Source organism: Borrelia duttonii Ly (assembly GCF_000019685.1).
GTDB lineage: Bacteria > Spirochaetota > Spirochaetia > Borreliales > Borreliaceae > Borrelia > Borrelia duttonii.
Window position 1 is genome coordinate 1 of record NC_011256.1, and the last position, 57,671, is coordinate 57,671.

The following is a 57,671-nucleotide window of genomic DNA, read 5'->3' on the forward strand; positions in this document are numbered from 1 at the left end:
GTTATTAGTATAAATTGACAACAACAACTAAACACTAAATAGAAATAGATAGACTACTACTAACGTAATAACCTACTCTATTTCATTATTATTAATATTTTTTATTTTATTATTTTATTTTTTTTCAATAGCCTCTTCTAAAAGATCTCTTTTACTTTTTGAAAATTTTCTTCCAGTTTTGCAAAAGATTCTTCAGTATATTTATATGAATCTCTCATAATATTATGTACCATTTGTCGAGAATTGTATGTATACAAAACATAATTGTACAGCAAAAATCTTTATTTGCAAAATTAATTGATTATAAATTTGATATATTATCAATATTATTGACAAGTACCAATCTCTTTTTATCCTTCATAACTAAACCTCTATCCATTAGATCTAACAAATACCTCCTTATTTGATAATGAGACACATTTGTATCTTGATTAATTTTAATTAAAGACTTTATAGTACGTCTATCAGGTTCTAAATTAGATGCAATAAACTTAAGTGATTTATCAACAATATCGTTTGCAGATATTTCTTTAGCCTCTAAACTAGAAATTTGTTGACCATAATTTTGAACCTTTTGATTCACACTATTCTTACTACTACAACTGCTACACTTAATACCATCATCATATAAAAATAATAATTTTCTTTCACAAAATTTATGATAAGAATTTTGTATTATACAAAAAACCATTACTAAAAATATATCTAAACAAATAGACAACAACAATAACAAATAAACAAAAATTATATTCGGATAATCATTTTTATTAATAACAACAGATGTGCCATTCAACACATTGACTGCCTTAATTTTATTATTATATGAATCTTTTGTTACAACAAGATCATCAAACTGAGATCCTAAATCATCCAAAGACTTCAAATATTCATTCTTTTGTCCAAATAAATCCTTATTCTCTCTTCTTGCATCTTCAATTTCTTTCATATAATCTTGCTTCATAGTTCTATATGTATAATCCAAACTCAAATGTTTATTTTTAGCAAATTCTATACGATCATTATTATTTTTGATCTTAATATCAATATTAGATATCTCATCTTTAAGTATTTTTTCTCTCTCAGAGAGTCGTTTGAGAATATTTTTCTCTTTTGAACTCTGACTATTTTTAACGCTCAAAACAGCGTCCTTAATAGTATTTTCAAACATCAAGCTAAAAAAACTTTCAAAACTCATCCACGAACTCACAGACTGCGTTACAAGTCCTATGACTAATAATACAAGTATTGCTACTTTTTCCAAAAATACAAACACTGAAACTTGAACACGCTTTCTCAATAAGTACAAAAAATATAACAATATCGAAGATGGTACTAAAATAATTACCATTGTAAATGGTAATGTAAAATATAATTTATAATTACTACCAATATCATAGCCTAAAATTCCTCTATGAGAATGCAACACATTAAAGAAAAATAATAATAAAGCAAACATTATTAACCAAATATTGTAAACAATAAATTCAAAATTAAGTCTCCAACGATCCATAATACGAAATTCAACATCAATATTTCTTTTACTATTATTCTTACTTACCATCCCAAACCTCCCATAATTATATTACTAAATCATTATGAATTAGTAAACTTATCATTATGAATTAGTAAACTTATCATTATGAATTAGTAAACTTATCGTTATGAATTAACAAACTTATCGTTATGAATTAACAAACTTATCGTTATGAATTAACAAACTTATCGTTATGAATTAACAAACTTATCGTTATGAATTAACAAACTTATCGTTATGAATTAACAAACTTATCGTTATGAATTAACAAACTTATCGTTATGAATTAACAAACTTATCGTTATGAATTAACAAACTTATCGTTATGAATTAACAAACTTATCGTTATGAATTAACAAACTTATCGTTATGAATTAACAAACTTATCGTTATGAATTAACAAACTTATCGTTATGAATTAACAAACTTATCGTTATGAATTAACAAACTTATCGTTATGAATTAACAAACTTATCGTTATGAATTAACAAACTTATCGTTATGAATTAACAAACTTATCGTTATGAATTAACAAACTTATCGTTATGAATTAACAAACTTATCGTTATGAATTAACAAACTTATCGTTATGAATTAACAATGTTAAAAAAACAATGTACAATGCTAATTGTATTGTCTTTCTATGAAATTCCCAAATACTTCCCTAAAGTCACAAACATTTGGACCACAAAATATGAAACAGCAAGTGTAGCAATAACTGTCAAAGACGAAACCAATTGGCCCTTAAATCCTAACTTACTTTCAATAAAAGTTAATCTAGAATTAATTTGCCCCACATCACTCTTAACAGCCTCTATCTTTTCATCTAGTTTATCCATTCTAGCATCTAGTTTATCCATTCTAGCATCTAGTTTATCCATTCTAGCATCTAGTTTATCCATTCTAGCATTAAGTCTACTCTCAACTCCATCTATCTTTGCATTTAAATCATTCTTAACAGAATCTATCTTTGCATCTAGTTTATCTATCTTTGCATTTAAATCATTCTTAACAGAATCTATCTTTGCATCTAGTTTATCTATCTTTGCATTTAAATCATTCTTAACAGAATCTATCTTTGCATCTAGTTTATCTATCTTTGCATTTAAATCATTCTTAACAGAATCTATCTTATCACTTAAATCAATCTTAAGAATATTTATCTTATCATCCAAATAATGAAAATTATCCATCATTCTATCTTGAAGAAGATCAAACTTCTCTTCAAGAACATAATAACTTATAATCTGACCATCAAATGGTATATTATGATAATCTTTTTTAACTCTCTCAGATTTAATTGAACTCTTATTTATTGGATTATTATCAATTAATTGTTCCTTTGCTACAGCAACATCCATATCAAAATCAAACCTCTATTAATCCTTAACTATTTACATTCTAATTCTAATTAATTTTAACATAATAAGCTTGAATTACTAATACAAAAAAGAATAAGACCAACAACAAAAGTTATTGATCTTATTCAAGGGTGTATTCATGGTAAAAATAATAAATTATATTACTATGAATACAATTAATATTATACATCTTTTTCCAAAAAAATCAATAGATAAAATCGATTGTTGAAAAAATATTTTTCATTTTTTCTATTCCGCCATTCTAAAACCAATTGCATGCTCCTTCTCTTTCAACATTCGAACAAGTTTATTTGCATCTAAAACATCACCATTGAAATTATAATTGATAATTACGTGTCCCTTATTACTTCCGTCACTTTTTTGTATCCTATTAATTTCTTCTGCAATAATTCTTGCTTCAAAATTTCTCAAATTTTGATCAATTGGTGCTGGTGTTACTCTTACAAGCTCATTTTGTCCAAATTCACTAGTCATAAGCCCTAAACCAGGCATAAACGTTGGCCTTGTCGTTGTGAACATAGCCCCACTGCGGGCAAGCTTTATTTCTTCTATAGATCCTGCTGATTTTACTTTTGACATTCTTCTTAATATTTCATCTAATAAATTTTGAGCATGACGCACATCATTGGCCTTGTTCCAATAAAATAAACTTGCCTTTACTTTTTCAACTTCTGCCTCTGCCTTAATTCGTTCTCCTTCTAAAACCTCAAGTTTACGTAAACGCTCCGATTCAAGCTTTTTAGAATCTTCTGCCTTAGTAACTGCTTCACTATGCTGTTGTCTTTTGAATTGATACTCACTTTCTACTTTTGAAATTCTCCTTTGAAATTCTTCACCTGATATCTGTCCCTTAGTCTGTGCCTGCTTCAAAAAAGCAATCTCCTTATTATACTGAGCATCAAGCTCATTCAGCTTCTCTTTTCGCATCTCAATTTCACGATCAAATACTTTCTCAAGATTAAGAAGTTTTACTTCACTTTGTTTAGCTAATTCTTTCAAATCCTCATCACGCTTTTTTTCAATCTTTTTGACTGCAACTTCTGCAAAACCTTGACAAAGTCCTTCGGCAAATTCAAAAACAGATACTATAGCGTCTCCAAAAGGCAAAGATGACACTGTATTTTTGAATGATTCAAACCATGATCTTATTAGAGTATCGAATAGCCTCTCTATATCAGATTCTAGATCAAGTATTATTTGTTTCCCTAAATCTTTATTGAAAACTTTCATTGACGCAGATAAAACCTTATTCAATATATCATGGAAATTCAAACTCAAACCTTTAGCCATCTCTTTGACTTGATCTGCAAGTTGAAGTAAAGTATTCCTGTTTGCCTCATTAAGCATTTTAAACTCTTTTTTATGTGATTCTACAAAATCACGATACAGCTTATTAATCTTAACCTGCATCTCAGCAGTAGCTTTTTCTCTCTCTTTTAAAGGACGCATCAATACTTCAAACTGCATTGACATAACCTTTTCTTGTAAAGCTTTGTGCGCTTCTACAAAAGATCTATCATTTGCTGTTTTTTCAAATTCGTCTACTCCCTTTTTCAGGGCAGTCAACAACTGTTGATTAGAATCATTCAGAGAATGAAAACTTGCTGAATAATTATTAACAAATTCCTGTTGCTTAAGATTTATAACATTAGCAAGTTCCTTCATTTTGCTCTCTTGTTGTTCATACGGAAGCATCAAAACTTCTTGATTCAGTCTTGCTATTTCTGCTTGTAAGTCCTTATGTTCATTCACAAAATGATGATTAGATTGAGCAAACTCATTAACCTGTTTCTCAATATTAGCAAGAGTTTGTTGATTTTGTTGAATCAAAATATCAAAATTTTTACCATACTTGGCAACAAATTCCTTATTTTTTGCATTTACTACAGACTGTAAATCACGAGTAGCCTTTTCTTGTTCATGCAAAGGCTTGATGAATACTTCTCTTTGCATTTTGAAAATTTGTTGTTGCAAAGTCTCATATTCTGCAATCATCTTCTTATTGAAATTATCTATTTTTCTTTTTTCGGCCTCTATCTTTCGTTTTTCTGAATTACTATGATCCTCCATCAAATCAGGAGCAGGCTCTGATGATGCAACTGTCTCTACAATCTTCTTATCTTTACCTTTAGCCATACTCAAGGCTTCATATAATGTATCCCAAACACTTTGTGACCATTTTTTCAAAGTTTGAAAAAGAGAGATAATCGGCTCAAACCCAGCCCTAAATTTTTCAACAAATTTTGTAGAAACATAGTTTGCAAGATCTTTGATTTGACAAAAAAAATCAACTACAGAATTCTTTACCTTTACAAAAAGGTCGACAACTGGTTGAATTGCAAACTTGAATCCTTCAACAAACTTGGTAGTAATATAACCTACAAACTCTTTCATTTTACTTATGATATTCCCAATATGCCTCCAAAGAACAACTGTCAAATTCAATACAAATTTGTACCATTCAACTGTTTTACCACCAATATACCCTACAAAATCTGTCAATTTCTTAGTAAAAGTAATTACAGAAGCAGTTGCTTTTGTTATGGGTACCAAAATTCCAATCATTAACCATTGTTTCGTCTTTTCAAAACCAATCATCAGAGGTTCAAATGCTTTTCCAAGCTCCAGAAACAATTTGTTACTTAGTTTAGAAGTTTGAAGCTGAGCTTCTGACAAATTCTTTGCTCCACGAGCAGTATTGCCGTAAAACTTACCACCTTCAGCTGTAGCCTTCCTAAGAGCACCGCTTAATTCATCAAAACCAACTCGACCTTTACTTGCCAATTCTAATAATTCGTCGCTTGCTACTCCAGCTTCTTTTGCCAAAATATCCGTAATATCAACTCCAACACTACGAAGAGCTTCAAGATCTTCTACGGCAATCTTGTTACTAGCTTCTACTTTAGAATAGATCTCTGCCAACTTTGTAAGTCCTTCACTACTATTCCCCGCAGCCTCTCCAAACATACGCATACGTTGACTAACTTCAGAAGCAGAAGCTCCGTAAGATAACATGGTTTGAGCAGCACTACTTATAGCTTCACTAGTAAATGTGGTTTGTTCCCCAAAAGCATTCATATCATCGGCTAAAGCTTTTCCAAGACTATCGTTATTTAGCATCTGTGAAAAGACGCCAACTTCATTGTTAAATGATTCTAAAGACTCCATAGCGCCTGTAAAAACATTATTCACAGCATTGCCCGCCATTTGAAGAGCTTTAACAATTAATACTATAGGACCAATAGTATTTACCATTCTCTCTAAAGCGTCTGCTGCTGCATTTGCCATATTTTTTACATTGAACAAATTTTTACCAACACGTTTTAGAGTAGCCCCCACACTTTTGAAACTTTTGGTACTATTACTTCCAACAACTTTGACGGATGAAGCAAGATTTTTGAAATTATCACCCATCCTGCGAGTATTCTCAATCAAAGCTTCACAAACCACATTAAAACCATCGCCGGTATTGATCGCGGTCTCTAACCTTGACTTCAAATCTTCTAAGTTTTGAAATTCTTGTGACGCTATTTTTTGAAGTTGTTCAGATATATCATTCAACTTCATTTCATTGGTAGTAACAATTGACAAAGGAATTATGATGTCATCAAGATTCATTTACTTATACTCTCATTTTCAAGTTTTTTGATATTAAGTTCCTCCATAAACCCATAATTGATACCTTCAAGTATCACAAATGCATCTTCATTAGCAGATTTTGCTTTTTCAGCAGCAGTACCACTCTTATTAACCACATCTCCTTGTTTTCGAAGATAATCTGGAATATACGGCAACTCAATACGACCTGACAAATTAACATTCACTAACATAAAAATATAACCTCCTCTCTAATCAAACTTCAAAAAATTTTGCACCAGCAATATAATCATAAGAAAGTGAAACTAATGGCTTTGAAAGTGTTAATTGATATTTTTGATCGATCTTTTGATTCGACAAATCCTGACTTGGATTGAATGTTGCAATTTGTCCTTCGCCAACCATGAATTTAGTTCTCTGATCTTCACTTTGTCCTTGACTTACAAAAAGTACAAAAAACTCGTAATTACGTGGTAACATTTGTTTACCAATATCATATTTGCCATTATCATTCGTCTTCTTTCTAACATCCCGATTCGTAAAATGAGAATTCTCTATGTAAGTCTCAAGCAACTCATCCTTATTCTCAGAAGTCTCACGAAGAGAATATCCTGAAAACTCAACTGTTTGTTCTGGAATTTTCCCAATAGCCGAAATTGAACCGCATACTGTCTTCAATGTCTCAGTAGCTTTAGTTGAACTGATCGAATATGAATAACCAATACAATAAGTTCTGAAAAGTAAGACTTCGATCTCATCATTATCGCCAAAACAGTCTTTCAACGAATTGTAAATGGCATCGTGATAGTAGAAAATACTACCTTGTTTCAAATCCAAAGTTCCAAGCTTAGAATTTGCACCTACAGTTTTTACCCTAAAAACACATTCTTTGATTGATTTCCACTTAGTAGGTTTAGTCATCGAAAGAGGTAAGTTTTTTACAACAAGATCCTTTGGCGAAACTCCGTCACCAGCAGTGGTATCCTTTATTTCTGTCCCTGTAAAGCACCACTTGAATTTAGGTATATTAACAGATACCAAAACAAGCCCTAAGGGCATTTTCAATTTTTGTTCAGCCATTTATATATATCTCCTCCTTTTCAAGCTCAAAAAATTTTGCACCAGCAATATAATCATAAGACACTGAAACTAATGGCTTTGAAGGCATTAATTGATATTTTCGCTCAACCACTCGATTTGAAAAATCTTGACTTGAATCAAACATTGTAATTCGTCCTTCGCCCACCATGAATTTAATGCCCTTATCTTCACTTTGTATTTGATCTACAAAAAGGGCAAAAAACTCATAATTACGTGGTAACATTGGCTTACCAAAAATATACCTACCATCATTCGTCCTACTAACATGCTGCCTTATGAAATAAGAATGCTCCATATAAGTCTCAAACGACTCATCATCCTTATCCTTAGACTGCAGACCAAAAGAATATCCTGAAAACTCAACTGTTTGTTCTGAAATATTTCCAACAGACAAAATTGAACCACATAATGTCTGTAATATGCCAGTAGATTTAGTTGAACTGATCGAATATCCATTACACATGAAATAAGTTTGAAAAAGTAAGACTTCGATCTCATCATTATCACCAAAATAGTCTTTCAACGAATCATACATAGAATTGTGATAGTAGAAAATACTACCTTGTTTCAAATCCAAAGTTCCAAGCTTAGAATTTGCACTGACAGTTTTCACCCTAAAAACACATTCTTTGATTGATCTCCACTTAGTAGGTTTAGTCATCGAAAGAGGTAAGTCTTTTACAACAAGATCCTTTGGCGAAACTCCGTCAACAGCAGTGGTATCCTTTACCTCTGTCCCCGTAAAACACCATTTGAATTTAGGTATATCAACTGATACCAAAACAAGCCCTAAGGACATTTTCAATTCTTTTTCACACATTTAATTTCTCCTTTTTGCAGCACACGATAAACCCAAATCACCGCTGTTAATCCTAATACCAAGAGTGCTCCTTATGATAGTTACCATCTGAGTATCTTTGTCATCGTCCTCTAAAATTTGTGAATCATCAATAGAAAACGATTGGAGAGAATAATTTACAACTAAAAAGTTCACTATCAAAGTTGCAATCTCAAGACCAATAGTTGGTTTATGCTCTGTACACTCTGTATACACCAAAAAATCAAGACTTATAGCGAACGAATAACTTTGACACCTAAGTACAACCTCACCTAAGCCTTTCAATGCAAAAACTACAACTGGAAGTTTCAAGGTCGTACAAGTAGGGATCTCAGACTTGTAGTAAATTTGAGTTGTTGCAAACTTATTGTCAAACAAATAATTATTCAAATCTTTCTTCAATGTATGCAAAAATTTTTCAATAAATTTCATTTAAGTAAATCCTTTGTTTTAGGAATAAGATCTTTCTTGATCCAATCTGTATATTGTTTTTTAGGTCCTCTATTTTTGATTTTCAGCCATATAGGAACAGCTGAATCAACAAGTCCCTTATGAGAAGCCCATATTCTAATCCTAGATAAGCTAAGATTAGAATATGAACTGTATGCATCCCCTGAATCTAACCTTCTAGACAAAGGAGAATTTACTTTAATCGCAATATTGAGACCTTTAGAAGTTTTATTCTAATTCCTATAAAACTTTTTGCTTTATCAAAAATGGACTTACTAATCTTAGACTTTATGTCATTAACGTTAATCACAAATAACCTCCTAAACTTACTTAACCAATGTTCAAAAAAGTACTCTGATCAACTCTAGCAAAAAGAGAATCAATCTGATCAATCAACTTTTTGAATTTGCAATCTTTTTGATTAGCCGACTTAAAACATTTAGCATGAAATACGTCAGTATACACTGCCTCTAGCAACATAAATAACCAATTACTATAAGCATCACTTTCTATATGATAGAGACCCAGAATTGATTTTGTATACCTCAAACACTCTAAAAGCTCTGGCCTAAGACTCAATGGTATATCTATACGACCATCATCTTTCACACACATCATACGTAAATATTCTACAGAAGTCATACTGATCCACTGATTAAGCAAAATATCGTTATCACTAATATCAACATCTTGATTCATATATTAGTCAATCTTTCGATAAGCCAAATAACTAACTAGTCATAGTAATTTCAACAACTTCTTTTGGACGCAAATGAACAACTCCTGCTGTCTGCATTGATGCATGGATATATTCATATTCTATGTCTCCAAATCTTCTAAAGCCTATTTCAGATATAATGAAGTTCATCGTAAAGATCTACTAAGAGAGGTGAAAACTTATGTGGCAAGAGTAACACATAAGATCCATTCAATCTTTCCTTATACTCTTCAGATTTACGTTTAGCTTCTACAACCTTTTCATATAACATAGTTCCACTAGTTAATGACGAAGCCGGTGTAGCCGTCAATTTAGTTCTACCAGAAAGTGTTGCAATACCCTCCATTTTAATAGATGGTTTGCCAAAAATTATAGAATAAAAAATATTTCTCATAAGAGCATGTCCTAAATGAGCCTTAATTGAATGATCATTCTCAGCACCAAGCATCAAAGAACTGTGTGATACAGAGATTTTGCAATCAAACAAATGCATTTTACATAATAATTCTTTGCAAATCCTACTATAATCTCCAGCAGCAGCATCTCCAGCATTTGAAGTAATATCATCACTACCAAGATCGTAAAATACATAACACCCATCTTGAATATGATCTCCACTTATCACCTTCAAAGGCACAAAATCTTCAAGCTTCTCTTCTTTTGCAAGATTTACAATGTCTTCATTATAACTACCAACAGATTGTGAAAAAAAAATACTTTGATCCATATCTTATAAATCTCCCTAAAAACAAATAACTAACTACTAATAGTTATCTCAACAACTTCTGCAGGATTAAAATGCACAACTCCTGCTGATCGCATTGATGCATGAATGAAATCACCCTCAATGCCTCCAAATCTTCTAAAGCTTATTTCAGACATAATCGGAACAAACATTATTGAAGGATCAGGTTCGTAAAGAATCGGATGCTCAAGACCCTTAAATATCTTCGTTAATATCTTATGGTCTTTTAGAAGTGACTCTCGTACTGTTATATACTGAGGCTCGCTGTAAAGATCCAACAAGAGATGTGCAAACTTATGTGGTAAGAGCAATTGGTAAACTCCCTCAAATTCCTCTTTATAATCTTCAGATTTAAGTTTTGCTTCTACAACTTTTTGATGTAAAGTAGTTCCAGTAGTTAATGACGAAGCCGGTGTAGCCGTCAATTTAGTTCTACCGGAAAGTGTTGCAATACCCTCCATCTTAATGGATGGTTTGCCAAAAACAAGTGAATTATAAGCATTTTTGATAAGAGCGAGTTCTAAATTAGCCTTAACCTCATCCTCATTTATTTCACCATCAATCAAATCCCTTTGCGGTATACGTTGAAGCGTATCAAATACATGCATTTTATAAGTAATTTCCTCAACGGAATTATCACTCATCCCAATCTCATTACTATAATCTCCAGCACTCGAAGTAACATTATGCCTAGCTGTTGTTTTACGAGCCACAAAATACCCATTTCTAAGATCACTTCTATTTATGACCTTATAAGGGACTAAATCTTCAAGCCCCTTTTTTGCAAGACGTAAAATATCCCCATGATAACTTCCATTGAATTCTGAAAAAATACCTCTCCTCATATATTACAAAGCCCCCTATTTTTATGAAGAAAATTTCCTATTACCGCTAGTATCATATTCATGACCAATTTGAGCATCCAATAACACAACTTTACTTGAAGTACTAATGCTTATGTCTTTGATTCTACCCACCTGAACTCCACCTTTACCATTTTTGTCTTGAACAAGTTTACCTTCTTTGAAAAAGACATAATGCCCAATTTTAGGAGTTGTATATGATGTATCAAGAGTTACTACTACTTCACCACGTCTTCTAATAGGAACAACTTCTCCTGGTAAGTACTTTTCTGTTTCATATGAAGGTATATAGGTCTTTCTCATAGCAAATCCACGAACAACATCAGTGTTTGTAGTACTAGATGTAGCTTTTTTTACCAAAATATCTCCCATATTAGATGACTTACTAGCTATTACTAAATCCCCAGGCAATATAGCCTCTGAATCAGCATCAACTATTGCAGACTCAGTTTCATGAATTCCACTCTTATGTTCAAATCCTGGTAAAAAACTTTTTTCTGAACCGGAAAAACTAAATTTATGCATGGGCAAATCCACCATTAGCAATTTTATCTTTATATCTTTTTGCCATGGTATTATTCATGATCTCTCCAACAGATCTACCACGTGCATTATTCATTTGCTTATAAGCTGTAAGTTGTTGTACAAGCAAACTCATATTTTCAATCTGTGAATCAAGATCTCCAGATTCGTCTACTTGAAACTTGACGTCATATTTGTTTTTCATAGCATCTAAAAATGCCAACTTTGCATCCTTGATACTATTCACCTTCTCAAATGGCGGATCAATATCATACTGCTTGGCAGAATTCTGTAATTGTGACAAAATTTTAGAATCCCTGAATGCATTAAGTTCAGCTTTTTTTTCAGCTTGTTTCTTATCTCTCTCACCTTCTGCTAATCTCTTCTCAAAATCCTGAATTATCTCTGGTATTCTTTTAGAATCTGAGAGTAACTTTTCATACTCATCAAAAGGAACCATCACACCTTCTTTATTAACAATATCAGAAGTAGAATTATTCGTACTTGATAACGAAATATCATCTAATTGTTCACTTTTCATATTTACCTCCTTTTTTGCAAAGTTAAACAATTTACATTTACATAAATCAATTCTCACTAAACTTGCAAAAATTCGTTCAGCTCAAACTGAATTTTATTTACAAGATCCAAATTACCCATCTCATTAGCCTTTTCTAAGAGATCTGTATACAAAGACAGAGTACGCGCATGTTTCTCTTCAATATCAGCTTGTTCTTTTTGACTAATAGGCTTTACAGCCTTGAATTGCCAATTAGATTCAAGTCTAAATTTCCTCAAAACCGCATTGATAAAAGGCGCCATCATCAACTTACATATTTGCTCAATATTGAGATAGAATATGTCATAATTTCCAACACTTCCCTCCCCAGACGGAGATGTGGGATATAGTACTTCTTTAGGAATTCCAGAATAGAGCGTCACATCAGAAACAATAATCTCAAATGCATCTCTTATGGGACTTACAGAACGTGTAATATTTGCAATATCATCTTCTTTACCAAGTATCATCATTTTATGGTTGCTATCCAAAACCCCTTCTACATTTTTCTTAAGTTCAGAAAGATCGTGTGCTGTCATATCTTTTACAGATGGCAAAGTCGCAGATTTTAGAAAAGTAAAATTATTGACCTTTAAAAAACCAACCGTCTCATCAAGCAAAGAATTCATCATGCGACTACTCTTTTCTAAAGCCGAAAAATTCAAAAATGACGACTTCATTTTAATAACACGAGTCGGGTGTATATGATAAATAGAAAAACCATCTGCATCACAAACCTCACCAAAATTGAAACAACGAGATTCAAAACCATCCTTCAATGGTGTGCGGGGATCTTCAGAATCAGGAACTACTATGTAAAAAGCACTCTCCCCCGAAATAATTGAGGTGTAGACCATCTTTTTGATAACGCTTCTAAAATTATTTTCAAAAAGAACATCAAGCCCATCTCCTTTTTTGTGCTCAATGTCTCTAGATGCTGCAAATCCTGCATATATTTCTGCTACTTGATGAGAAAGTCTTAGCGAATCTCTATTCAAACAACTGCTGCTTGTAGGATAAAATATTGACTTTGAAGCAACACTCCTATCAAAATTCCTCCTTAAAAACTTAAACAATCAAACCTCCTCAACTCAATTACGTAAAAATGGACACAGCATTTAGAAAAGCTGGTATATACTGTAAATCTCTTTGCATCACAATATTTGTAGCGATACCACTCTCACTAGAAAAAGAATCGTCATAATAATATTCAGTGTCATGAAACTCTAAAATTACGTCTTCGGTCTCTTCTTTTTTTACAACATGCAAATTATTAGGTATAAGATAATCTGAGAGAACGTAAAGACTACGACTTCTGGCCATTAGAGAACCTCTACCAAAACGAGGCAAAACATATCTTAGCTCTTGTCTAGTATGTGGTAAGACAAAAGTTCCCCTAAAACGCGCACATTCAAGCTCATAATCTTCGCTTGAAAGTAATACTTTACTACTAGCATTAGTTACAACTGTTAATGGCAGATAACCAATTCTGCCAACAAGAATTTCTATCAAGCAAACTCTATTTCCTTTTATATGAATTCCAGTGTAAAAACTGCCTTGTACTCTAGATATCAAACTCTCATCGCATATTGTAAATTCTTTGATAAATCTAGCAGTTCCAAATTCAAACTCTTCACCTAAAACTTCAATCCTAAACCCAATATCATTGCCATGATAAGCAAGTTTTTGTTTCTCTAACCAAGCATTAACATCGCCTCCATTCAAAAACGGATTATCTCTATAAGTACTTTTGATAACACACACTGAAGGATTATCTTCATTCGCAATATAACGTTTGTAAAGCCAATGAGAACGCGGAACTGGATTGCTTGACATATAGATTCTACCACCTCTCTCTCTCATTGTTGGAATAAGTTTTTCAATATCGGATTCTGTAAACTGATTAGCTTCTTCTAACCAAAGATCTTTGAAGTGAGCATATGATTTCAAGTCTGTTGTATCGTGGCCACCTTCAAATACAAATGCACGTTTACGTCCATATATCAACTTTTTTGTCTCTATCTTAGCTTTGCTTATAGTAAATTCACGACGTAAGTTATATCTACTCAGCAATTCTAAAATCTCTTTATGAATTGATTGGGTAGTTTTGTTTTTCTTCTTTCGAACTGCCAAAGTATCACCACCATCCTTAGCGAACTTTCTCTCAAGATTGACAGTAGCAATATCATAAGTTTTGCCAGTTCCACGACTCGAATAGTATATGAAAATCTCAGCTTCGGGTTTACTTTTGTAGGCATTGTAATACACTGGCAGTCGCTTAAGTCTTACCATTTACTATCCTGCCTCGTTATTATTCTTGATAACACGCCCAATCTCACCCTCAGTATATGCACAACTATCAATAACAGAACCCTCTAAATTACCTAAAGACAACTTTTCTTTGTTGATAATGTCTAAAACCAAATCTTCAAATTCATTCATATCAAGCGAAGCAAAAAACACTCTAAATGCATGAAGACTTGTTGCTAAAACATTGCTATTGGAAAACTCAACCATCTTAGATACAAAGACTTTTACTAATGCTTCACGAGAATCTTCCATCTCACCTAATGGTTGAAAATGACTTTCAACAGCTTCTTTCAACAATTTTTTATAATCAAATTCATCGATCAACCTCAAAACTCCTTCTACATTGATTCACAGATCATAGCGAAAAAACCACAAATAAGCTAAATTTTTAGGTCTAGTCTCGCTACTACCCTCATAACCCGTATAACGTGAAAATCTATGAGAATATATAGGATCACCAAGTTTTAGATTATGTACAAAACCGTAAGATCCATCTTTCCAGTACCAACTATCTGAAAATCCTTTTGAGTTTGTATAAGCTTCTTTGAATAAATTTTGCCCATAACCATAATTCACTCTTTCATAATTTATGCGATGTTGATGATTTTTTAGAGCATAGCCTTGTGTGTCGCCTAAACTTCGTGAATTTGAAGCATCATATTGCCTGAGAAATCTACCTGAAAGACTTGGTGCAGAAGTTATACCTAAGACTCGAGTCGCATAACAATTTGATGGTAAACTTCTACCGTCTGGCAGACAAAATTTATTTGTATTAGAAAATGTTTCAATGAGTTTAGACCTATTCAACTTTGAACCCTCAACCGGAAATTTAGAGGTCAAAGTGCCAACAGCAACCTTTTCAATGAAAAAATCTACCATATGCTCTAAAACAGCATCCAAATTATCATCTAAAATAGATGGTATATCCTTATTCATTGGATAATAACGTCGATTTGCAATACTACTACCATCACAAATTCCAAACACATCTTTGTCTTTCAACACAATAGGTTCACCAATAGAGCCCGTATAACCTTTAGAATCAAGGTAACTTCCAATCCCAAATTGTATGCGGGTAGATTTGTCTGAAAGTCGAGATTTGATCTCTTCATAATCTTTCTGGCTAATACTCATGAAAATCACCAATCATATCTGTAAAAAGATACATAGGCCAAATTTACAGGCCTAGTTTCACTATCCCCATAGTATTCTGTATAGCTTGGAAAATCGTATTTCGAAATATAATCACCAAGTCTCATATTGTACACAAACCTATAATCACCAGTAGACCAATCACCAGTTTTGTAAAGCTGATCAAAACTTCTTACCAACTTACCATCGAAATTGATACTATCTCTGTTGATTGAATGATCATGTTTTTGAAAAGAATCACTTTGAGTATCACCAATACTACGCACATAATCATAAGATCCATGAGGATCATAGTGCCTCAAAAATCTACCCGACAGACTTGGTGCAGAATATATTCCAAATTTCTCTCTTACAAAGCATCCTTCAGGCAGACTGCGACCATCTGGCAAACAAAATTTCTTTGTTGCTTCAAAAGCTTCAATCAACTTAGAACGGGTCAAATGTGAACCTTCTCGTGCAAACTCAGCCGTCAAAAAGCCTGGATAAGTATTCTCTAAACATCGCTCAACCAAATCTTGTATATAAGAATCCAAAGTATCATCTAAAACTGGAGGAAGTCCCTTATTGATTGGATAATACTTTCGATTCTCACTACTCTTACCATCACAAATTGCAAACAAACCCCTATCTTCTACTACAATAGGCTCACCAAGTTTGCCAACATAAGTCTTTGCTTGTTCCATATTTCCAACTCCAAATTGGATTTTTACATTATCAGTCTGTAGACGTTTTTTAATGTCTTCAAAATCATCATCACTAATAGCCATTAAGCAGCCTCCTCTTTGTCTTTAAGATTCTCTTGGTAAGTACTCAAATCAACAATTCTAGATTCAACATCAGACTTCTTTGTCAAAGAAATACCAAGCTCATTCTTTACAAAAAAATCTTTTACTAACAAATCAACAAAAGAACTACTCTTCAAGCCCACCTCATTTTCTATAAAGTTGTTTTCAGAAAGTCTCGCATTTACAATATCGCTAATATTGAATGCAACACCCTTATTATTGCTAAATTCAACGGCATTAACCTTAATGCTTGAAAATTGCTTGAGATGTAAACCATTTTCATTAGTCTTGATCACACCACCCCTAATGATGACATTCAATCCACTTGCAACCGATGCATTCTTATTAGAATCAATCTCCACCCCAATAAGTGTCATATTACTAACATCATCAACAACAAAACCTTGATTTGTATCTTTGAAAATAACATTTTCAAAAAGAATTTTTTGAACACCACTAACTTTTAATGCCAAGGCCTGATTGTTGCGAAATATGATATTTTTCAAATACAAAAAACTAGCATCAGTTGCGTAAACAGAAGTTCTCTCTTCTTCTCTTACCTTATAACTTGAACACAATCTCAAATCAGGAGCACCAATGAACTCTTTGTCTTCTAAATATGAATTCAAATGTTCACTATCATTAAGTGAACCTCCCTTGATCCAAAATTCACTAATAGGTTGATGTAATATAGTCATGTCTGACAACTTACAAGAACGGTTTGCTACAAGTACATCTTTTACAAAACCACTAGGTCTCAAAACAACCCCATAATCTCCTCTAAGTTGTAAATTAGATATATCCAATGATCCATACAAGTAAAAATCACCTGGAAGTAGTCTTATTTTGCTTGTTGAAGAGCGTTTTGCAAATTCAAAAGCCTCCTGAATTGTCACTTCATCTTTGAAGCCTGTTGCAACAAAATGAGGTTTTTGAAAATTATCATCCGCTAAAAATTGACAATTAAAAGGTGCGACCACAACTTCACTAACAGCTTCTAAATGAGATTGAGCACCTATATGCTGAGAAGTGGTCAAATAATCATAATGCGTATAATCTCCCCATGTAAGACCCTCATACTCATACAATCTTATATTCATGTCAAATCCGGTAATTTTCTTTGAAAGAATCAAGAAAAAATGTTCGAATCCTGAATCTTCAAACTTTAGACGTACAAAATCTGTAAGATCTAATTCCTGAATTGACCTGAAATTAACTATTGTGTGGCCTTTGACCCGTAAATTAGTTAGAAATTCAAAAAGTCTAACAGCAGACCCAGAATCAAAAATAAATCGGGTAGAATATTCGAATCGTTTGCTGTAAAAATCATCAGCATTATCAGTTTGCAGTGTATTCCGAGCAGTGGTGTAAAAAACATCACCATATATATCAACATAATAAATATAACGAGAACCTTGACTTGAAGATGTATTTTTGAACCAAATGCGCGCTTTTGTTGGATAATACTCCTCATGAACAAGCTTAATATCAGAATCGGCGCTAAATCGTGTTTCAAGATTATGCGTTGAAACTACAGCTAAATGCTCATTTAGAGCATAATGATTATGCCATACTTCTTTTCTAGTAAAATCCCACTTATAAGCAGTATCAAACCATTTAGGATCATATTCTTGGTAAACAACACTACCTATTTTGTCTGCAAAATCAGGATATACTACTCCTTTTTGCAACACTGCAACATAATAACTACCCCCATAATTCTGAAAAGGGGCAGAATACAGTGGTCGCTTTTGTGAAATAGACTCTTCTTTTGTTTGAAATTTACCTTCTCTCCAAATAACCCTGTTAGAATCATAACTACTAGAACTACTTTTGGACAAAACATAGCTATTTGCATCTATCGAACAATAAGCTACATCCTTCTTTATAACTTCACTTTTCCAAATAGGTAAAATTTGCAGTTTTCCATCACCTGTAAATGTATACGCATATCCAAATTCATAGAGCAAAGCTGAAAGAATTGTCTGTATATCCTCACCCTCATCAATAATTACAGCGGGAACTCGATTTAGGATACTCTCAGAGCGATCATCATCAAGTGAATCATTCAGCTTAGTTTTGCCCAAAATTAGATGTACTAGGGATTGTTCTTTGATCAAAGGATTATATACATACAGCCAATCGGGATTGAAATTGATCGGAAACTGAATGGGTTTTTCAAAAACAATGTTGAGAAGCTTAGAATAATCGTTCACTACAAAGTTGATAGTCTGAGTTGAGTTCAAAACTTCGCGATTGAAAAATTTTTCTAAAATTCCCTTGAATAAAGGTTTTTTACCATCCTTAACCTGCACATATACATCTTCTTTTCTAAAAAATAGAAAATCTAAAAATTCATTTGAAAGTCCGCCTGCATCAAACTTGAAACTACTTGTCGCAGTCTTCAACGTGGGATCTACAATCTTTAGCTCTAAAGAAATACTTGATATATTTGCATAAGGCGTAAGATCAAAAAACTGACCTTCGTCCGTAAAAAAAATAATGCTCAAATTACAATAATTTTCTTCTTCATCTAAGATATCACCTGTTACATCAGTAGAATCAGAATCAGAAGAACCAGAATCAGTAGAATCAGAATCAGTAGAATCAGAATCAGTAGAATCAGAATCATCATCAGATGATATCAATTCTGAATCAACAAGTTCAGAAGGTTCATTAGACACTGCGGAAACCAAATCATCAGAAGAAGGAGCATCTGTAACTAAATCTAATGATTCTCTTTCTTCTAATGCAGTTTCTAATTCACCTTCTTCTTGTAAATTCACTATATTCTCCCCTACTCTTCTAAGTACAACTGGGTATATTTGCGATATACAGAAACAACAATAGGTTTTGTTCCTTGTATATAACGTTTGTAATAAGCAATTCTTTCAGCAATTTCTAATTCACTATTATCTTTGTATGTAGTATCAAAATCTTCAAAATATGGAAATTTGTCCCTCTTGTAATAACGAGCAACATAACTTTTAGCATCAATAAGCCATAAATTGAGGCTTAACGCATATTTGAATAACGCACCCTCATCAATACCCAAACTTACAGGATCATTTTTATGGAGCAGTGCAGGTTGAACAGGCAGATCTGGAATATGCTTACAAGAAAAGAATATGACCACTAAAAGCAAAGACAAAAAATAACTTTTATTTACAACAAATCTATTCATAAACGCCTCACCTATTCACCTATAATGATTCACTGATTCAGATTTGAATTTTTGTAATATCTCATTAGCAATTTGACCTCTAAGCTTGATGAGCCTATTATACTCATCCCAATTCTCACCATCTTCTATAGCCCTACAAGCAGCAATAGATACATCAAGCACTCCTTGAAGTTTTGAATCAAATATTTCAAATGCACGTTTTTTTTCATTGCTTTTTGCAATTTCATTCTTGATATAGTAAATGAAACTAAGAATGTTACTTGTCAATTTCATCCCTTCACGTACAAGATTAGTATTAGACTCTCCAACTAAACCATCTAATTCTTCAAGTAAAGAATCTTTTGCTACTACCGCATCAAAAAGCTTATTCACACTTCTGATCGCACTCACTTTAAACCTCCTAAAACAAATTTTTTATAATTTATTAAATTGCTCACGATACAAAGCAAGTCTTTGTCTAACGTCACTAACAATAGACGAATCAATAATTTTGAACACTCGTAAAGATTCAAGAACACCGTCATTTACGGCTTTGGAACTGCCAAGCGAATCCCAAATAATAGAATTCAAATCATTATCAACGATCACAAAATGGTATAAATCACTTTTACTATCTTTATATTTCCCAATCAAAATATCACAACTATCGGGCTCATATTCAGTAGGGGAGTAGTGTACATTGAGATAATGAATATCATCGCCAATTCCAAGACTTTTGAATATTAAATTTGGATCAAGAACATATGAATTTGCATCTTTTAAACATCCAGCAGAAGCAAGACTTTTGAAAATCAAATCAACTTCGAATTTGTCGAAGCATTTTTCAATCTTGTCTTTTATCTCTTTTACGACGAATGCAATAAACAAAATGCACAAAAAATAACATCCAAACTTACAAATAGCACTATTTTGTTCTTTGAAATTATATTGAAAAGGAACTACTAGCCTATGTTTTTCTATTTCTTTGATTTTTTCATACACTTGATAAGAAGAATTTTTCAAAGGAACAGCACTTTCAAGCAATTCCGATTTATATTTTTTTATAAAATGATCTTTCAAGAGTTTATATGCAAAGTCGTAAAGAAAAACAAACAATTTATTTTTCATCATTTGCTTCTTCCCCTACTCTGTTTACTTCTTCCCCTACTCTCTTTAGAGAATCGAAACATTTATTCAACTCTTCTTTGAATGCGAGCTTAATTTTAAGTCTTTCTTTGAACAGAAGAGTTTCTACTTCTGATATCATCTCTTTACTTTCTAAATTCAACTTTTGAATATCTTTTTTTACATCTTCCTTAAAAAAATTTTTCAGGGATTCAAATTCATTTTTCAGTCTGTTTTCAGATTCAACACGTAATTCTTCGAGAAGATCTTTCTTCAGTTCAGCTAAAAATCCTTGAAAAGCATAAGTTCCCAATCCTGAAACACAAATAACTATTCCTGTTACAACAGTTCCAATGATATTAAGTTGTTTTTTTAGGTTATTAGCCAAATCCCCTCCTGTTGCCCTTAAAAATGACAAACAAAATTACTTCACCATTCTTAACCTAACTTTATTAAATCAATAAAAGCAAAGTAACTTGCTCTTTTAATCTCGGAAATAAAATCAATGCTAATAAAATAAACAATAAATAAAAAATTGTCAATATTGCTAAATAGCTATTTCACAGCTTTAAATAATATTAATAAATAAATCTTTAACTAAAGATTAACCTTTAGATATAATAAAATATCAAATGTCTATTATAAGGAGATAAAATCAATATGATAAAAGTAGGAACAATACAATTATATAAACTTGGAGAAGTTGTAAAAATACTAAAAGAAAATTTCAATTTTACAATTGATAATCCAACTCTCTGCAGAAAAGCAAGCAAACTAAACGCATATGTAATATATAACGAAAAGAAATATATTCCTAAAGACATAATATATCATTTGACAGCAAACATGAGATACCTAGAAACCAAAATAAATACTCAAAAAATTATTGAAAATAAAATAGAAAGTATAAAGCAAGATATAAGTACATATGATAAAAAGCATAAAATAAATCCATTAACGGCAATACAAAGAATTAAAACCAATAACAACAATACAACAACATTTATTAAAGCATTTTTAGAATTAACAGAAGAAATAAAAAATATAAAGGAAGAAACACAAAAAGAAATAAAAAATATAAAGGAAGAAACACAAAAAGAAATAAAAAATATAAAGGAAGAAACACAAAAAGAAATAAAAAACAAAGACGAAGAAATATTCACGCTAAAACAAATAATACAAAACATACAAAAACAGACTCAAATAAATTTAAACAAAGAATTAATAAGTACAATAAATAATCCTATTTATAAAAAATCAAAAAATAATTTTTATATAACAAATAAAAAAAATATTTAATATATATAAAAGAAACAATTAATCTAAATGATGATATAAATATTATCTACAGAATATTTATAATTTTCAATTTATAAAATTTCTTTTAGCATGCTAAAACAATTTTATTGACAATAAAATTTAATTAATTTAAAATTAGTATTTATGGTGCAAAATAACATCTTAAATACTAATTATGACATGTTTTTTTACTATATATATGAAAATTTCACAAAAATTGTTTCTAAAGTTTGTTCAATCAAAAGAATGGTATATAAAAAAATCACCTTAACTACAAAACTAGTCAAGAGTGAAATTTTCATATATAATAGTATACAAATTAAAGTCCAAAGATTCTTCAAAAAAGAAAATCCAAACTTTGGACAAAAATAAAAATCAACTATGCTAAGTATACCAAAAGATAATAAGAATTTCAAATTTCAAGACCCAAAAGGTCAAATAAATGCAATATTAAAAAGCCTTGTAGAACTAAATATCCATAAAGATCCCAATAATAGTCAAACAATACGAATGTCATATGTTAAATTGCAAATAATCAAGATGCTTAAACGCTATAAAAGAATAATTAAAGTTTATTGGGCAATAAATACTAAAAATACAAATTATAAACAATCAATGGGCGTTGAAGAATATTCAGCTTGTGATATCCAAAAAATAGTACTTAAATTATTAGAAAATGATTCTGCAAAAAAAGTATGTAAAAGAACACTTGAACGAGATATAAAACTCTTAAATGAAATGGGATTGATAAAATCTAAAATTAGAAAACTTGGTGAACAAAAAGGAAGTATTGCTTACTATGTACAAAACATGGAACTTGCTCATGTACACAAAGATATAATCCTAGAATACCTCATACAATTACTTACAGAAAATCTACATGATAAAAAAATCATCGGCGATTTTGATGCAGACATAAAAAATACAACTTTCAATTACACAAATCTAGAAAAGTTTGGAATACTATCTAAATTCAAAGAATGTAAAAGTCTCATCAAAATGTCGCATGTGCAAACACCGGACGTTATTAATAAAGCTAATATAAGCAATATAAATAAAGAGAATTCTAAAAACTCTTTAGAGAAAAACTCTGCAAAAAGTCTTTCATGTGAAAAACCAAAAAGTGGTGAACAAAAAAGTGAAAAAGTGCGATTCAAACGAATTGGCGTAAAAACTAGACTGATCGATGTTCACAAAATAAGCAGAAACTATATGCAACAGGTGAAAGAGCTGAGCAACAACGATTCAACGTACATAAACGCCCTGCTAAATTTGGAGACTGCCATAAATGAGTATGGAAAAGAATATGATATCGAAGATATTTTGAAACACTTTCTAAAGCAATTTGGCAACAGATACAAGTACAAAGTGTGGATGATGATGAAAAGAAAAGATGGCGTAATAAACGACTATGATCTCATATGGGAGGGTCGATTCAAAGATTGGTACTCGCATAAGTATAAGAAAAATTATACGACGACAAAAGAAAAATATGGCGAAAAAATAAGATTAGCAGGCAAAAATTTTGAATTTAATGCGTCAAAAAATGTGAAAGACGAAGAAGAAGAAAAAAAAGAAAAAGAGAAAACAGAAAAAGAACGCAAACTGCAGCTCAAACGACAACAAGAATATATAGAGAGGTTATTTAGGCAAGAAGAACAAGAAAGAAAAGAGCGAATCAGAAGGAGAGAAGAAGAAAAGGCAAAGTTGAGAATGGAGGTTAAAGAAGAAATACGATCTTATGTAGGAAGTATTGAAAATGGCGATTCTAGTGATGATATTGCAAAGTTATACCCTTTATACGAAGAGAGTAGGGGAGATAATATTGCTGTACGCCCGCCGCGGCCACAAATTAACACTAATTTTGAAGGATTCAAAACAACCAAAGGACTTTCTCTTGCTAGTTTAGGAATTATGCTTCAATATCAAGAGCAAGATCCAGACAAAGATAAAATTTTGATGCAAAATGCAAAAGGAGAGACGATATGAAATTTACGTTGAAGTATTTGATAAGAAGACTTTATTTGAGAAGGGATAGATTTTGGCAAACTTATATGAGCGATGAGATTCAGTCTAAAAAAAATGATGGGACAATAGTTAATTTTCCAATACTAAATTCTGATGATATTGATTATGAGTATGTATCTTCATATGTTAAAGATTGGATAAGCAAGAAATATGTAGATAATTCGGATATCAAAATTCAACTAGTGGACAATCTGTATTATAATTGCGAAATAAGGAAATATAGTTTACTTGCTGGTTTTTTAGAGACTCTTCATAGAGATTATAAGGAAATTTTTCTTGGTAATTTAGAAAGAAAAAAGATAGTTGAACCTAAAATTAAGTTACAACCAGAAGATCAATCAGGAGAAGAAAAAGATCAAAAAGATCAATCTGTAGATCAAGCAGAAGAACGGGTTGTGCAACAAGATCAAGCACAAGCAAAAGCAGCAACTAAAGCTAAGGCAGCTAAAAAGCCTGCTACTAAGCCAGGAGTTATTCAGCCAGAGGTTATTCAAAGTTAACTAGAGATTAATATGAATTATTGATTTTGCTAATGAAAGATTTGTAGAATTAGTAATTCATGTTTACTTATTTATAATTGAGTTGATTATTGAGATTAATGTTAAAAGAATTCCTACGTTAATTGTAATAATAGTTCCAAGCATCCAATTATTTAATTTTAATTTACTATTAAGTTCTGTTTTGTTAATTTCAATTTTATTATCAAGTTCATTAAATTTAGTGTCAATTTTAATATTTAAGTTATTTTCAACAGTATCAATTTTATTATTGAGATCTCTAATATCTGATTTTAAGTTATTTTCAACAGTATCAATTTTATTATTAAGATCTCTAATATCTGATTTTAAGTTATTTTCAATAATATCAATTTTATTATCAAGTTCATTAAATTTAGTGTCAATTTTAATATTTAAGTTATTTTCAACAGTATCAATTTTATTATTAAGATCTCTAATATCTGATTTTAAGTTATTTTCAATAATATCAATTTTATTATCAAGTTCATTAAATTTAGTATCAATTTTATTATCAAGTTCATTAAATTTAGTATCAATTTTATTATTGAGATCTCTAATATCTGATTTGAATGCCATTTTTAGAAGTTCAAGATCTTTAGTAGTAAGTTCATTTTTATAGTATCTATAAGATAAATCGTCAGCAATATCTCTATCCATCCCGACTTTTACGAGCTCATTTAAGACCATTTGTCTTGTTACTACTGGCTGTATCATATGTTCCATGAAAATCTCCTTATATAATATTATAGTGTTTTTAGGGTTTATTGTTAAGTAAAAAATAAGTGAATTTAGTTGATGTTCACGACAATAAGGTGTTAGAAAAGATTTGTTTTTGCATTTTGTGAGTATTTTTATAGGAAATACCTAATTGCTTTAGATTTAGGTTAATGTGTGATTTGAGATTATGTATATTTTTGTTAGAGTTTGGATCGAGAAAAAAGGATTCAATTAGGTTGGCAATAGTAGATTGTAATTTATTATTGCTTTTTTTATAAAAAAGTAAATTTGCAGTATGTAGACGTAAATTTTGAAATGAATTAATGAAAACTAAGTTTTTATGACTCTTTAGAGGGGTAGTTTTATTTACAAGTTTTATGCTTTTGTATTTTGGATTTTTTGAAATGGGTTCATAAGAATAAAAATTATCCTTTTTGTTTAAGGAATTAGAAATAACATAGTAAATACATTCTAAATGTTTAGTAGTTGTACTTTCAAGAAATAGTTTTTTAATAATACTGTTAAGTTTCCAAGTAATAATATTGAAATTATGTTCTTTTAGAGAATAAATGGCGTTTATAATTAATTTAGAGTTTACCAATGTATGTTTTCTAATTTGTAAATTGGATGATAATCTGTAAGTAATAGTATCATCTGTATAATTAGTGATAGTAAAGTTTTTGTTGGTGAATTTAGATAAGGGAATACCAGAAGCAAGTAAGATGCCTATTGCTTTAAGTTCTGTACTATTTGATATTAAGATATGATTTTTGCAAAAATTAATAATTTCTTTAGGATTTATTTCGATTATATTATTTGTACTATTGTTAAATGTTTGTTTAACATTTTTTTGATGTTTGATGTTTTTAAAAAATTTTTTTATACTAATCATTGCGTATAAATATTATATTTATTTTAAAAAATAGTCAACTTTTCTCATTTTACGGTCAACTTTTATAGAATTGTTACCTTATTACAAGGTAACAGAACACAAATATAAATATATTAAAAACTATGCTTAATTTTATTCTAAATTTTAGAATCAATACTTCTTAGTAAAAGCAAGCTCAAACGACAAACCAGCATTTTCGTTGAAATTTGCCTCAAACTGAGGCTTAAACCCTCCCAACAAGATACCCAATTTTTCTTGAAGTTTTTTATTATAACTAGACGCATATGCAGCAGCACTAAATTTACCACTCTTAGTCATTGCCTTAAGAGCTACTGCTGCTACTAAGTCTGCATTACTTTTTGCTCCAGCACCAGCAGAAGCATTATTATTAGAAGCCAGCTAATATTCCAGCATCATGACTACCAGCATTAAGTTGCGTAGGAGCAGTTGCGGTAGCATTTTTAATCTTATCAATCATTGCCCATGGATCTGCTTTTGATACCTCACCTATTAATTTATCACCAGCTCCTTGAGTAGCCTTACTAGTATGACCTCCAAGCACAGCAATAGCTTCAGTAGCAGCATTTGCAGTAGCTATTGGATTACCAGCATCTCCAGATTTAATTTTTATACCAGCCTTTCCTGCTTCTTCAACAATTGTCTTAATTCCCCCAATAATAGCTTCAACTCCAGCCTTATCAGCTGCAACAGTGGAATTATCAACATTATCACCAATCGGATTACCATCATTAGTTACACCAGATAATTTAGTTAAAGCATCAATTAATTTGTCAAAAACCTCACTTGCTCCTTGAATTGCATCTTCCACAATTTTAATTTTACTTCCATCAGCATTCTTAACTTCGGATATTTTATCTGATAGCTCTTGTAACTTATTCTTAGTTGTCATAATTCCTTCTCCAACCTTCTTAAAATGTTCTCCAACTTTACTTCTACTATCCCCCACTTTAACTACATTAAATCCTAATACATCCCCCATTGCACTCCCAAAAACGCCAAAAATCTCTTGAAACCCTTCTCCGATCGCCACTAATGACTCTAAAAAACTATTCTTCTTTGCTAAGTCTACCTTCCCCTCTCCTCCTGCTACTCCCCCACTATTACATCCCATCACCATCATCATCATCTCCACCATCATCATTATCATCACTCTATTTATCATTTCCCCTTTTATTCCTTTCTTAATTCTTGTCGCTTACTTAAAGAAAGCAAAAAAATATAACTCATATAACACATACAATACTGCAAATAAAAAAAGAGAGCTTTACTGCTCCCTTTAATAAAATTCTGATCTAATCATTTCAACTATATTCAACTCTTACTGTTGCCCTACTGCTTTTGGCTCTCTTGCCTTATCTACTTCTTCCTTTACTTTCTCCAAAACATTCTTTACCGTCTTCTTCACTATTTCTTCTACTGCTCCCAATAATTTATTTACTGCACTTACTCCTACTAATTGTGCTATTTTGTCATCATCACTACTATGTGCGGCTAATTTACCACCTTTCACTAATGAACGTAAGGCTATCCCCCCTGCTACTGCTGCTGCCTTTGCTACATCTTTTGCTAAATTATCTTTATTACCTCCTAATGCAAACTTTAATGTACTTGTTGCAGCATCGGCATCACTCCCACCTAATGCTTGATCATTTTCTCCTGATGCAACTATTGATGCCAGCATTTCCTCTCCGCTTACTGATGATACTATTGCTGCTGCTTTCTCTCCCACTGCCGCTCCTGGACCTTGATCTGTAGCTAATATTTTAACTCCATCCTTATTATCTGCATTATTTACTTTTACTGCCGTTTCTCCTGCTTGCGGCTTTGCAACACCTTCTTTACCGGCTGTACCCACTATTCCTTTAAATGCATTATATGCTTTTTTTAATTCAAGCGCAGCTGCTGCTACTCCTTGGTTTTGAGAGACTGACACACCTACCTTTTCACTATCACCTATATCTTTTAAAGACTCTAAATGCCCTTTCAATGAACTTAAAACTTCCTTAGATGCATCAACTACAACTCTAATTGAATTTTTTGATGCATCACTTTTATCAACACCCGATGTTACCTTACTTGCTACTTTTTCTAATTCATTTGATGCTTCTCCAAGTTTACCACCCAAACTATAAAAATAACCCGCTACATCACTTCTATTTGTATCCTTAGTCACTTTTAATCCTAATGTATCTGACATTAACTCTATAAATGCATAAAATACTCTCTCTGCACTTCTCCCTACTTCCATCATTGCCCCACTTAATCCTCTCCCGTCTCCTCCTCCTGTCCCTTCTCCTTTCACTCCTCCACTATTACATCCCATCATCACCATCATCATCATCAATAATATTACTCTTACTTTCCCCTCTCCTTTTTTCTCTTTATTCATTCTTCTAGCCTCCTTATTTTTTATTTTTTTCTAGCTTATCTTTAAAAGAAGCAAAAAAATATGACTTATATAACACATACAATACCGCAAATAAAAAAAGAGAGCTTTATTGCTCCCTTTATCAGCGTTCTTATCTAATAATTTTATCTATATTCAATAGATTATTAATTCACATATTAATTAGCCTTAGACTCAGAACCTTATCCTTGCTTAATCTCTCCTAATAACTTATTTATTTCTTTTAATCCTTCATCTACTGTATTACTAATCGCTATTTTACTAAAATATGCAACAATTTCACTTTTTTTAATCCCCGCCTTTATTCCCAATATCCCTGTAGTCATATCCCCAAAACTTACAAATACTTCCATAAATCCTTTACCTAAATTTGCCTACCGAACCCACAAATTGTTACCTTTCGCCTACTACACCATCACATCTCATCAATATATGATACAATTCAATAGTGTTTATTTAAGTTCTACTTTTAGCTTATCTAACGTATCTTCAATACCACGTAAAGCAGTACTATAAATAACTTCTAAGTTGATTCCATTGTGCAGGACATCTTCTGCAACATTATTTATATAATTCATAAGAATTGATTTTATAATTGTACTTCATTATTTCTCCAACCTTTACAACCCTACTTAACCTTATTCAATATACAAAAAATAATTATAGATCAATTATTTATTTTTGCTAAAAAATAATAGCAAAAATTATAAAAATTGCAAAAAAATTAAACTTATTATTTAGATAGAAGAAATATTTACTTATTTAAACTTACTTTATAAACAATGCATATAGCATAGATATTAATGCTATAAATATTCCTACATTAATGGTAATAATAGTCCCAAACATCCAAGCATGTAATTTAAATGTTCCTTTAACATCTGATGCAAATTTATCTATCTTAGTATCAAGCTCATTAAATTTAATATCTATCTTAGTATCAAGTTCCATTTTATTCACTTCCATATCTTTCCTAACAGTATCTATCTTGTTATCAAGTTCATTAAATTTAACATCTATTTTGTTATCAAGCTCTGTAAATTTAGCATCTATCTTGTTATCAAGTTCTGTAAATTTAATATCTATCTTAATATTTAAATTATTCTCTACGGTATCAATCTTAGTATCAAGTTCTCTAATCTCAGCCTTTAAACCACGCTCTAATATTTCCAGTTTAAGATTAAAATTATTTTCTAAATATTGAAGATCTTTAGTAGTAAGCTCATTCTTATAGTATCTATAAGATAAATCGTCTGCAATCTCTCTATTAATACCCGCTTTTACAAGCTCATTTAGTACCATCTGCCTAGTAATTACAGGTTCCATTTGCATATACTCCATAAAGAATCTCCTTATATAATTATTATACAATAATTTACAAACTAAATGAAAGTAAATTTAGTAAAATGTTGACTTCTATCACGATAATTTAAAGACATAATTAAATATGCTACTGATAATACATCAAGAGCATCATCATGAACTTCGCCATCTCCATTATATGAATAAATATCACTAAATAAAGAACGACTACTATAATCTAACAAATGCATCTTGTTATAAGTAAATGGTTTTAAAAAAGAAACAATTCTTGCGTGTTTATTTGTTTTGGGTCTTGTTGGTGCAATTCTAAAGTAATTTTCCATATTGTCTCGAAGTCTAACATATTCACGTGTCAAAGCCCCAGATCCTTTAATATCATCTCTATCTTCAATATAAAGTGTATTAACATTTAAATTCCCCATTATTACCTTTATTGTATTCATAACATATGGATCAACAGCTGGTTTTTGATCTTGAAATATAAACGCATAATACTTATCCGACACCTTCTCTAAAACACAAAGAGCAATATTATCCAAAAATGTTTTACCACTCGCAATCCCACCTGATAAAATAACTTTGTTTCGATTATTCTTTTCAATATCAAGTAACACGTTACGTTATTTTTTAGTCAATAACTTATTTTCAAAGCTTTTAAAATCAACAACTACTGGTTTTGGTTTAATAAAAGACGCAATATCAACACCAAATTCACGCTTATATTCCCTTTGCATCTTTTTAAAAAGAGGTAGATCATATATATTCACAACATAATCCTTTAAATTTTAAATTTAACTTGTGATTCAAAATCAGTTGCTTTTAATTTAAGCATGGCTTGGTAATACAATTCCATTTTTTTAAGTTCTTCTGCTCGTTTAACTTCGTCAAGTTCACATAGCTTATTATTAAGATCTTGCTCGTCTTCATTATTAATTCCTTCTCTAAGTCTTTCAATTTTGCTCTCTAATACCTTTATTTCCTTATTGTATGATTTAAATTCCAAATCTAAATAACTATAAATGACGCAATAAATTCTAATCTCAATCTATTTCGAGACATATGAAGCTGGCTTTTAATACTACTTGATTGTGAATTATGCTCTGATGCACGAATTAACACATTATTTAGAACTTCTTCACTAATTGTTACTTTTGGATATTCTTCTAAATTATTGCTTTCTCTAGACTCCCATCTACGCCTCATTTTACATACATTAGCACGACTTACACCCATCTCTTTACTAATTCTGTGCATCACTAAGCTTACTTTCATTAAAATACACAATATAATCATAAAATGATTTCTTTACTTTATTCATATCTCTTCAACCTTCTAAATTAAAAAAAATTAATTTAACTTAACATAAGCTCTATAACAAAATAATAATTTTACAAAACATACAATAAAACCAAAGATATATTTTTAAAATAAAAACATATTATTAATTAATTAATTATGTATAATAAAAAATAAGGAGAATATTATATGAAAAAAATATATTAATACTTTGCATCACATTATTTTTATATGGTTGTAATGCAAATAAACATACAAATACAAATAAACATACAAATACAAATAAACATACAAATACAAATAAACATACAAATACAAATAAACATACAAATACAAATAAACATACAAACAAACATCAAGTACCTCCTATAGTTTTAGTAAAGCCATCTGCAAGCATCATGTCAACTGAAGAAAAAAATAAATTAAACGCATTAATATATGGATTGAATATGACTATAAAACGCTATGATAATATATATAAAGCAAAAGATACTCAAACAGTGGAAAACGACATAAAAAGATATAACAAGTTTCATAATTGGATCTTCAATGATCCAGCACAAATACAAAAACAAAAAGAATTAATTAATGCTTTTAGTTACGCATATGACTTTATAGATGATAAACGAAAAAAACTTGCAAGTCACAAATATAAAAGTACTGAGCAATATATAAAAGATTCTTTTCATTTTTTTCATAATAAAGAATATCAAAAAAGCCACACATACGACCCTAGTTGGTATGGACGTAATAAAAATGATTTGACGAATTATATAAATATTTATTTCTTGAGTATAATAATGAAAAGTATATCTCGAACAAACGAACATGCTACTAATGAAGAAATATTTCAAGTAATGAAAAAAGAACTTAAAAATAAAGAAAGTTATACCTATCAAAATTCATTGTCACTATGGAAAGACTAAAAATTAGTAACAAAATAAATTGTTAATCAAAAATAAATAAACAATTAGCAACTACAATTTAATAGTTGCTAATCAAATAATAATAAAAGTAATTCATACAACATAACAATAATCGCTATATATTTAAAATCAAAAATATCTATTAAAATGAGGAGATTCTATATGAAAATAATCAATTTTACTTTGATTTTATTACTATTAATGAGTAGTTGTGAACAAAATAATAATACAAATAAAGGAATTAAGAGTAGACACAAAAGAGACTTAGAACAACAAGTAGAAGCACAAAAAACACCTGAAGAAAACTTGAGAGAAAAGTTAAGTGAAAGTCAAATCAAAGGTCTAGATTTTTTAAAAGAAGTTTTGGGTAGTGGATCTGATTTTAACAATTTTTTAAATGCAGACGAATCTAAAATAAAAGATGCTCTTGATCACATTCAATCAGAACTTGCAAAGTGCACAGGAGATAACGCAGAACAACAAAAAACAACATTTAAAGAAGTAGTAAAAGGCGCTTTGGAAGGTGGCTTAGATAATTTAAAAGGACAAGCAGCTAGTACTTGTGGACAAGGCAATCAATAAGACTGTCAAGCTATAAACAAATTTTATAAATAGAATTTAAAATACAGATTTAAAAAAGAAAGTATCGAGATATTTTGATACAAGTAAAAGGATAAATAAAAAGATTTAAAAAAAGGCATAAATAAACAAAATGTTAACTTAAAGTTAACACAAAAAGATAAGTTAAAAAAAAGAAGAAAGATATCTCTCATTGCAAATAGATAAGTCGTTAAAATGAGATATAGAAAGAATATAGACTAAATTTTCAAGTATTTGATAAAGTTACCACAAAGTCTCATAGATATTTATTCCAAAAATATTTAAAACTATATATTCTACTAACTTAAACCAAACTACATGTCATTTTTAACATACAAAGAAAGGACCAAAAAATTGACTAAACTTATAAGTATTTGTTAATATATTAATTAACCATTTGATAATTTTTAAAATCATTAGTTAATAAGTAAACTTAAAAATAGAAATACTAAACCCAAATACACTCCTATAAGATTCTATCTGAATGAAAAGACAACAAAACTTGTAAAACGCTGCATCACAAAACTTAAAGCTATAGACCCAATTTCTGGATGGTTCGTATACATATTATCAATAGCTGGTTGTAGAGGAGTAGAGATACAAAATGTCAAATTTACTGATATATCACAAGAAAAAAGCAATAATGATGAGGTATTTTATAGTTTACGTATAAATGTTGCAAAGAAGCGAAGTAATATTTGCATCAGAGAAGTAGTAATTAGTGAAAATGAATATAAATCTATTATGAGAGTACATCATGATTATTTTACATCTAAAGACAAAGATTCAAGATGTACATATCTATTTTAAAAAAGCAAAAATAAATTTAAAGATAACAAAATTAATATAAATAAAATTGCAATTAAGTTTAAATTACTACTAAAATCAGCTGGATTTAAACAACTCAAATCACTACATATATGCCGCAATATATTTATTGCTTCAATTAAAACCAAAGGATACAATTCATTTGAAATTACAGAACTAATGAAATATGCATCAACTTCTGAAATTGATAATGTTTACGGATTATCTTAAGCTAGAACAATACAAGCTTACAAGGATATTAAGAATTCTTTGAAAGAATATCAATGTCATCATATTGTATATTTCATGTATTGCTATATAATCTATGAAAACATAAAATTAAATCAATGTATTACTACAAACTAACAAAAAGAAGTTACAATTCTCTTTGTTAGAATTTTTTATTTTAAAAATAAAGGTTAAAAATAGGCTAAAGGTAATTCAATACATAGTTATTATATAATTAAACTTAACAAAAATCAAGATTTAACATAATAAATAAGCATAAAAAAAGGTATATAGCCTTTTAATAATGAATACATATATGGAGTAAGTTATATTTTTTTAAATATACGCTTAGATTTAAATTTAAGATGATATTCTTATCCTCTATCTTTAAGAAAAAGAGGATCATATAAAACTTCTGTATTATTTGTTGCCATAAAATGGGATCCAATATTATTCTTTATCTTAACTTCACTTATCTCAAATTCATCTTTTAAACATTTATAATCTTTATCCTCAACACGAACATCTCGTTTAATGCCAAAGACACTTAAGATTCTACATAGATTTAAAATATAACAATTAATCCTCATATAATCCTCATCTTTTATAAACTTCTAAAAAGGAATATCTTCATTAAATTCACAAGCAGAATCAGGAACAGAAGTAGGAACAAGAATAGGAATATCAACTTTAGGATTATGATGCTTACTGTCCTCACCAAACAATCTCAGTAATATTATTAGCTATAGAAAAATTTAGTATAGCTAAATTTGTACTACTATAAGATAAAAGTGAATCTTTAACTAAGCGTCCTGATAATGTGATGTTATTAATGTCAGACATCAAAACCCCCATCATCATAAAGCCTACGTCTGATTTCCATTATTTGGAGATCACAATACAGGTTACCTAAATATTCATTGTATTCTTTTGTTTTATGATAGTCATAAACATATTTTTTAATAATATTTCTGAAACACTTATATATAAATTTTAACATACGATATAAAATTATTAAAATGAAAATTATCACATGTACAACCATCTGCTCCACCTTCCATTAAATTGCATATGAGGTGAAAGATAAAGGATTAGATATAGAGGACTTACGACGAGAACTAATATCATTAATATCATAATAATCATAATGATCCGTAATTAATTTAAACCTATCTTTAATAGCACGTTTACCTGCATTTAAAGCAAATATATTCTTTCCTAATCTATAAACAATATTATCTGTTAACGAAAACTCCATAGATAACTTACCAAATATATCTTTAAGAACATCCTTATCTTGTTTAGTAAGTGCATATAATTCTTTAGCATTCTCTTTCTCTTTTTTCTCTATTTCTGTTTGCTTAGATTGAATATCAACTAAATGTTTCTCTAAAAGTTCTCGCTCTTCAGAACCAATATTTAAATTAACAATATTGATAAAATTTATAAATTCATCTTTATAATTTAATTCTGTCAGGCTTGAATAATATTGACTATCTTGTAAGAATAGTTTTATATGATTTGTTAAATCTTCTATGTCAATATTTGCAAGATCAATAGAATTATCATTCTTTATGATATTACAAATACGCCCAACTTCCATATCCAATGCCGCAATATAAATCATCACTATCCCTATAACGCCATTATTCCTCTCTATAACACAATTAATAGGCTCATCACTAATTAAAAAGAATAGGTTGCATTTTGATAAGCCAGTACATGCAAGTTGCACTTGTGCTTGAACATAATATTTAAAGAAATATTTACTATCTAAAAAATTACCTGTTTGATTATATTCTGTAATAGCTGATGTTAAATAATTATTATCATCACATTTAATCTCTAATAGTTCTGCTTCACCTTGATTGTTTACAAACCAACCATCTATTGTTGCACCAACAAGATTATCTCCTAACCCTACTCGTTTGAAGTAATTATATTTGTCTATTCCATTAGCATATTTGTTTTTATGTAAAACTTGTATATTATCAAAATAAATACGTAGAAACTCATCAAATCCTAAATTTTCTAATGCTTTACCTTTTTTAATATGCAAATTATCTTTATATGGAACTTCTTTTCTAAAAGATTTAAGTACTCTACTTATAATTAATTCAGAAGCAGCATCAACACCAAGAAATATACTCCCAACTTCACTAGCACCAAATCTTGTTAACGTCCCACGTTGAATAGAAAAATCTTCTTTACTATTAAACTTGAAATATTCATTCTTTTTGATACCAGGTAATTTACGTCCTATTTTGCTCATTTTACTTATATTAGTTTGTTTATTATTATCAGACTCTGGAATAAAAGCTTCTAAACCTTTAATAACTTGTTGAGTATATAAATCTTGTTGATTCATTCTTTTTACTCCATTATTAATTTCTGTAATATTATTCTTACTCATTTATTACTACTTAATTTCTAATATATAGAAATATACTATATAACAAAAATTATTTTTATCAATTTTTTGATATAATATTTTTGTTATTTTTTTTTAAATCGATTTATCCAAATAAAAAATAAATGTTTGCTTTTTATTTGAAATTGAACTATCATGAATGGTAGTAATTAAGGAGTTTAATATGGGGAGTACAAAAAGGCCCATCAATAATAAATACCAACACAAATTAATCGTTTTAATATCAACATTAAATTACATAAATTCTCACTTTAAGCAATATAATCAAAATAAAATACTCTATTACTTTAATAATAACTTAAACAATAATGGTCAAAAAAAAGCTACACTCAAAACCCTACAAAGTTATTTATACAAATTAGAAAAAGAATTTCACGTAACTAGTAACTATTACAGACATTTAGGAGAGAATTGTGGTACTGAAATTCACTATAAACTTAGATTTTCTAAAAAAGTATGTCACTATAAAATCAATAGACATTTTAAAGAAAAAAAAGAAGACAGATTTCAACAACGCGCTAACTTATATCATCAACAAACATGCACTAATAATGGGAGTCTAAAGAAAAATGGGAGTGCAGAAAAATGGGAGTGTATTAATAATAATAGTAATAATAATAAGAAGAAGAAAGAACTAGAAAAAATAGAAAGAGAAAATGCACAGCTAGAAAAATACATAAAGAAGTGTGAATTCAAAGATGATAAATATCTCTCTATTTTGAATTTAGAAACAACAAAAGAAATAAAAATAGAAAAGCTAATAGAACTGAAGAAAGAAGAGAATAAAAGAGAAAGAGAACGAAACAAGAACAATAGATTAATAGGAAGACAACAAGAATTAGAAAAGACATTAGCAGAGACAAAGGAAGTATTTAAAAAAGAAGGATACAATGAGAAGCAATTAGAAATAGAGATACAAAAAGCGTATGACAAGTATAAAAACAAGCCGCACTTTATCGTAGAGAGTAGTAAATACGGAGATTTAGGGCAGATAGTAAAAAGGATTAAGAAAACAGTTGAATGCAAGAAAAAAGGTAAAAAAGAAGACTATAAGCAGATTAGAAATAATATATTTAGTATACTATTAGATCAGTTGAAGAACAAAGTAGAGGTTAAAGTTTTAGCGCCAATATTAAGAAATTATTTAAGTAATCAGATTGATTTGAAATATAGTCAAGTATTTAATAATCACTATTACTATGAAATTTTAGAGATGGTAGAGGGCAAAGAACATTTAAGAATAGCGGAGTATGAAAAAATTGTTGACTAAGGATTTGTTATGGACAGTGTATTAGAGCGTCTTAGAGAAAAAAAAATAGAAATTAAAGAAAAAGGAGATAAATCTATTTTTATCAAAATAGAGGAAAATAATAGTAGAAAAATATATCATACAAGAATTGTAATGGATTTTTACACATTTGGAGTTAACAAAACTCAGAAAAATAAATTTTTTATTGCATTTAGAAATTTGTTTAGTATGGAAAAAATCTATGAATTCAATTTGTTTCCTTTAAAAGAAGATGACAAGTTTTTAGGTATTTTTTATGGATATAGAAAGCCAATGCAAAAAATTGTGACTAGATATGAAGAGAATGGTGTTATAAAGTCATCCACATTTTCAAAAATTTATTATATGGAATTTAGATTTAAAAGAGGAAGTGTGTTTTGTTATATTAAAGGAATTTCGCGTTTAATTAAAAAAGAAAAAAAGGAAACACAATATAGTCAATTTTTACTTGAATTAATAGTAAATTTAGAGAAAAAAGTATATAAATTTTATGGAAAGAAATTATTAGAAGGAGGTCTTATAACTAAATGGATCGAAAAAAATCAAAAATAATTACTATTGCATCAATTAAAGGTGGGGTTGGTAAAAGTACGACCAGTCTTATATTTTCAACTTTGTTGGCACAGAAATTTAAAGTTTTGCTTATAGATATGGATACACAAGCATCTTCTACTAGTTATTTTATTAAAGATATAGAACGCCAAAAATTTGATGTTGTCCAATTTAATATATATGAAGTAATAAAAAATAATATTAATATTAATGAATCAATATTAAATATCAAGAAGGGTTTAGATTTAATACCTAGTTACTTAACCTTGTATCAATTTAATGCTGAGAATATTTTATTTAAAGAAATGAGGCTAAAAGAAAATTTAAAATTATTAAATGAAAGATACGATTATATTATAATAGATACAAATCCTAGTTTAGATTTTACTTTAGTCAATGCTTTAGTTGTTAGTAGTTATGTGATAGTACCAATGACAGCTGAGAAATGGGCCGTAGAAAGTCTTCAATTATTAGAACATTTTATCGTAAAGGCAGGATTTAAAATACCTATATATTTAATTGTAACTAGATTTAAAAGAAATAAAACACATAAGTATTTGTTGAATATTATAGAAGCTAAGGATAATTTTTTAGGAGCTATTAAAGAGCGAGAAGATTTAAATAGAAAAATAGCTAGCAATACTGATTTTGATATTAATAAAGATTATATAGTGGAATATCAGGATATATTTAATAAATTTTTAGAGAAACAAGTATAACATAAATATATTATCCATTTAATGGACAAAGGAGGTGTAAAGTGAATATTCAGTTAAATGATAGGGTCTTAGAAAAGTTTGATAGTAAAGAACAGTTGAGAATATATTATAATAAATTAAAGGAAAATTTTGTAAATTCATTTAAAAAAGAAATTATTTATAAAATAGAATGTATGAAAATTTTAAAGGAAATAAAGGATAATGGTTATTACAAGATGGATGGATTTAAAACTTTTGATGCATTTACTAAAAATTTTAAAATAGCTAGGAGTCAAATATATAATTATTTAAAATTAGCGGCCGCTATGGAAGATGGTGTTGTAAGTGAAGATTACTTATTGGAAAATGGCATTAATGACACTCTTTTGTTGATAAAAACTAATGGTAGTAAAACAATAAAGAAATCAAGACAAAATCTAATAAAACCACTTCGTTTTCAACTTAGAAGTCAAGGTAGTTATGATTTTTATAAGGAGAATTCTCAATTTACTAGTTTTGTATTGGATGAACTTTTTGAAAATAGAAAGGAGTTTCTTGAAGAACTTCAGAATGAGTTTAAAAAATTGAAGGGATAATTAATAAGGAGTTTTTATGTCTAATTTAGCATATAGGACATATCGAATAGAAGACTTAAGTTATGAATTTGTTAAAAAAGGGTTTTAGTGAAGAAGCTATAAATTTTATTTTGCTTAATAATGATCATTATATCTATTATCTATTATAATGTCTATGATAAGTAAATTTTTCATAAACTGAAAGATATATAGAAAAATAAGGGTTGATTTTATTTTAAATTTATTATACACTACTTTTCAGTAGTATTCTTCGTTTATACTACCTTAATTGCTATCGTTTAATTAGCTTTTAGAGCTTGATTAAGCATTCTAGAAAGAGTGTTTAATTAGGCTCTAAATTTTTATATTATAACTTTTAATGTTTGAGTATTTTTTGCAATTTTTATTATTCCTTATGTTTTCGTTATATTATTTTTATATATTAGAAATTAAGGAGTGATAAATGAATGCAAAAATATTACAAAAACAAATATATAGAAAACAATAAAAATTAATAATAAAAATACAACAATGAATCAAAAGAAAATAGATTTTTTAAATAACCTTAAAACGTTGAGAATGGGTTTGAATGGTGTAAACAAAAATCTTGATGGATATGGATATAAGTATCAAGATTTTAATGAAATAGTAAGGGAAGTTAAGAATTTTATTAAGGAACATGATCTAGATATTGATTTTGTACAGTATCCAACTACAAAGAGTATTGATTGTAATTTAATAGATGTTGTTACAACAACGTTTTATAGTCCTTTAAGTGGATATTAACATTCATTTGATACATCAACACATATAAAAGAATTGAAGTCTCTTGGGGTCAAAAGTCAAAATACATGGCCGCAGCTTGTGGGGTCTGCAATAACTTATTTCAAACTTTATGTACTAGTTGCATATTTGTCAATAGAAAGTGAAGTTGATACTGATGCTAGTAATTTAGATCTTGAACAAAAGAACAATAAAGAACAAATTGAAAATAATATTTCTAATAGTGAAGATAGCAGTACAGACAAACCATCTATAGATGTAACAAAAGCAAGATCAATAGAAATTAGAATACAAAATCTTTAAATTGTTTTGAAATTTTATTTATATTTATTCTATTATCTTTAAATTTATTTTTGCTTTTTTTAATAGATATGTACGTCTTTTGTCTTTGCCTTTAGATATAAAATAATCATGATGTACTTTCATAATAGATTTATATTCATTTCCACTAATTACTACTTCTCTGGTGCAAATATTACTTCGCTTCTTTGCAACATTTACACGTAAACTAAAAATATTTCACCATTATTGCTTTTTTCTTTTGATATATCATAAGTTTGACATTTTGATCTCTACTTCTCTACAACCAGTTACTGATAATATGTATATGAACCATCCAGAAATTGTATCTATATCTTTGAGTTTTGTGATGCAGCGTTTTACAAGTTTTGTTGTCTTTTCATTCAGATAGAATCTTATAGGAGTGGATTTGGGTTTAGTATTTTTATTTTCAAGTTTACTTATTAACTAATAATTTTAAAAATTATTAAATGGTTAATTAATATATTAACAAATACTTATAAGTTTAGTCAATTTTTTGGTCCTTTCTTTGTATGTTAAAAATGACATGTAGTTTGGTTTAAGTTAGTAGAAGATATAGTTTGAAATATTTTTGGAATAAATATCCAAGATACTTATTCCTATTGTTTACTATATGCTTGTTTTCTACTCCATTTTAAGCCTATTACTTTGTGAAATGATAATATTTTGCCTCTATCTTTCTTTTGTTTACCTACTTTTTATCATAGGTTAACATAAAGTTAACTTCCTTCACTTTTTATAAACTTTTAATTTATTGCTTACTTACAATAAAATCAAAATTTATCTTTTACTTCTGAAATATCAAGTGTTTTAAATTTGACTAATATATCTTTGAGAGTGTTTTTACTGTGAAATAGTGTATGGAAATTATATGTAAAGAATAAAAATATCTGGTTATTTTTAGTTCCATATTTTTTCCTTGTATCTTTACATGATAAAGGATTATTTGTGCAATCAATGGCATCACGTATATATTCATCTAAAGTTTTTTCAGATGCATTTTCTGCTCTTCTTTGCTCTAGACAATTATAAGCCTCAGTAAAATCTGTATCTAGTTCTTTCTTTGTGTCGGGATTATCTTCAATCCAAGAAATAAATTTATCATATTTGTCTATTGCTATTTTATAGTCGTCATAATTTTGTAGTTGTCTTTTATCTTTTTCATGTTTGTTCAAGTCTTCTCTTGCTTTTTCTATATATTTGTTAAATCCATTAATAATGGTATTAAAATTCTTATTGTCATTCGCTTGTTGTGTGTTTGTAGGTTCTTTTACTTTATCTGTACAAGAGTAAATTAGTATTAGATTATAAATTAGTATGTGTTTTAGATATTTATACATATAATATTCTCCTTGTTTTTAAGTATACTATTAGTTATTTTGGTTTGTATAGAGATTTTTAAACAAGATTTGCTTTTAATTTTATCTTTATTCTTCTATTTCACAATTACTTGATGCTTGATCTTTAAATTGTTCTAAATTATCATTATTACTTTCAAAATAACCTTTTAAACTTTGAAAGTTTAATGTTTTGTTATAAAGTTTATGTACTAACATTTGTTAGTTATTATCTGTTCATTCATAGTTGTATCCATTTTGTTTTTGTGTCTTACTATCTTTATTAGATAGGCTAGAAAATGATGATGATGGTGATGATGGGATGTAATAGTGGAGGTAGAGATCCAGAGAAAGTGTTTTTGAGTGAGATGGTAAATTTAGGGAAAGGGTTTTTAGATGTATTTGTGAGTTTTGGCGATATGATTACAGGGACATTGGGGATAAAAGCGGATACGAAGAAGAGTGAGATAGGGAAGTATTTTAGTGATATTGAGGAGACTATGAAAACTACCAAAGTAAAATTGAACGAAATTCTTAATAAGAATGGGAAATATGAAAAAGTTAAAACGGTTGTTGAGCAATTTATTACTGCGACTTTGGACAAGATAGCAGAAGGAGCTAAAACAGCAGCAAGCGGGACTGAAAGTAGTGATGCTATTGGTGGTGCTCCTACGACTGGTCAGGATGCATCACCAGCAGATGTTGCAAGTGTAAATGCATTAGTTAAAGGAATTAAAGGAATAGTTGGAGTAGTACTCAAGAAAGATGAGGGAAATGCAGGAGCTACTAAGACATCAGCAGATGAGCAAAAAACAATAGGTGGGTTATTTAGTGGAAACAAAGCTAATGATAGTAGTGAAGCAGTAGCAGCGGCTGCAAGTGCAACTATAGGAGCGGTAAGTGGAGCTGATATATTGCAGGCGATAGCAAATTCAGGCGAGGCTACTAATGCGTCTGCAATTGATACAGCAAAAGATGCAGCAAATATTGCTGCTGCTAATAAGGAAGATAATAAGAAAGAAATTAACGATATAGCAGCAAAGAAAGATGCAGTAATAGCAGGGGGAATAGCATTGAGAGGGATGGGAAAAGGTGGTAAGTTTGCAGCTAAAAATGAAGAGAAAGCAGCAAATGCAGTAAATGGAGCAGTAGCAAGTGCTGTAAACAAAGTGTTATCTACATTAACAATATCAATCAGGAATACAGTAGATGAAGGATTAAAAGGGATTAGTGAGGTGTTAGGAGAGATTAAACAAGGAGAAGGATCTGTTGCCAAAATTAATGAATAAAAGAATAAGATAATTAGGATAATTGAGAATGTAATTGAATTAGTTAAATAAAGATCGAGTTGATGAGAGCATAGAGCTCTCTTTTTTTATTTGCAGTATTGTATATAGTTTGATGAGTTGTGTTTCATATAAACATCTTTGTTTCTTCTAATCCTTAATAGAAAAGCTAGAAAAAAATAAAAAATAAGGAGGCTAGAAGAATGAATATAGAGAAAAAAGGAGAGGGGAAAGTAAGAGTAGTGATATTAATGGTGATGATGATAGTGATGATGATGGGATGTAATAGTGGGGGAGTAAGTGGAGAAGGGAAGGTAAACTTGGAAGCTAAGAATAGTTTTTTAGAGTCATTAGTAAAGATAGGAGAGGGGTTTCAGGAGATTTTTGCTGGGTTTGGGAGTGCAATAGGGGATGTATTAGGGTTTAATGTAGTTAAAGTGGGAGATAATAGAAGTAAAGTCGGAGAACATTTTAAGAAAGTAGGAGAAGGACTTACAACAACTAAGAATAAGTTAAACGAGTTAAAAGTTAAAATATCTGAAGTTAAGAATGTTGATGGGAGCACAATTAAAGTAGTTGAGGATGCAATTAAAGGAGCAAGTGATGTTTTTGAGCAACTAATTGCTTCACTAACTAAACTTGCTGGTGTAACTAGTGCTAGTGTTCCTCTTGGCGATGCTAATAATGGTGCAGTTGGTGCTGATAAAGTTAGTGTAGACACTGTAATTGAAAGTGTGAAAGAAATTGTTGAAGTTGCAATAGATTCTGGCATAAAAATTGTTTCTGGAAGTGATGGTGGTGCTACAGTAGTTAATGGTAATGGCCCTAATGCTTTAGCTGGGAATGATAATGCTGGTGCAGGTGATAAGCTAGCAGATGAGGTATCTAAAGCAGATTCATGGGCAATGATTGATAAAATTAAAAATGCTCAGACTAAAAATGGGGCGGCTGCTGCAGGTGATGCTGCAGGAGAATTAGCTACTGGAACTGGTGCTGCAGGTGTTACTGCAAAAACTAATGCTGACTTAGCAGCGGCAGTAGCTCTTAAGGCGATGACCAAAGGTGGTAAATTTAGTGTTAATAATGCTGATTCAGTTAAAGGAGCAGCAGCGAATGCTGTGAATAAAGTATTAGTGATATTGGATGTATTAATTGGGAAAACAGTAGCAATAAATTTAGATAAGATAAGAGAAACAGTTAAGGCATTAAAGTATTCTGAAACTTCTGGCATTGAGGCTGGTCAATCTGGTACTGTGCAATCTGTTGTTACTAAATAAATCTGTAAATTAAATAGTAATAATAAAGTTATTTATGTAAGGAAAATATTTTTCTCTTTATTAAGGAGAGATATTTTCCTTTTTTGTTTTAGTGACATAAATCTATTGTGTTACTATATAAAGTTTTGATGTTTTCTCAAAAATTTTTTACTAGGGGTAAATAATTGTTATCTGATTGAAAAAGGAGCAAAAAAAAAGGCATCCAGTGGTGCTGTTGGTGATGTTATAGGTAATGCTATTAAGTAGCAGGATGCCGAGGCTGCTGATATTAAAAGTGTTAATTCTATTGTAAAAGGAATAAAGGAAATTGTTGGAGTGGTTTTACAGAGAGAAGGAGATGCTACTTCTATTAAAACAGGAGATCAGGAAAAGAAGTCAGTTGGTGGATTATTTGCTACAAATGCTAATGATGGGACAGAATTGTAGGCAGCAAGCGGCAAGTGCGACAATAGGAGCAGTAACTGGAGCTGATATATTACAAGCTATAGCAAAGTCTGGCGATGCTGATGCTAAAGATATTAATACTGTAACTAATGCTGCAGAAATTGCATTTGCTAATAAAAATTCTGCTACTAAAACACTTGATGCGGCTAAGATAGATGCAGTAATAGCAGGAGGGATAGTGTTAAGAGCAATGGCAAAGGATGGTAAATTTGTTGCTAAGACGGGTGTGAAGATAAATCGGCTTTTGCTATTAATGGAGCAGTGGCAAGTAAGTGCAGCAAATAAGGTATTAAGTACATTGACAATAGCAATCAGAAGTAGAGTGGATGAAGGGTTAAAGTAGATAAATAATGTATTAGGAGAGATGGAGCAAGTAGAAGGAGTTGGAGCTAGAGTTAGTGAGTAAGTTGAATTAGTATATATTTGAATATAGTGAAAATTCTTAGATAAGAACTCTGGAAAGGAAGAGCAAAAAAGCTCTCTTTTTTTATTTTTAGGTATTGTGTGTTATATAAATCATATTTTTTGTTTCTATTATTTAAAGAAAAGCTATGAAAGAAAGCTAAAAAGAAAGAAAAAATAAGGAGGCGAAGAAAATTAAGAGAGAAGGAATAGAAGGGGAAATAAAAGGGAAGAGAGTAATAAGTAATAGAGAGAGTGAATAGAATGAAAAGAATAGTAAAAGGAATAATGGTGATGGTAGTGATGGTGGTGATGGGATGTAATAGTGGAGGAGGAATAAAGGAAGGAGAGGAAGGGAAAGCAAAGAAGGGAGATGGGAGTGTAATAGATTTAAAGGTGATTGGGGAGAAGATAAAGAGTGTGGTGGAGTTTGTTGAGAAAGTAAAGGAAGTTGAGACTTTAGTTAAGTCGGTTGATGAGCTGGCTAAAGCTATAGGAGCAAAAATTAAAAATGCTTATGAACTTGATACTACCAATTCTAATCATAATGGGTCTTTAATTGCAGGGGTATTTCAAGTAATATTGACTGCAGAAACCAAATTGAAGGCATTAAAGCAATCAGTTGAGACCGATTCACTTAAGGCAAAGGTTATTGTTGCTGAGCAATCAAGTAAGAAATTTTTAGATAAATTGAAGAGTGAGAATATTGCCCTTGGTAAAGAAGATGCTTCTGATGTGGATTCAAAAGCAGCCTTTCTTAAAAGTGATGCTGCGGGAGCTAAAGGGGCTAAGGAACTTATTGAACTTAACACAGCAATAGATGAGTTGTTAAAGTCTGTTAATGGTGCATTAGAAATAGCAATATCGGAACTTACAACATCTTCTAAGGCAGCAACACTTATTCAAAATAAATGATTAGGATATAAAATTAATTTTAGATGTATAGGATTAGTATTAAATTAAAAGGTAAGTAACTGAAGAAATAAAATTAATAAAAAAGCTAAGAGCACTATGCTCTTAGCTTGTGCTATTTTTTATGTTTATGGAATAAGTTAATCTAGTGATTAATATTGGTGGTAATTTTGATGCTGTCTCTTGGTACTACTGATAGAACTGGTTTTTAAGTCATTGTTTCATAAGTTAAAAGTATTATTGATGCAGCAGGGAAATTTGGAGTAAAAATTAATGTAGTAAATTCTGGTAGTCAGGTTAGAATATACAATTATAAATTACAAGTTTAACTACTTGGAATTATAGCGTTTAATTTATACCTATTTAACCTACTATTTAAGACCAACATTAATACCAGCATTGCCATTGGTACCACCAAAAACAGGAAGGAACATCAATATTAGTAGAAACTCTAATTCTGTGAAAGTCAATTTTAAATATTTTTTATTTTTCAATTAATAACAAAATGAATCATAAGTTTTTATGTAGATATTTTTATGAATTTTCGTTTATCCATTCATTTTATGTGTGTCTGATTTTATTTTTTGTGTCTTACTAGTATTTAAAGAACTACAAATAAGAAAATAAATAAGTAAAATAAAGGAGGCTAAGAAAATGAAGAGAGAAGTAAAAGAAGGTGAAATAAAAAACAGGGAGGCGAAAAGAATGAGGAGAGAGAAAAAAGTAGAGGGAAAATAAGAGTAATAATATTAATGGTGATGATGGTGGTGATGATGGGATGTAATAGTGGGGGAGTATTAGAAGCAGAGCAAGGGAAGAATAAATATTTGCAGTCATTAGTTAATGTGAGTGAAGAATTTTTGAATGTTTTTACTTCATTTGGGGAAATGGTAGGGAGTGTATTGGGGTTAAATGTTGATTCAAAGAAATCAGATGTAGGGAAATATTTTAAGACAGTACAGGAGACTGTTAAAGGGACAAAGGAGAAACTTGAGAAAATTGTTGCTGAAATGAAGGAAGAAAAGAATCCGAATGCTGAGGCTATTGAGACTGCAGTAAAAAAATTAGTTACTGAAACTCTTGATAAGATAATAGAAGGGGCTAAGACTGCTAGTGAGGCTGTTGGTATTGAAGGTGATGATCTACTTGGTAATGTTGGTGCTAATAATGCTGCTGGTGTTGTTGGGGATGTTGACAAATTAATCAAGGGAATTAAATCAATTGTAGATGTAGTACTTAAGGGTGTAGGAAATGCTGAGGCTGGGAATGATAAGAAAGCTGAAGATGGTAGTACGGCAAGAACTGCTGCTGCTGCTGGGGATGGTGAAGCAGGTAAATTGTTTGCTGCTGCTGCTGGTAATGCTGACAATTCAAAAAAAGTTTCAGCTGATGCGTCAAAAGCTGTTGGTGCAGTAACTGGTGCTGATATCTTGCAATCTATAGTTAAAGCTGATAAAGCTGCTACTTTAGCTAAGAGTAATGATGGTAACGCTGGTGCTGCTCCTAAAGATGCGGAAGTAGCAGGAGGTATAGCGTTAAGAGCTATGGCTAAGAATGGTAAGTTTGCTGGGCCTACTGCTGATAGCGCTGATTATGTTATTGCTGCTAAAGGAGCGGCAGTAAGTGCAGTAGCTAAGGTATTAGATACATTAACAGTAGCAATAAGAAAAACAATTGATTTGGGATTTAAGAATGTTAAAGAGGCTATGAAAATTAATACTAATGTTATTCCTGTAGCATCTGAGAATAGTGGTTCTAGTGGTCAAAAGCAATAATTGGAATTACATAATTAAATAATAAAATAAGAAAAGTAAAGTTACGAAGTAAAGATACTGGGATTTAAGTTCTTGGTATCTTTTATTTTATGTTATATTTAACATGAGTTTATTATTTTATGTGTTTTAATTTGATCATTTGTGGTTTCTTTTAAATATTCTAGTGGAAAATATTCAGTTTATTTTATAAGATTGTATCAATAAAAATAATATATTATAAAACTTTCAATCTTTCTTATAGGGCATATTAGTCATTTAAAAGGGTTAAATGATAAGCATGTATAGGTTATAATTTGAATCATAATATAACAAAAAATATACCAGGAACTATAATAATTGGATTTTATAAATATAAAGGGTTAACTACTGAATTTTTATATTTTCAGATTGATGATAGATAGTAATAAAATCAATCGTTGTTTTTATATAGATATTTTTCTGGATTTTAGTTTATCTATTCATTCGTTACTTTTATGATTTTATTTTTTGTGTCTTTCTTAAAAGAAAAGATATTAGGGAATAATAGGAGAATGGATAGAATAAAATTTTTGCTGGTTTTGGGAGTGTAATAGGAGATGTATTAGGGTTTAATGTAGTGAAATCGGGGGGATAAGAAGGGTAAGTTGGGAGAATACTTTAAGAAAATAGGTGATGGACTTATAACAACTAAGAATAAGTTAAAAGAGCTAGGAGGCTAAAAGGTAAGATATTGGAGGCTAAGAATGCTGATGGAGTTACAATTGAAGCTGTTAAAGGTGCAATCAAAGGAGTAAATGATGTTTTTACACGGCTAATTGCTTCACTAACTGAACTTGCTGGTGTAATTAATAATGGTGCTGATATTGGTGATATTGCTAATGTTGAACCTAAATTAGCCGAAGAGGTATTTAAAGCAGATCCATGGGTAATGATTAATAAAATTAAGAATGCTAAGACTGATGTTGTTCTTGCTGTTGGGAATAATAATGAAGCTGGAGCATTGACTACCAGTGCTAGTACTACTGATAACTATGGTGCAAAAACCAATGCTGATTTAGTAGCAGCTGTTGCACTAAAGGCAATGGCTAAAAATGGTAAACTTAGTGCTGCTGTCAATGAGGTTGTAGGAGTTAAAGCAGCAGAAGTAAGTGCGGTAAATAAGGTATTAGGGGTGTTGGATTTAATAATTAGGAAGACAGTAGCAATCAATTTAGATAAGATAGGAGAAGCGGTTAAGGGAATAAAATATTCTGAGACTAGTGGAACTGAGACTAATCAATCTGTTGTTACTCAATAAATGAGAAAGTTAAATAGAAATAATAAGAAATAATAAAGTTATTTAAGTATAAAGAAAACCATCTTTTTTGATTCAGACGAGATGGTTTCTTTTTTGATGTTAAAATAACATAAATATTGTGTTAAATTTGCGCTAGCAAGCTTTTTTTGAGCAAATAAGAACAATTTATTATTTTTCAGTGTACTATCAATCAATGTTGTTATCTTGTTATTTAAGTTTTTAGTTACTAAAGATATATTGCTTTATATGATTAATTTTATTATTTGTTTTTTCTTAAAAAGATTCTAATGAAAAATATTCAGTTTATTTATTTTATGAAATTGTACATACAAAAAAAGATAATACGCTATGAAAAATAAGTTTTAACCTTGATTATGAAAATCGTTTGTAAATATTAAATAACAATTATATATAACCTTAATGATATTATAAATTATAGTGGTTGCATATTATAAATATAAAAAAAGTCAATATTAAAGATTTTGTATTTTCAGATTGATAATATCTTGTAATAAGATTAATCATTACTTTTTATATAGATCTTATAAATTTTCGTTTGTCCATTTATTATTAGTGATGATGATGGTGGTGATGATGGGATATAATAGTGGGGGAGTAAAGGGAGAAGGATCAGCGCAGGAGGAGGAGACGGGAGAGGAGCTAAAAGTTTAAGTGAGGTATTGCTGGAAGTAGGGAGAAGTGCAGAGAATGTATTTTACTCATTTTTGGAACTAGTTTCAGGTTCTTTGGGATTTACTGTTACTGAAGGCACAAAGAAGAGTGAAGTAGGGGATTATTTTGATGGTCTGGGTAATAAACTTAAAATTGCATCAACAGAATTAGAACAAGTAGCAGTAAAAGCATCAGCAGATATTGATAAAGATGGTATATTTGATGACAAGTCAATAAGGGCAGTTGTTGATTCCGCAAAAGCTACTTTAAGTACGTTAAAAGGGTATTTAGAAGCATTAAAGGGAATAGGTGATGGCAATGTTGTAGGTGAGGTGGCATCTAACGCCAAAGGAGTAGCAGCAAGTACAGATGAATTGAAGGATGCCTTTAAAGCATTGAAAGGAATAGTTGACACATCCAGTAAAGAAGGTGTTGCAAGGCCAAAAGCAGGAGATATAGCATTAAAAGTGGGTAGTGCAGATAATAAAGATGGAGCTAAAATATTAGCTACAGATCAAGGGCCAGGAGCGGCAGTGGGGGATAAAGCGGCAGCAATATTGTCAATTGTAAATGGGGAGGAAATGCTTGCATCAATAGTTGCATCAGGAGACAATGATCAAGCATTAGGTGTAAATAATGCAGATGCTTCAACAAGTACATTAAAATTTGCATTAGGAGGCAATAAAGCTAATTTAGCACAAGAAGCAGCTAAAGCAGCGGCAGTGGCAGGAGGGATAGCATTACGTTCATTAGTGAAAGGTGGGAAATTAGCTGCTAATAATAATGATGATGATAAAGTTGTAAAAGCAGTAGGAATAAGTGCGGTAAATAAATTATTAGTAGCAGTAGAAGAAATAGTGAAGAAGACAGTAAAGAATGTGATTGAGAAAGTAAAGGCAGAAGTAGATAAGGCAAGAGATCCAAAAGCAGTAGGTCAGCAGTAAGATTAGGATAGTAATATTTGAATTTAATTAAAAATTATTAGATATAAATATTAGTAGAGAGAGCAAGAGGGCTCTCTTTTTTTATTTTCAGTATTGTGTATGTTATGTAAATTATTTCTATATAAATCACATTTTTTGCTTATAGATCTTAAAAGATAAGCTAAGTAAATATAAAGGAAAAGCAAATAAGCTATAAAAAAGCAATAAAGAAAAAAATAAGGAGGCGAAGGAAATGAAGAGAGAAATAAAGGAAATATGTGCAAAAAGAGAAGAGAGAGATAGGAGAGGAGAGAATAAGGGAGGAAGTATGAGAATGAAGGGAATAGTATTGGGGATGATGATGATGGTGGTGATGGTGATAGGATGTAATGATGGGGGAGTAAAGGAAGGGGAGTGTATTGGAGTTGCATGTTAATTCAAAGAAGTCGGATGTAGGGAATTACTTTAAGAAGGTTCAAGATACTGTGCAAGGGATAAAGGATGGACTTAATAAAATTGTTAGTGATATGAAGAAAGAAAAGAATCCGAATGCTGAGGGAGTAGAGAGTGCAGTTAAAACATTAGTTGAGAGTAAACTAGATAAGATAATTGGTGGAGCAAGGACAGCAAGTGAGGCCATTGGTAATGCGGATGGTTTTATTGGAAATGTTGCTGCTAATGATGCTAGTGGTGTTGCAGCTACTGGTATAGATGCATTAGTGAATGGAATTAGGGCTATTGTAGAAGTGGTACTTAAGGGTGAAGGTAAAGCTGATGCTGGTGATTCCAATAAGGCAAAGATTGCTGGCGATGGTCAAAGGAGTAATGGTAATGCAGGTGATGGAGAATCAGGAAAATTATTTGCTAATGGAAATAATGCTGCTGGTACTGATGACAATGCTAAAAAAGTTGCTGCTGATGCGTCAAAAGCAGTTGGAGCAATAACTGGGGCTGATATATTACAAGCTATGATTAAAGATAATGGTGATTCTGCTAAATTAGCAAAAGAAACCACTGGAAATGCAGTTACTCCCAAAGATGCAACTGTAGCAGGAGGAATAGCTCTAAGAGCCATGGCAAGAGATGGTAAATTTGCCAATGGTAATGCTGCTAATGATATTGCTACTGAAGTTAAAAATATAGCAATTAGTGCAGTTAATAAGTTACTCAGTACATTAACTATATCAATAAGGAAAACAGTGGATGATGGACTTCAAGTAGTAAAAGAAGCTATGAAACTTAATACCGAAAGTTAAAAATTTGTAACTATTTATGATAGAAAATAACCTTAAATAAGATCAGCAAATTAAATTAATAAAGTTAATACAAAATAATAAAGTAATTGAAATAAAAGGCTTTCTTGTTAAGAGGGCCTTTTTGTTGTTTTTACATAAATTAACTTTGTTAAGGGTATAATATCTTATTTCTTAATAGTGTATTTTCTTAATTCTTTGTTTATTTACGTGTCATTAATTTTTACTCATTTTGTATTTATTAATTTTGATTTTGCTTTTGAAGTAAGCGTAGGAATATAGGAAGGAGGTATCTTTGAATACAATAGAGAGAATTCAAAGATCTTAAAAGTAATAGGTGGTTATAGGGAAAGGTATCAGGAGATAAAGGAAGATTAGGAAGTGGGTTAAGTTGTAGCAATAATAGAATTTGAGAGAAGTTTCGAGCATTGCTGTAGTTATTGGACGATATTTTAGGATCTACTGTTAAAGTAGATATAATTAGGGATAAAGTAGGAGAATATTTTAACAGTCTAGATGCTAAACTTGGAAAAGTATTAGAATAGTTAAGAGAAGTAACTAAAAAAGATCAGAAACAGGTGATGGTAAAAGCGCTTCATCAAAGAATATCATTAAAAAAGCTTTTAGTTTTTAAAAGAGGTTTTAGGGGGACATAAAGACACATCTAAGAGCTTTAGAAAGATAGGTAATTTTAATCTATTAGGTGATGCAGAAATTAGTTTGAAACAATGGATAGTAGTAATTGATAGTGAATTAAAGAAGGCATATAATGCGTAAAAGGGATAGTAGAATTAGCAACAGATTCAGGTGTTAAAGAATTTCAAGCAGGGTTAATAGATAGTGTAGATAATAAGGATGTGGTAGAGGTAGAAGTTGTTTGTTTTTTTGATGAATCATTAAGCTGAGGTACTCGCTGTTTTAATGTTAATGCTGTTGGTATTAATTGCGGTGTAAAAGTAATTTTGAGTATCAGATAATCTATGCAATGTATTGGAATTTGTGTTTTAGGATTTGGTATTGTTACTAAATAGATCGTTAAAGCAAATGATAAAGTCAGAACAGTGAAACACTTGTTTCTGCATGTAGGAGAATTGTTTTCTTTTTTTAGTGTAGTATCCATTTATTATAGAGTTAAAAGGATCTAAGAGAATCTTTTAAGGGAGGAAAAAAGGTAAGAGAAAAGAGACGGGAGAGGATTAAGTGGAGCAATGATGGAAGTGGGGGAGGAGTGCAGAGAATGCATTTTATGCATTTTTGGAGTTAGTGTCGGATGTGTTGGGATTTGCTGCTAAAGCAACAACAAAGAAGAATGAAGTGGGAGAATATTTTAATAGTTTAGGTGTTAAACTTGAGAAAGCATCAGAAGAGTTAGAAGAGGTAGCAAAGAAGTCAGAGACAGGTGGTGATAAGAGCGATTTATTAAAACATTCAATTAGAGAAGCAATTAATTCTGCTAAGGAAGTTTTAGATGCATTGAAATGCCATTTAAAATCTTTAGGGCAAGTAGGTGAGATTGATAAGATAAAAAATGCTAAGATTAAAACAGGAAATCTTGATGCTAATGTTAATAATGATGCTGGAGAATTAGTTACTGGTGGTAATGTAGCTAATGGTGCTAAGGTAGCTACCAATGCAGATTTAGTAGTTGCTGTTGCGTTAAAAGCTATGACTAAGTCTGGTAAATTTAGTGCTGATAATAATGATACTGGTATTGTCAAAGCTGCAGCGGCTAGTGCAGTAAATAAGGTATTAGGAATACTTGATTTAATAGTTAGGAAAACAGTAAGTATTAATCTAAATAAGATAAGAGAAGCTGTTAAGGGAATACAGTACTTTGAAACAGTTGAGACTGATACAACTGAAGCTTTTACTCAAACTCAGCTACTAAATAAACAATATAAATGGTGATTAATAAATTATGTATATTGTAATGTTGCACACTTCTCTCTTTAATCATGAGGGAGGTGTTATTTTTGTTAATGATGTGTTACTTGGTTGATGCATATGTTCTAATCAAGAATATTCGGTTTTTTGTATAAAATGAAGAGATTTTATGATGCTCATTTACAGTGTTAATTTTAGCGTAAGAAAAAACATACTGAAACTTGAAAAAATCTAATATCTTTCTCAATAATTAGATATTAAAAATGTAAAAAAGTCTAGTGAATCTAGTAAGAAGTACTATTGATAAAGGTTTTAAAACTGTTAAAGAAGCAATGAAAATTAATACTAATGATACTTCCTGTATCATCTAAAAAGAGTGGTTCTGGTGGTCAAAATAAAATAGGTAAAGTTATGTAAGTAAATAAGAAAAATAAAGTCATAAAGTGAAGATACTAAGAGTTAAGCTTTTGGTATTTTTTATTTTATAGTATGTTAAATAGAAATATGTTACTTGATATGATTAATTTTATTATTTGTGATTTTTTTAAAATGTTCTAATTAAAAGTATTCAGTTTATTATATAAAATTGTACAAACAAAGATAATATGGTGATGGGATGTAATAGTGGGGGAGTAGGAGGAGTAGAAGAGGGACAAGTAAAGAAGGGAGATGGGAGTGTAATAGATTTAAAGGGAGTAAGTAAAAAGATAAGAGATGCGGTGGAGTTTTTGGGGAAAGTAAAAGAAGTGCATGTTTTAGTTAAGTCAGTAGATACTCTTGCTGGTGCTATTGGGAAGAAGATTAAGTCAGATGGAAAGTTTGATACTATGGCTGGTAAGAATGGATCATTGCTTGCAGGAGCATATAATATTGCGTTGGATATCAATGGTAAGTTGACGGTATTAGAGGGTAAGGTTGGACTTTCTGCTACACTGAAGGCAAAGGTTATTGCTGCGAAAACTAGTGGTGAATCATTCTCAAATAAATTAAAAACAGAACATACTGATCTTGGGAAGGAAGATGCTAGTGATGATAATGCAAAAGCAGCTTTACTTGTAACAAATGCTACTAAAAATAAAGGAGTAACTGAGCTTGAATCCCTCAATACAGCAGTTGATGAGTTAATAACAGCTGCTCAAGCTGCAGTGGAAGCTGCAATTAATGAGCTTACAAATCCTGTTAATGTTGCAGCAACGGATGGTCAATCTTAATAAGGTAAGAGATAAAGAATTTGGATGTTATTGTAAAATTAGTTTTTTACTTGGAAGGTAAGTAACCGGAGCAAATAAAATCAATAGCTATAAAGCTAAGAGTGTAGTATTCTTAGCTTTTATTTTTTTTCTTGTAAAAGCTAATTAACTACTTTGTCACTTATCAGAAAAAAGGAGGTACGGAAAAAATTAGAAAAAGACAGGATAGCAATAGATGAATTATTAAGGGCTTCTAATAAAATGGTATCGGATGTAATGGCAGAACTTGTAATTAAATCTACTACTTAAAGAAGTTAAATTATATAAATACCAAGATATTCAATTAGGATAATAACTTTAAGAAAATAAATAAAGTTGTAAATTAAAGATACTGATGAGGATACTTAGAGTTAAGTTATTTGTCTCTTTTATTTTATAGTGAAGTAGAGATATATTGCTTTATATGATTAATTTTATTATTTTTGGTTTTTAAAATGTTCTAATGAAAAATATTCAGTTTGTTATGTTAAATTGTACATATCATACAAGATAACATATTATATTATAAAAAATAAATTTTAATCTTTATTGTGATGTACCTTAGTTATTTAAAAAGATTGAATGACAATCATTTATGGTTTTATAATATGGTAAAAAATACACAAATATTTATGATAAGAAGTCATATATGATAGATATAGAAAAGTCAATGATAAATATTTTATATTTTTAAATTTATAATAGAATAAATAATCAGTTTTTATATAGATATTTTATGAATTTTCGTTTGTCCATTCATTCATAGTTGTATTCGTTTTATCTTTTGTGTTTTCCTTATTCTTAATAAAAAAGCGAGAAATAAAGAAATAAAAAAACAAGGAAGCGAAAAGAATGAGGAGAGAGAAAAAAGAAGAGGGGAGAATAAGAGTAATAATATTGATGATGGTGATGATGATGGTGATGATGATGATGGGATGTAATAGTGGGGGAGGAATAAAGGAAGGAGAGGAAGGGAAAGCAAGGAAGGGAGATGGGAGTGTAATAGATTTAAAGGTGGTAAGTAAAAAGATAAGAGATGCGGTGGCATTTGCAGAAAGTGTTAAAGAAGTGCATACTTTAGTTAAGTCGGTTGAAGAGTTGGCTAAAGCTATAGGCAAAAAGATTGATGCTAATGGTAGTCTTACTGCTGAAGCTGATTATAATGGGTCTTTACTTGCAGGAGTGCATAGTGTAATATCAGCTGTAAACACTAAGTTAAAAGGCTTGGAAACAACAGATAACATTTCTGATGAATTGAAAGTAAAGATTGTTGCTGTTGGGAAAGAAGGTAAAGCATTTTTAGATAAGTTGAAAGAAAAGAATGCTGATCTTGGGAAAGAAGGTGCTAAAGATACAGATGCTAAAAGTGCTATAGATGTAACTGATAATACAAAAGATAAAGGGGCTACTGAGCTTGCTAAACTCAACGGTACAATTGATGAATTGTTGAAGGCTTCTAATAAGATATTGTCGGATGTAATAGCAGAGCTTGTAGTTAAACCTACTACTTAAGGAAGTTAAAGTATATAAATACCAAGATATTAAAGCAAGAAATAGCTTTAATAATATAAATAAATAAATAAATAAAGTTATAAAGGGAAGATACTGAGAGTAAGCTCTTTGTATCTTTTTAATTTTTATGAATTTGTTGTCATTTGTTAGTGATTATTCATTCATTTTTTGTGTATTTGATTTTATTTTTTTTGTCTTCCTACTATTTAAAGATAAGCTAGAAAAAAATAAAAAATAAGGAGGCTAGAAGAATGAATAAAGAGAAAAAAGGAGAGGGGAAAGTAAGAGTAATAATATTGATGATGGTGATGATGATGATGGGATGTAATAGTGGAGTAAAGGATCCAGAGAAGGTATTTTTGAGTGATATAGCAAATTTAGGGAAAGGATTTTTAGATGTATTTGTGAGTTTTGGCGATATGATTACGGAGACATTAGGAATAAAGGCAGATACAAAGAAAAGTGAGATAGGTGGATATTTTACTAAAATTGAGAATACAATGAAGATAGTGAAAGGTAAATTAAGTAAAATTTTAGAAGAACATGGGAATTATGAGAAAGTGAAAGAGAAGGTAGAGGAATTTATTGGGAAGATAAGTAAGATCGAAGAAGGGGCAAAGGAAGCGTCAAAAGGTGCTACAGGTGATGTTGCTATAGGAAATGCTGTTAAAGGAGGTCAAGATGCTGTAGCAGCAGATGTTACAAGTGTCAATTCACTTGTGAAAGGAATTAAAACAATAGTTGACGTGGTGTTGACAAAAGGCAAAGCAGATGCTGATGCCATTCAAGATGGTGAAAAGAAGAAAGTTGGACAATTTTTTGCAAGGAAAGATGATGCTCCTCAAGAGGCTGAGACAGCTAAGGCAAATGCAAGTATAGGAGCAGTGAGTGGTGCTGATATATTGCAAGCTATTGTTAAGTCTAATCAGGTTGTT

The 57,671-nt window shown here is 30.3% G+C and carries 58 protein-coding genes and 9 pseudogenes (1 of these 67 running past the window's edge); 24 read left to right on the forward strand and 43 right to left on the reverse strand.

Annotated features, from left to right (window positions below; translation table 11 throughout):
• Positions 1-301: 301 nt before the first annotated feature.
• The 24 genes from BDU_RS06810 to BDU_RS06920 form a co-directional block, all read right to left on the reverse strand.
• A complete protein-coding gene (locus tag BDU_RS06810) occupies positions 302-1,561 on the reverse strand; it encodes a hypothetical protein (protein WP_012539624.1) in 1,260 nt (419 codons plus the stop codon).
• A gap of 614 nt (positions 1,562-2,175) precedes the next feature.
• A complete protein-coding gene (locus BDU_RS06815; protein ID WP_012539625.1) occupies positions 2,176-2,895 on the reverse strand; it encodes a coiled-coil domain-containing protein in 720 nt (239 codons plus the stop codon).
• A gap of 249 nt (positions 2,896-3,144) precedes the next feature.
• A complete protein-coding gene (locus BDU_RS07885) occupies positions 3,145-6,534 on the reverse strand; it encodes a tape measure protein (protein WP_012539626.1) in 3,390 nt (1,129 codons plus the stop codon).
• A complete protein-coding gene (locus BDU_RS06825) occupies positions 6,531-6,746 on the reverse strand; it encodes a hypothetical protein (RefSeq protein ID WP_049752324.1) in 216 nt (71 codons plus the stop codon). Before BDU_RS06825 ends, BDU_RS07885 begins: the two co-directional genes overlap by 4 nt.
• Positions 6,747-6,768: 22 nt before the next feature.
• Complete coding sequence (locus BDU_RS06830; protein WP_012539627.1) at positions 6,769-7,593, reverse strand: hypothetical protein; 825 nt, start codon at positions 7,591-7,593, stop codon at positions 6,769-6,771.
• Complete coding sequence (locus tag BDU_RS06835) at positions 7,586-8,434, reverse strand: hypothetical protein (RefSeq protein ID WP_012539628.1); 849 nt, start codon at positions 8,432-8,434, stop codon at positions 7,586-7,588. The genes BDU_RS06830 and BDU_RS06835 overlap by 8 nt, the downstream gene beginning before the upstream one ends.
• Positions 8,435-8,884, reverse strand: coding sequence for a hypothetical protein (locus BDU_RS08420; RefSeq protein WP_012539629.1), 450 nt, complete (start codon positions 8,882-8,884; stop codon positions 8,435-8,437).
• Positions 8,881-9,087: a hypothetical protein gene (locus tag BDU_RS08840; protein WP_049752325.1), complete on the reverse strand. Its 207-nt coding sequence runs from the start codon at positions 9,085-9,087 to the stop codon at positions 8,881-8,883. Before BDU_RS08840 ends, BDU_RS08420 begins: the two co-directional genes overlap by 4 nt.
• A 145-nt stretch (positions 9,088-9,232) precedes the next feature.
• Positions 9,233-9,601 carry a hypothetical protein gene (locus tag BDU_RS06850; RefSeq protein ID WP_012539630.1) on the reverse strand — a complete coding sequence of 123 codons (369 nt, stop codon included), beginning with the start codon at positions 9,599-9,601 and terminating at the stop codon, positions 9,233-9,235.
• A 31-nt stretch (positions 9,602-9,632) separates the two neighbouring features.
• Positions 9,633-9,770: a hypothetical protein gene (locus tag BDU_RS08845; RefSeq protein ID WP_318250853.1), complete on the reverse strand. Its 138-nt coding sequence runs from the start codon at positions 9,768-9,770 to the stop codon at positions 9,633-9,635.
• The gene (locus tag BDU_RS08485) at positions 9,751-10,347 is read right to left on the reverse strand and encodes a hypothetical protein (protein WP_049752326.1); all 597 of its coding nucleotides are present in this window, start codon (positions 10,345-10,347) and stop codon (positions 9,751-9,753) included. The genes BDU_RS08845 and BDU_RS08485 overlap by 20 nt, the downstream gene beginning before the upstream one ends.
• 29 nt (positions 10,348-10,376) lie before the next feature.
• Positions 10,377-11,210 (reverse strand): hypothetical protein, encoded by an 834-nt coding sequence (locus BDU_RS06860; RefSeq protein WP_012539631.1) that lies wholly within the window; start codon positions 11,208-11,210, stop codon positions 10,377-10,379.
• 21 nt (positions 11,211-11,231) lie between these two features.
• Positions 11,232-11,753, reverse strand: coding sequence for a structural cement protein Gp24 (locus BDU_RS06865; protein WP_041177941.1), 522 nt, complete (start codon positions 11,751-11,753; stop codon positions 11,232-11,234).
• Positions 11,746-12,291, reverse strand: coding sequence for a hypothetical protein (locus BDU_RS06870; RefSeq protein ID WP_041177942.1), 546 nt, complete (start codon positions 12,289-12,291; stop codon positions 11,746-11,748). The genes BDU_RS06865 and BDU_RS06870 overlap by 8 nt, the downstream gene beginning before the upstream one ends.
• Positions 12,292-12,347: 56 nt before the next feature.
• A complete protein-coding gene (locus BDU_RS06875) occupies positions 12,348-13,385 on the reverse strand; it encodes an anti-CBASS protein Acb1 family protein (protein WP_012539634.1) in 1,038 nt (345 codons plus the stop codon).
• 19 nt (positions 13,386-13,404) lie between these two features.
• Positions 13,405-14,601, reverse strand: a complete 1,197-nt coding sequence (locus BDU_RS06880; protein WP_012539635.1) for a PBSX family phage terminase large subunit — start codon at positions 14,599-14,601, stop codon at positions 13,405-13,407.
• Positions 14,602-14,604: 3 nt separating this feature from the next.
• Positions 14,605-14,943 (reverse strand): hypothetical protein, encoded by a 339-nt coding sequence (locus BDU_RS06885; protein ID WP_143705883.1) that lies wholly within the window; start codon positions 14,941-14,943, stop codon positions 14,605-14,607.
• A gap of 24 nt (positions 14,944-14,967) precedes the next feature.
• Entirely contained in the window at positions 14,968-15,753 is a 786-nt protein-coding gene (locus BDU_RS06890) for a hypothetical protein (RefSeq protein ID WP_041177943.1), read from the reverse strand.
• A 5-nt stretch (positions 15,754-15,758) separates the two neighbouring features.
• Positions 15,759-16,538 (reverse strand): hypothetical protein, encoded by a 780-nt coding sequence (locus BDU_RS06895; RefSeq protein ID WP_012539638.1) that lies wholly within the window; start codon positions 16,536-16,538, stop codon positions 15,759-15,761.
• Positions 16,538-19,342: a right-handed parallel beta-helix repeat-containing protein gene (locus BDU_RS06900; RefSeq protein WP_012539639.1), complete on the reverse strand. Its 2,805-nt coding sequence runs from the start codon at positions 19,340-19,342 to the stop codon at positions 16,538-16,540. The genes BDU_RS06895 and BDU_RS06900 overlap by 1 nt, the downstream gene beginning before the upstream one ends.
• A gap of 11 nt (positions 19,343-19,353) precedes the next feature.
• Positions 19,354-19,740 carry a BBA14 family lipoprotein gene (locus BDU_RS06905; protein WP_012539640.1) on the reverse strand — a complete coding sequence of 129 codons (387 nt, stop codon included), beginning with the start codon at positions 19,738-19,740 and terminating at the stop codon, positions 19,354-19,356.
• Between the two features lie 15 nt (positions 19,741-19,755).
• Complete coding sequence (locus BDU_RS06910) at positions 19,756-20,130, reverse strand: hypothetical protein (protein WP_012539641.1); 375 nt, start codon at positions 20,128-20,130, stop codon at positions 19,756-19,758.
• 24 nt (positions 20,131-20,154) lie between these two features.
• On the reverse strand, positions 20,155-20,850 hold the full coding sequence (locus BDU_RS06915; RefSeq protein WP_012539642.1) for a DUF261 family protein: 696 nt from the start codon (positions 20,848-20,850) through the stop codon (positions 20,155-20,157).
• Complete coding sequence (locus BDU_RS06920; protein ID WP_049752327.1) at positions 20,837-21,232, reverse strand: hypothetical protein; 396 nt, start codon at positions 21,230-21,232, stop codon at positions 20,837-20,839. Before BDU_RS06920 ends, BDU_RS06915 begins: the two co-directional genes overlap by 14 nt.
• A gap of 272 nt (positions 21,233-21,504) precedes the next feature.
• On the opposite strand from BDU_RS06920, the gene BDU_RS08365 reads away from it, so the two are divergent.
• The 3 genes from BDU_RS08365 (at position 21,505) to BDU_RS07595 (ending at position 24,671) form a co-directional block, all read left to right on the forward strand.
• Positions 21,505-22,143: a hypothetical protein gene (locus BDU_RS08365; protein WP_012539644.1), complete on the forward strand. Its 639-nt coding sequence runs from the start codon at positions 21,505-21,507 to the stop codon at positions 22,141-22,143.
• Between the two features lie 381 nt (positions 22,144-22,524).
• The gene (locus tag BDU_RS07590) at positions 22,525-24,132 is read left to right on the forward strand and encodes a plasmid maintenance protein (protein WP_012539645.1); all 1,608 of its coding nucleotides are present in this window, start codon (positions 22,525-22,527) and stop codon (positions 24,130-24,132) included.
• Entirely contained in the window at positions 24,129-24,671 is a 543-nt protein-coding gene (locus BDU_RS07595) for a hypothetical protein (protein WP_012539646.1), read from the forward strand. The genes BDU_RS07590 and BDU_RS07595 overlap by 4 nt, the downstream gene beginning before the upstream one ends.
• Before the next feature lie 63 nt (positions 24,672-24,734).
• On the opposite strand, the gene bdr (BDU_RS08850) is transcribed toward BDU_RS07595, so the two are convergent.
• The 12 genes and pseudogenes from bdr (BDU_RS08850) to BDU_RS08870 form a co-directional block, all read right to left on the reverse strand.
• On the reverse strand, positions 24,735-25,412 hold the full coding sequence (bdr, locus tag BDU_RS08850; protein ID WP_012539647.1) for a Bdr family repetitive protein: 678 nt from the start codon (positions 25,410-25,412) through the stop codon (positions 24,735-24,737).
• A gap of 76 nt (positions 25,413-25,488) precedes the next feature.
• A complete protein-coding gene (locus BDU_RS06945) occupies positions 25,489-26,298 on the reverse strand; it encodes a hypothetical protein (protein ID WP_012539648.1) in 810 nt (269 codons plus the stop codon).
• Positions 26,299-26,448: 150 nt separating this feature from the next.
• Positions 26,449-26,547, reverse strand: coding sequence for a hypothetical protein (locus BDU_RS09050; RefSeq protein ID WP_404801594.1), 99 nt, complete (start codon positions 26,545-26,547; stop codon positions 26,449-26,451).
• Between the two features lie 9 nt (positions 26,548-26,556).
• Positions 26,557-27,481, reverse strand: a pseudogene (locus BDU_RS06950) (variable large family protein); the annotation flags it as partial.
• Positions 27,482-27,637: 156 nt separating this feature from the next.
• The gene (locus BDU_RS06955; protein WP_012539649.1) at positions 27,638-28,708 is read right to left on the reverse strand and encodes a variable large family protein; all 1,071 of its coding nucleotides are present in this window, start codon (positions 28,706-28,708) and stop codon (positions 27,638-27,640) included.
• Between the two features lie 215 nt (positions 28,709-28,923).
• Positions 28,924-29,097: pseudogene (locus tag BDU_RS08370) on the reverse strand (variable large family protein); the annotation flags it as partial.
• A gap of 81 nt (positions 29,098-29,178) precedes the next feature.
• A complete protein-coding gene (locus BDU_RS08860) occupies positions 29,179-29,304 on the reverse strand; it encodes a hypothetical protein (protein WP_318250854.1) in 126 nt (41 codons plus the stop codon).
• A 190-nt stretch (positions 29,305-29,494) separates the two neighbouring features.
• Positions 29,495-30,067 carry a Bdr family repetitive protein gene (gene bdr, locus BDU_RS06960; protein ID WP_041177944.1) on the reverse strand — a complete coding sequence of 191 codons (573 nt, stop codon included), beginning with the start codon at positions 30,065-30,067 and terminating at the stop codon, positions 29,495-29,497.
• A 41-nt stretch (positions 30,068-30,108) separates the two neighbouring features.
• A pseudogene (locus tag BDU_RS06965) lies at positions 30,109-30,585 on the reverse strand (phage terminase large subunit family protein); the annotation flags it as partial.
• A gap of 84 nt (positions 30,586-30,669) precedes the next feature.
• Complete coding sequence (locus tag BDU_RS09055; RefSeq protein ID WP_404801592.1) at positions 30,670-30,816, reverse strand: hypothetical protein; 147 nt, start codon at positions 30,814-30,816, stop codon at positions 30,670-30,672.
• 11 nt (positions 30,817-30,827) lie between these two features.
• Entirely contained in the window at positions 30,828-31,052 is a 225-nt protein-coding gene (locus BDU_RS08865) for a hypothetical protein (RefSeq protein WP_318250855.1), read from the reverse strand.
• A gap of 2 nt (positions 31,053-31,054) precedes the next feature.
• A complete protein-coding gene (locus BDU_RS08870) occupies positions 31,055-31,303 on the reverse strand; it encodes a DUF603 domain-containing protein (RefSeq protein WP_318250860.1) in 249 nt (82 codons plus the stop codon).
• 491 nt (positions 31,304-31,794) lie between these two features.
• On the opposite strand from BDU_RS08870, the gene BDU_RS06975 reads away from it, so the two are divergent.
• Entirely contained in the window at positions 31,795-32,271 is a 477-nt protein-coding gene (locus tag BDU_RS06975; RefSeq protein ID WP_404801593.1) for a hypothetical protein, read from the forward strand.
• Positions 32,272-32,433: 162 nt separating this feature from the next.
• Positions 32,434-32,853, forward strand: coding sequence for an Mlp family lipoprotein (locus tag BDU_RS06980; RefSeq protein ID WP_041177946.1), 420 nt, complete (start codon positions 32,434-32,436; stop codon positions 32,851-32,853).
• Positions 32,854-34,280: 1,427 nt separating this feature from the next.
• On the opposite strand, the gene BDU_RS06985 is transcribed toward BDU_RS06980, so the two are convergent.
• The 4 genes from BDU_RS06985 to BDU_RS06995 all read right to left on the reverse strand — a co-directional run bounded on the left by BDU_RS06985 (position 34,281) and on the right by BDU_RS06995 (position 36,319).
• The gene (locus BDU_RS06985) at positions 34,281-34,496 is read right to left on the reverse strand and encodes a DUF261 family protein (protein ID WP_081434538.1); all 216 of its coding nucleotides are present in this window, start codon (positions 34,494-34,496) and stop codon (positions 34,281-34,283) included.
• Between the two features lie 124 nt (positions 34,497-34,620).
• Positions 34,621-34,749 (reverse strand): single-stranded DNA-binding protein, encoded by a 129-nt coding sequence (locus tag BDU_RS08875; RefSeq protein WP_318250856.1) that lies wholly within the window; start codon positions 34,747-34,749, stop codon positions 34,621-34,623.
• Positions 34,742-34,951: a hypothetical protein gene (locus tag BDU_RS08145; RefSeq protein ID WP_041177947.1), complete on the reverse strand. Its 210-nt coding sequence runs from the start codon at positions 34,949-34,951 to the stop codon at positions 34,742-34,744. The genes BDU_RS08875 and BDU_RS08145 overlap by 8 nt, the downstream gene beginning before the upstream one ends.
• A 15-nt stretch (positions 34,952-34,966) precedes the next feature.
• A complete protein-coding gene (locus BDU_RS06995) occupies positions 34,967-36,319 on the reverse strand; it encodes a DUF244 domain-containing protein (RefSeq protein ID WP_012539652.1) in 1,353 nt (450 codons plus the stop codon).
• 181 nt (positions 36,320-36,500) lie between these two features.
• Here BDU_RS06995 and BDU_RS07000 point away from each other — a divergent pair, with 181 nt between their 5' ends.
• The 6 genes and pseudogenes from BDU_RS07000 (at position 36,501) to BDU_RS07020 (ending at position 40,536) form a co-directional block, all read left to right on the forward strand.
• Positions 36,501-37,607: a plasmid maintenance protein gene (locus tag BDU_RS07000; RefSeq protein WP_041177948.1), complete on the forward strand. Its 1,107-nt coding sequence runs from the start codon at positions 36,501-36,503 to the stop codon at positions 37,605-37,607.
• Positions 37,608-37,616: 9 nt separating this feature from the next.
• Positions 37,617-38,177, forward strand: coding sequence for a DUF226 domain-containing protein (locus BDU_RS07005; RefSeq protein ID WP_012539654.1), 561 nt, complete (start codon positions 37,617-37,619; stop codon positions 38,175-38,177).
• Positions 38,153-38,896, forward strand: a complete 744-nt coding sequence (locus BDU_RS07010; protein WP_012539655.1) for a ParA family protein — start codon at positions 38,153-38,155, stop codon at positions 38,894-38,896. The genes BDU_RS07005 and BDU_RS07010 overlap by 25 nt, the downstream gene beginning before the upstream one ends.
• Before the next feature lie 41 nt (positions 38,897-38,937).
• Positions 38,938-39,471 (forward strand): chromosome replication/partitioning protein, encoded by a 534-nt coding sequence (locus tag BDU_RS07015; protein ID WP_012539656.1) that lies wholly within the window; start codon positions 38,938-38,940, stop codon positions 39,469-39,471.
• Between the two features lie 16 nt (positions 39,472-39,487).
• A pseudogene (gene bdr, locus BDU_RS09060) lies at positions 39,488-39,617 on the forward strand (Bdr family repetitive protein); the annotation flags it as partial.
• A 364-nt stretch (positions 39,618-39,981) separates the two neighbouring features.
• Positions 39,982-40,536 (forward strand): annotated as a pseudogene (locus tag BDU_RS07020) (ERF family protein).
• 791 nt (positions 40,537-41,327) lie between these two features.
• Here the strand turns inward: BDU_RS07020 and BDU_RS07600 are convergent.
• Positions 41,328-41,894 (reverse strand): Mlp family lipoprotein, encoded by a 567-nt coding sequence (locus BDU_RS07600; RefSeq protein ID WP_012539657.1) that lies wholly within the window; start codon positions 41,892-41,894, stop codon positions 41,328-41,330.
• A gap of 87 nt (positions 41,895-41,981) precedes the next feature.
• On the reverse strand, positions 41,982-42,110 hold the full coding sequence (locus tag BDU_RS08880) for a hypothetical protein (RefSeq protein WP_318250857.1): 129 nt from the start codon (positions 42,108-42,110) through the stop codon (positions 41,982-41,984).
• An 80-nt stretch (positions 42,111-42,190) separates the two neighbouring features.
• Here BDU_RS08880 and BDU_RS07030 point away from each other — a divergent pair, with 80 nt between their 5' ends.
• From BDU_RS07030 to BDU_RS07045, 4 genes and pseudogenes are all read left to right on the forward strand, one after another.
• Entirely contained in the window at positions 42,191-43,180 is a 990-nt protein-coding gene (locus BDU_RS07030) for a variable large family protein (RefSeq protein ID WP_012539658.1), read from the forward strand.
• A 200-nt stretch (positions 43,181-43,380) separates the two neighbouring features.
• Complete coding sequence (locus tag BDU_RS07035) at positions 43,381-44,454, forward strand: variable large family protein (protein WP_012539659.1); 1,074 nt, start codon at positions 43,381-43,383, stop codon at positions 44,452-44,454.
• A gap of 174 nt (positions 44,455-44,628) precedes the next feature.
• Positions 44,629-45,304 (forward strand): annotated as a pseudogene (locus tag BDU_RS09065) (variable large family protein); the annotation flags it as partial.
• Positions 45,305-45,564: 260 nt separating this feature from the next.
• Positions 45,565-46,215: a Vsp/OspC family lipoprotein gene (locus tag BDU_RS07045; RefSeq protein WP_041177950.1), complete on the forward strand. Its 651-nt coding sequence runs from the start codon at positions 45,565-45,567 to the stop codon at positions 46,213-46,215.
• Between the two features lie 368 nt (positions 46,216-46,583).
• Here BDU_RS07045 and BDU_RS08895 read toward each other — a convergent pair whose 3' ends face one another.
• Entirely contained in the window at positions 46,584-46,706 is a 123-nt protein-coding gene (locus BDU_RS08895; RefSeq protein ID WP_318250858.1) for a hypothetical protein, read from the reverse strand.
• Positions 46,707-46,964: 258 nt separating this feature from the next.
• Between BDU_RS08895 and BDU_RS07050 the strand changes: the two genes are divergently transcribed.
• The 9 genes and pseudogenes from BDU_RS07050 to BDU_RS07085 all read left to right on the forward strand — a co-directional run.
• Positions 46,965-47,987, forward strand: a complete 1,023-nt coding sequence (locus BDU_RS07050; protein ID WP_012539661.1) for a variable large family protein — start codon at positions 46,965-46,967, stop codon at positions 47,985-47,987.
• Positions 47,988-48,528: 541 nt separating this feature from the next.
• A pseudogene (locus tag BDU_RS07055) lies at positions 48,529-49,263 on the forward strand (variable large family protein); the annotation flags it as partial.
• 576 nt (positions 49,264-49,839) lie between these two features.
• Positions 49,840-50,879, forward strand: a pseudogene (locus BDU_RS07060) (variable large family protein).
• Between the two features lie 334 nt (positions 50,880-51,213).
• Positions 51,214-52,114, forward strand: a pseudogene (locus BDU_RS07065) (variable large family protein).
• A 1,269-nt stretch (positions 52,115-53,383) separates the two neighbouring features.
• A complete protein-coding gene (locus tag BDU_RS09115) occupies positions 53,384-54,019 on the forward strand; it encodes a variable large family protein (RefSeq protein ID WP_449727620.1) in 636 nt (211 codons plus the stop codon).
• A gap of 581 nt (positions 54,020-54,600) precedes the next feature.
• Positions 54,601-55,206: a Vsp/OspC family lipoprotein gene (locus tag BDU_RS07075; RefSeq protein ID WP_012539662.1), complete on the forward strand. Its 606-nt coding sequence runs from the start codon at positions 54,601-54,603 to the stop codon at positions 55,204-55,206.
• Positions 55,207-55,359: 153 nt separating this feature from the next.
• On the forward strand, positions 55,360-55,494 hold the full coding sequence (locus BDU_RS08910; protein WP_318250859.1) for a hypothetical protein: 135 nt from the start codon (positions 55,360-55,362) through the stop codon (positions 55,492-55,494).
• Positions 55,495-56,076: 582 nt separating this feature from the next.
• A complete protein-coding gene (locus tag BDU_RS07080) occupies positions 56,077-56,736 on the forward strand; it encodes a Vsp/OspC family lipoprotein (RefSeq protein ID WP_012539663.1) in 660 nt (219 codons plus the stop codon).
• Between the two features lie 251 nt (positions 56,737-56,987).
• Positions 56,988-57,671, forward strand: partial view of a variable large family protein gene (locus BDU_RS07085; RefSeq protein WP_012539664.1) — the 5' portion only. Its footprint extends 348 nt past the window's final position; the window shows 684 of its 1,032 coding nt (coding positions 1-684); it begins with the start codon at positions 56,988-56,990; the stop codon falls past the right edge of the window.

Coding starts and splice junctions, on each gene's coding strand:
- BDU_RS06810 (WP_012539624.1), bottom strand. CDS start 1,561: ATGGTAAGTAAGAATAATAGTAAAAGAAATATTGATGTTGAATTTCGT.
- BDU_RS06815 (WP_012539625.1), bottom strand. CDS start 2,895: ATGGATGTTGCTGTAGCAAAGGAACAATTAATTGATAATAATCCAATA.
- BDU_RS07885 (WP_012539626.1), bottom strand. CDS start 6,534: ATGAATCTTGATGACATCATAATTCCTTTGTCAATTGTTACTACCAAT.
- BDU_RS06825 (WP_049752324.1), bottom strand. CDS start 6,746: ATGTTAGTGAATGTTAATTTGTCAGGTCGTATTGAGTTGCCGTATATT.
- BDU_RS06830 (WP_012539627.1), bottom strand. CDS start 7,593: ATGGCTGAACAAAAATTGAAAATGCCCTTAGGGCTTGTTTTGGTATCT.
- BDU_RS06835 (WP_012539628.1), bottom strand. CDS start 8,434: ATGTGTGAAAAAGAATTGAAAATGTCCTTAGGGCTTGTTTTGGTATCA.
- BDU_RS08420 (WP_012539629.1), bottom strand. CDS start 8,884: ATGAAATTTATTGAAAAATTTTTGCATACATTGAAGAAAGATTTGAAT.
- BDU_RS06850 (WP_012539630.1), bottom strand. CDS start 9,601: ATGAATCAAGATGTTGATATTAGTGATAACGATATTTTGCTTAATCAG.
- BDU_RS08845 (WP_318250853.1), bottom strand. CDS start 9,770: ATGAACTTCATTATATCTGAAATAGGCTTTAGAAGATTTGGAGACATA.
- BDU_RS08485 (WP_049752326.1), bottom strand. CDS start 10,347: ATGGATCAAAGTATTTTTTTTTCACAATCTGTTGGTAGTTATAATGAA.
- BDU_RS06860 (WP_012539631.1), bottom strand. CDS start 11,210: ATGAGGAGAGGTATTTTTTCAGAATTCAATGGAAGTTATCATGGGGAT.
- BDU_RS06865 (WP_041177941.1), bottom strand. CDS start 11,753: ATGCATAAATTTAGTTTTTCCGGTTCAGAAAAAAGTTTTTTACCAGGA.
- BDU_RS06870 (WP_041177942.1), bottom strand. CDS start 12,291: ATGAAAAGTGAACAATTAGATGATATTTCGTTATCAAGTACGAATAAT.
- BDU_RS06880 (WP_012539635.1), bottom strand. CDS start 14,601: ATGGTAAGACTTAAGCGACTGCCAGTGTATTACAATGCCTACAAAAGT.
- BDU_RS06890 (WP_041177943.1), bottom strand. CDS start 15,753: ATGAGTATTAGCCAGAAAGATTATGAAGAGATCAAATCTCGACTTTCA.
- BDU_RS06895 (WP_012539638.1), bottom strand. CDS start 16,538: ATGGCTATTAGTGATGATGATTTTGAAGACATTAAAAAACGTCTACAG.
- BDU_RS06905 (WP_012539640.1), bottom strand. CDS start 19,740: ATGAATAGATTTGTTGTAAATAAAAGTTATTTTTTGTCTTTGCTTTTA.
- BDU_RS06915 (WP_012539642.1), bottom strand. CDS start 20,850: ATGATGAAAAATAAATTGTTTGTTTTTCTTTACGACTTTGCATATAAA.
- BDU_RS08365 (WP_012539644.1), top strand. CDS start 21,505: ATGATAAAAGTAGGAACAATACAATTATATAAACTTGGAGAAGTTGTA.
- BDU_RS07590 (WP_012539645.1), top strand. CDS start 22,525: ATGCTAAGTATACCAAAAGATAATAAGAATTTCAAATTTCAAGACCCA.
- BDU_RS07595 (WP_012539646.1), top strand. CDS start 24,129: ATGAAATTTACGTTGAAGTATTTGATAAGAAGACTTTATTTGAGAAGG.
- bdr (WP_012539647.1), bottom strand. CDS start 25,412: ATGGAACATATGATACAGCCAGTAGTAACAAGACAAATGGTCTTAAAT.
- BDU_RS06945 (WP_012539648.1), bottom strand. CDS start 26,298: ATGATTAGTATAAAAAAATTTTTTAAAAACATCAAACATCAAAAAAAT.
- BDU_RS06955 (WP_012539649.1), bottom strand. CDS start 28,708: ATGAATAAAGAGAAAAAAGGAGAGGGGAAAGTAAGAGTAATATTATTG.
- BDU_RS08860 (WP_318250854.1), bottom strand. CDS start 29,304: ATGAATTATATAAATAATGTTGCAGAAGATGTCCTGCACAATGGAATC.
- bdr (WP_041177944.1), bottom strand. CDS start 30,067: ATGGAGTATATGCAAATGGAACCTGTAATTACTAGGCAGATGGTACTA.
- BDU_RS08870 (WP_318250860.1), bottom strand. CDS start 31,303: ATGCACAGAATTAGTAAAGAGATGGGTGTAAGTCGTGCTAATGTATGT.
- BDU_RS06975 (WP_404801593.1), top strand. CDS start 31,795: ATGACTATAAAACGCTATGATAATATATATAAAGCAAAAGATACTCAA.
- BDU_RS06980 (WP_041177946.1), top strand. CDS start 32,434: ATGAAAATAATCAATTTTACTTTGATTTTATTACTATTAATGAGTAGT.
- BDU_RS06985 (WP_081434538.1), bottom strand. CDS start 34,496: ATGAGGATTAATTGTTATATTTTAAATCTATGTAGAATCTTAAGTGTC.
- BDU_RS08875 (WP_318250856.1), bottom strand. CDS start 34,749: ATGTCTGACATTAATAACATCACATTATCAGGACGCTTAGTTAAAGAT.
- BDU_RS08145 (WP_041177947.1), bottom strand. CDS start 34,951: ATGGTTGTACATGTGATAATTTTCATTTTAATAATTTTATATCGTATG.
- BDU_RS06995 (WP_012539652.1), bottom strand. CDS start 36,319: ATGAGTAAGAATAATATTACAGAAATTAATAATGGAGTAAAAAGAATG.
- BDU_RS07000 (WP_041177948.1), top strand. CDS start 36,501: ATGGGGAGTACAAAAAGGCCCATCAATAATAAATACCAACACAAATTA.
- BDU_RS07005 (WP_012539654.1), top strand. CDS start 37,617: ATGGACAGTGTATTAGAGCGTCTTAGAGAAAAAAAAATAGAAATTAAA.
- BDU_RS07010 (WP_012539655.1), top strand. CDS start 38,153: ATGGATCGAAAAAAATCAAAAATAATTACTATTGCATCAATTAAAGGT.
- BDU_RS07600 (WP_012539657.1), bottom strand. CDS start 41,894: ATGTATAAATATCTAAAACACATACTAATTTATAATCTAATACTAATT.
- BDU_RS08880 (WP_318250857.1), bottom strand. CDS start 42,110: ATGTTAGTACATAAACTTTATAACAAAACATTAAACTTTCAAAGTTTA.
- BDU_RS07030 (WP_012539658.1), top strand. CDS start 42,191: ATGATGATGATGGTGATGATGGGATGTAATAGTGGAGGTAGAGATCCA.
- BDU_RS07035 (WP_012539659.1), top strand. CDS start 43,381: ATGAATATAGAGAAAAAAGGAGAGGGGAAAGTAAGAGTAGTGATATTA.
- BDU_RS07045 (WP_041177950.1), top strand. CDS start 45,565: ATGAAAAGAATAGTAAAAGGAATAATGGTGATGGTAGTGATGGTGGTG.
- BDU_RS07050 (WP_012539661.1), top strand. CDS start 46,965: ATGGTGATGATGGTGGTGATGATGGGATGTAATAGTGGGGGAGTATTA.
- BDU_RS07075 (WP_012539662.1), top strand. CDS start 54,601: ATGGTGATGGGATGTAATAGTGGGGGAGTAGGAGGAGTAGAAGAGGGA.
- BDU_RS07080 (WP_012539663.1), top strand. CDS start 56,077: ATGAGGAGAGAGAAAAAAGAAGAGGGGAGAATAAGAGTAATAATATTG.